Source organism: Bariatricus sp. HCP28S3_F11 (assembly GCF_052065395.1).
GTDB lineage: Bacteria > Bacillota > Clostridia > Lachnospirales > Lachnospiraceae > Allocoprococcus.
On sequence record NZ_JBQHUC010000006.1, the window covers coordinates 57,431 to 115,101 of the forward strand.

52 protein-coding genes, 2 tRNA genes, 4 pseudogenes and 2 riboswitches (1 of these 60 cut by a window edge) are annotated in these 57,671 nt (G+C 44.1%); of the genes and pseudogenes, 52 read left to right on the top strand and 6 right to left on the bottom strand.

Annotated elements, in window-relative coordinates; all coding sequences use genetic code 11:
• From fdhF to fliB, 15 genes are all read left to right on the top strand, one after another.
• Window positions 1-1,457 carry the 3' portion of a formate dehydrogenase subunit alpha gene (gene fdhF, locus ACTNBR_RS04590; protein WP_441016641.1) on the top strand. The gene continues 1,252 nt to the left of window position 1, outside the view, so 1,457 of the gene's 2,709 nt are visible here — the last part of the coding sequence; the start codon falls outside the window, past its left edge; its stop codon occupies window positions 1,455-1,457.
• 82 nt (window positions 1,458-1,539) lie between these two features.
• A complete protein-coding gene (gene fdhD / locus ACTNBR_RS04595; RefSeq protein WP_441016638.1) occupies window positions 1,540-2,265 on the top strand; it encodes a formate dehydrogenase accessory sulfurtransferase FdhD in 726 nt (241 codons plus the stop codon).
• A gap of 128 nt (window positions 2,266-2,393) precedes the next feature.
• Complete coding sequence (gene mobA, locus ACTNBR_RS04600; RefSeq protein ID WP_427818885.1) at window positions 2,394-2,993, top strand: molybdenum cofactor guanylyltransferase; 600 nt, start codon at window positions 2,394-2,396, stop codon at window positions 2,991-2,993.
• Between the two features lie 111 nt (window positions 2,994-3,104).
• Window positions 3,105-3,241, top strand: a riboswitch (molybdenum cofactor riboswitch).
• Window positions 3,242-3,327: 86 nt separating this feature from the next.
• Window positions 3,328-4,533 (top strand): molybdopterin molybdotransferase MoeA, encoded by a 1,206-nt coding sequence (locus ACTNBR_RS04605; protein ID WP_441016635.1) that lies wholly within the window; start codon window positions 3,328-3,330, stop codon window positions 4,531-4,533.
• Entirely contained in the window at window positions 4,515-5,033 is a 519-nt protein-coding gene (gene mobB / locus ACTNBR_RS04610; protein ID WP_441016632.1) for a molybdopterin-guanine dinucleotide biosynthesis protein B, read from the top strand. The genes ACTNBR_RS04605 and mobB overlap by 19 nt, the downstream gene beginning before the upstream one ends.
• Window positions 5,034-5,125: 92 nt before the next feature.
• Complete coding sequence (locus tag ACTNBR_RS04615; protein ID WP_441016629.1) at window positions 5,126-6,151, top strand: molybdopterin-binding protein; 1,026 nt, start codon at window positions 5,126-5,128, stop codon at window positions 6,149-6,151.
• Window positions 6,152-6,154: 3 nt separating this feature from the next.
• Entirely contained in the window at window positions 6,155-7,183 is a 1,029-nt protein-coding gene (locus ACTNBR_RS04620; protein ID WP_441016626.1) for an XdhC family protein, read from the top strand.
• 46 nt (window positions 7,184-7,229) lie between these two features.
• Window positions 7,230-8,195, top strand: coding sequence for a GTP 3',8-cyclase MoaA (gene moaA, locus ACTNBR_RS04625; RefSeq protein WP_441016623.1), 966 nt, complete (start codon window positions 7,230-7,232; stop codon window positions 8,193-8,195).
• A 6-nt stretch (window positions 8,196-8,201) separates the two neighbouring features.
• On the top strand, window positions 8,202-9,137 hold the full coding sequence (locus ACTNBR_RS04630; protein WP_441016620.1) for a molybdopterin-binding protein: 936 nt from the start codon (window positions 8,202-8,204) through the stop codon (window positions 9,135-9,137).
• Between the two features lie 23 nt (window positions 9,138-9,160).
• The gene (gene modA / locus ACTNBR_RS04635) at window positions 9,161-10,069 is read left to right on the top strand and encodes a molybdate ABC transporter substrate-binding protein (protein ID WP_441016617.1); all 909 of its coding nucleotides are present in this window, start codon (window positions 9,161-9,163) and stop codon (window positions 10,067-10,069) included.
• Window positions 10,070-10,082: 13 nt separating this feature from the next.
• Window positions 10,083-10,787, top strand: a complete 705-nt coding sequence (gene modB, locus ACTNBR_RS04640) for a molybdate ABC transporter permease subunit (protein ID WP_441016614.1) — start codon at window positions 10,083-10,085, stop codon at window positions 10,785-10,787.
• 45 nt (window positions 10,788-10,832) lie between these two features.
• Window positions 10,833-11,873 carry a sulfate/molybdate ABC transporter ATP-binding protein gene (locus ACTNBR_RS04645; RefSeq protein WP_441016611.1) on the top strand — a complete coding sequence of 347 codons (1,041 nt, stop codon included), beginning with the start codon at window positions 10,833-10,835 and terminating at the stop codon, window positions 11,871-11,873.
• Window positions 11,874-12,035: 162 nt separating this feature from the next.
• The gene (locus tag ACTNBR_RS04650; protein WP_441016608.1) at window positions 12,036-14,123 is read left to right on the top strand and encodes a molybdopterin-containing oxidoreductase family protein; all 2,088 of its coding nucleotides are present in this window, start codon (window positions 12,036-12,038) and stop codon (window positions 14,121-14,123) included.
• A 639-nt stretch (window positions 14,124-14,762) separates the two neighbouring features.
• The gene (locus ACTNBR_RS04655; protein ID WP_441016605.1) at window positions 14,763-15,446 is read left to right on the top strand and encodes a Crp/Fnr family transcriptional regulator; all 684 of its coding nucleotides are present in this window, start codon (window positions 14,763-14,765) and stop codon (window positions 15,444-15,446) included.
• Window position 15,447: 1 nt separating this feature from the next.
• The gene (gene fliB, locus ACTNBR_RS04660; protein ID WP_441016602.1) at window positions 15,448-16,554 is read left to right on the top strand and encodes a flagellin lysine-N-methylase; all 1,107 of its coding nucleotides are present in this window, start codon (window positions 15,448-15,450) and stop codon (window positions 16,552-16,554) included.
• A 138-nt stretch (window positions 16,555-16,692) separates the two neighbouring features.
• Here fliB and ACTNBR_RS04665 read toward each other — a convergent pair whose 3' ends face one another.
• On the bottom strand, window positions 16,693-17,394 hold the full coding sequence (locus ACTNBR_RS04665; protein ID WP_427818898.1) for a helix-turn-helix transcriptional regulator: 702 nt from the start codon (window positions 17,392-17,394) through the stop codon (window positions 16,693-16,695).
• A gap of 190 nt (window positions 17,395-17,584) precedes the next feature.
• On the opposite strand from ACTNBR_RS04665, the gene ACTNBR_RS04670 reads away from it, so the two are divergent.
• A complete protein-coding gene (locus ACTNBR_RS04670) occupies window positions 17,585-17,971 on the top strand; it encodes a RidA family protein (RefSeq protein WP_441016599.1) in 387 nt (128 codons plus the stop codon).
• 159 nt (window positions 17,972-18,130) lie between these two features.
• Here the strand turns inward: ACTNBR_RS04670 and ACTNBR_RS04675 are convergent, their stop codons facing one another.
• Window positions 18,131-19,000: an AraC family transcriptional regulator gene (locus ACTNBR_RS04675; RefSeq protein ID WP_441016596.1), complete on the bottom strand. Its 870-nt coding sequence runs from the start codon at window positions 18,998-19,000 to the stop codon at window positions 18,131-18,133.
• Between the two features lie 208 nt (window positions 19,001-19,208).
• On the opposite strand from ACTNBR_RS04675, the gene ACTNBR_RS04680 reads away from it, so the two are divergent.
• The 11 genes and pseudogenes from ACTNBR_RS04680 (at window position 19,209) to bilR (ending at window position 32,658) form a co-directional block, all read left to right on the top strand.
• Complete coding sequence (locus ACTNBR_RS04680; protein WP_320813177.1) at window positions 19,209-20,498, top strand: ABC transporter substrate-binding protein; 1,290 nt, start codon at window positions 19,209-19,211, stop codon at window positions 20,496-20,498.
• An 18-nt stretch (window positions 20,499-20,516) separates the two neighbouring features.
• Window positions 20,517-21,395, top strand: a complete 879-nt coding sequence (locus ACTNBR_RS04685; RefSeq protein ID WP_441016593.1) for a carbohydrate ABC transporter permease — start codon at window positions 20,517-20,519, stop codon at window positions 21,393-21,395.
• Window positions 21,395-22,237 (top strand): carbohydrate ABC transporter permease, encoded by an 843-nt coding sequence (locus ACTNBR_RS04690; protein ID WP_441016590.1) that lies wholly within the window; start codon window positions 21,395-21,397, stop codon window positions 22,235-22,237. Before ACTNBR_RS04685 ends, ACTNBR_RS04690 begins: the two co-directional genes overlap by 1 nt.
• A gap of 102 nt (window positions 22,238-22,339) precedes the next feature.
• Complete coding sequence (locus tag ACTNBR_RS04695) at window positions 22,340-24,520, top strand: alpha-galactosidase (protein ID WP_441016587.1); 2,181 nt, start codon at window positions 22,340-22,342, stop codon at window positions 24,518-24,520.
• Between the two features lie 21 nt (window positions 24,521-24,541).
• Complete coding sequence (locus ACTNBR_RS04700) at window positions 24,542-26,632, top strand: alpha-amylase family protein (RefSeq protein ID WP_441016584.1); 2,091 nt, start codon at window positions 24,542-24,544, stop codon at window positions 26,630-26,632.
• 177 nt (window positions 26,633-26,809) lie between these two features.
• Window positions 26,810-27,067: a TfoX/Sxy family protein gene (locus ACTNBR_RS04705; RefSeq protein ID WP_427806311.1), complete on the top strand. Its 258-nt coding sequence runs from the start codon at window positions 26,810-26,812 to the stop codon at window positions 27,065-27,067.
• Between the two features lie 72 nt (window positions 27,068-27,139).
• Window positions 27,140-27,790 (top strand): annotated as a pseudogene (locus ACTNBR_RS04710) (flavodoxin family protein); the annotation flags it as partial.
• Window positions 27,791-27,996: 206 nt separating this feature from the next.
• On the top strand, window positions 27,997-28,614 hold the full coding sequence (locus tag ACTNBR_RS04715; protein WP_441016581.1) for a chromate transporter: 618 nt from the start codon (window positions 27,997-27,999) through the stop codon (window positions 28,612-28,614).
• A complete protein-coding gene (locus tag ACTNBR_RS04720) occupies window positions 28,611-29,177 on the top strand; it encodes a chromate transporter (protein WP_427806314.1) in 567 nt (188 codons plus the stop codon). The genes ACTNBR_RS04715 and ACTNBR_RS04720 overlap by 4 nt, the downstream gene beginning before the upstream one ends.
• Before the next feature lie 279 nt (window positions 29,178-29,456).
• Complete coding sequence (gene pta, locus ACTNBR_RS04725; RefSeq protein WP_441016578.1) at window positions 29,457-30,446, top strand: phosphate acetyltransferase; 990 nt, start codon at window positions 29,457-29,459, stop codon at window positions 30,444-30,446.
• A 187-nt stretch (window positions 30,447-30,633) separates the two neighbouring features.
• A complete protein-coding gene (gene bilR / locus ACTNBR_RS04730; RefSeq protein ID WP_441016575.1) occupies window positions 30,634-32,658 on the top strand; it encodes a bilirubin reductase, long form in 2,025 nt (674 codons plus the stop codon).
• Window positions 32,659-32,726: 68 nt separating this feature from the next.
• Here the strand turns inward: bilR and ACTNBR_RS04735 are convergent, their stop codons facing one another.
• Window positions 32,727-33,677 (bottom strand): dipeptidase, encoded by a 951-nt coding sequence (locus ACTNBR_RS04735; protein WP_441016572.1) that lies wholly within the window; start codon window positions 33,675-33,677, stop codon window positions 32,727-32,729.
• 354 nt (window positions 33,678-34,031) lie between these two features.
• Between ACTNBR_RS04735 and glnA the strand changes: the two genes are divergently transcribed.
• From glnA to ACTNBR_RS04755, 4 genes are read left to right on the top strand one after another with little or no spacing between them, the layout of a single operon-like run.
• On the top strand, window positions 34,032-35,363 hold the full coding sequence (gene glnA, locus ACTNBR_RS04740; RefSeq protein ID WP_427818913.1) for a type I glutamate--ammonia ligase: 1,332 nt from the start codon (window positions 34,032-34,034) through the stop codon (window positions 35,361-35,363).
• Window positions 35,364-35,416: 53 nt separating this feature from the next.
• A complete protein-coding gene (locus ACTNBR_RS04745; RefSeq protein ID WP_427806320.1) occupies window positions 35,417-35,965 on the top strand; it encodes an ANTAR domain-containing response regulator in 549 nt (182 codons plus the stop codon).
• A 24-nt stretch (window positions 35,966-35,989) separates the two neighbouring features.
• A complete protein-coding gene (dapF, locus tag ACTNBR_RS04750; RefSeq protein WP_441016569.1) occupies window positions 35,990-36,817 on the top strand; it encodes a diaminopimelate epimerase in 828 nt (275 codons plus the stop codon).
• A 15-nt stretch (window positions 36,818-36,832) separates the two neighbouring features.
• Window positions 36,833-38,047 carry an LL-diaminopimelate aminotransferase gene (locus ACTNBR_RS04755; protein WP_441016566.1) on the top strand — a complete coding sequence of 405 codons (1,215 nt, stop codon included), beginning with the start codon at window positions 36,833-36,835 and terminating at the stop codon, window positions 38,045-38,047.
• Window positions 38,048-38,423: 376 nt separating this feature from the next.
• Here ACTNBR_RS04755 and ACTNBR_RS04760 read toward each other — a convergent pair whose 3' ends face one another.
• A complete protein-coding gene (locus ACTNBR_RS04760; protein WP_427818916.1) occupies window positions 38,424-39,251 on the bottom strand; it encodes a MerR family transcriptional regulator in 828 nt (275 codons plus the stop codon).
• Between the two features lie 123 nt (window positions 39,252-39,374).
• Between ACTNBR_RS04760 and ACTNBR_RS04765 the strand changes: the two genes are divergently transcribed.
• The 18 genes and pseudogenes from ACTNBR_RS04765 to ACTNBR_RS04850 all read left to right on the top strand — a co-directional run bounded on the left by ACTNBR_RS04765 (window position 39,375) and on the right by ACTNBR_RS04850 (window position 53,068).
• The gene (locus ACTNBR_RS04765) at window positions 39,375-40,694 is read left to right on the top strand and encodes an MATE family efflux transporter (protein ID WP_427818917.1); all 1,320 of its coding nucleotides are present in this window, start codon (window positions 39,375-39,377) and stop codon (window positions 40,692-40,694) included.
• 133 nt (window positions 40,695-40,827) lie between these two features.
• Window positions 40,828-40,898 (top strand) — tRNA-Gln (locus ACTNBR_RS04770).
• A 54-nt stretch (window positions 40,899-40,952) separates the two neighbouring features.
• Window positions 40,953-41,026: transfer RNA gene (locus ACTNBR_RS04775), tRNA-Pro, on the top strand.
• A 367-nt stretch (window positions 41,027-41,393) separates the two neighbouring features.
• Window positions 41,394-42,177: pseudogene (locus ACTNBR_RS04780) on the top strand (trans-sulfuration enzyme family protein); the annotation flags it as partial.
• A gap of 110 nt (window positions 42,178-42,287) precedes the next feature.
• Complete coding sequence (locus tag ACTNBR_RS04785) at window positions 42,288-42,968, top strand: AzlC family ABC transporter permease (protein ID WP_441042675.1); 681 nt, start codon at window positions 42,288-42,290, stop codon at window positions 42,966-42,968.
• Window positions 42,965-43,285 (top strand): branched-chain amino acid transporter permease, encoded by a 321-nt coding sequence (locus ACTNBR_RS04790; RefSeq protein ID WP_441016561.1) that lies wholly within the window; start codon window positions 42,965-42,967, stop codon window positions 43,283-43,285. The genes ACTNBR_RS04785 and ACTNBR_RS04790 overlap by 4 nt, the downstream gene beginning before the upstream one ends.
• Window positions 43,286-43,357: 72 nt before the next feature.
• Window positions 43,358-43,624 (top strand): annotated as a pseudogene (locus ACTNBR_RS04795) (tRNA threonylcarbamoyladenosine dehydratase); the annotation flags it as partial.
• 83 nt (window positions 43,625-43,707) lie between these two features.
• Window positions 43,708-44,340, top strand: a complete 633-nt coding sequence (locus ACTNBR_RS04800; protein ID WP_427806329.1) for a TetR/AcrR family transcriptional regulator — start codon at window positions 43,708-43,710, stop codon at window positions 44,338-44,340.
• Window positions 44,327-45,205, top strand: coding sequence for an ATP-binding cassette domain-containing protein (locus ACTNBR_RS04805; protein WP_427806330.1), 879 nt, complete (start codon window positions 44,327-44,329; stop codon window positions 45,203-45,205). Before ACTNBR_RS04800 ends, ACTNBR_RS04805 begins: the two co-directional genes overlap by 14 nt.
• Window positions 45,205-45,990 carry an ABC transporter permease subunit gene (locus ACTNBR_RS04810; RefSeq protein WP_441016558.1) on the top strand — a complete coding sequence of 262 codons (786 nt, stop codon included), beginning with the start codon at window positions 45,205-45,207 and terminating at the stop codon, window positions 45,988-45,990. Before ACTNBR_RS04805 ends, ACTNBR_RS04810 begins: the two co-directional genes overlap by 1 nt.
• 48 nt (window positions 45,991-46,038) lie before the next feature.
• On the top strand, window positions 46,039-46,884 hold the full coding sequence (locus tag ACTNBR_RS04815) for a YitT family protein (protein WP_427818922.1): 846 nt from the start codon (window positions 46,039-46,041) through the stop codon (window positions 46,882-46,884).
• A gap of 145 nt (window positions 46,885-47,029) precedes the next feature.
• Window positions 47,030-47,689 (top strand): annotated as a pseudogene (locus tag ACTNBR_RS04820) (SPFH domain-containing protein); the annotation flags it as partial.
• Window positions 47,690-47,696: 7 nt separating this feature from the next.
• The gene (locus ACTNBR_RS04825; protein ID WP_427818924.1) at window positions 47,697-47,909 is read left to right on the top strand and encodes a PTS ascorbate transporter subunit IIC; all 213 of its coding nucleotides are present in this window, start codon (window positions 47,697-47,699) and stop codon (window positions 47,907-47,909) included.
• A 149-nt stretch (window positions 47,910-48,058) separates the two neighbouring features.
• A riboswitch (cobalamin riboswitch) is annotated at window positions 48,059-48,246 on the top strand.
• Window positions 48,247-48,465: 219 nt separating this feature from the next.
• A complete protein-coding gene (locus ACTNBR_RS04830) occupies window positions 48,466-49,653 on the top strand; it encodes a sirohydrochlorin cobaltochelatase (RefSeq protein WP_441016555.1) in 1,188 nt (395 codons plus the stop codon).
• 16 nt (window positions 49,654-49,669) lie between these two features.
• Complete coding sequence (locus ACTNBR_RS04835; RefSeq protein WP_427808809.1) at window positions 49,670-50,188, top strand: hypothetical protein; 519 nt, start codon at window positions 49,670-49,672, stop codon at window positions 50,186-50,188.
• Window positions 50,189-50,416: 228 nt separating this feature from the next.
• The gene (locus ACTNBR_RS04840) at window positions 50,417-50,692 is read left to right on the top strand and encodes a cyclase family protein (RefSeq protein ID WP_441016552.1); all 276 of its coding nucleotides are present in this window, start codon (window positions 50,417-50,419) and stop codon (window positions 50,690-50,692) included.
• Window positions 50,664-50,789: a hypothetical protein gene (locus tag ACTNBR_RS04845; protein WP_427808807.1), complete on the top strand. Its 126-nt coding sequence runs from the start codon at window positions 50,664-50,666 to the stop codon at window positions 50,787-50,789. Before ACTNBR_RS04840 ends, ACTNBR_RS04845 begins: the two co-directional genes overlap by 29 nt.
• A gap of 179 nt (window positions 50,790-50,968) precedes the next feature.
• The gene (locus ACTNBR_RS04850) at window positions 50,969-53,068 is read left to right on the top strand and encodes a glycogen/starch synthase (RefSeq protein ID WP_441016549.1); all 2,100 of its coding nucleotides are present in this window, start codon (window positions 50,969-50,971) and stop codon (window positions 53,066-53,068) included.
• A gap of 52 nt (window positions 53,069-53,120) precedes the next feature.
• On the opposite strand, the gene ACTNBR_RS04855 is transcribed toward ACTNBR_RS04850, so the two are convergent.
• Window positions 53,121-53,897: a sulfite exporter TauE/SafE family protein gene (locus ACTNBR_RS04855; protein WP_427808805.1), complete on the bottom strand. Its 777-nt coding sequence runs from the start codon at window positions 53,895-53,897 to the stop codon at window positions 53,121-53,123.
• Window positions 53,898-54,085: 188 nt separating this feature from the next.
• On the opposite strand from ACTNBR_RS04855, the gene ACTNBR_RS04860 reads away from it, so the two are divergent.
• From ACTNBR_RS04860 to ACTNBR_RS04870, 3 genes are all read left to right on the top strand, one after another.
• Window positions 54,086-54,442: a hypothetical protein gene (locus ACTNBR_RS04860; RefSeq protein ID WP_441016546.1), complete on the top strand. Its 357-nt coding sequence runs from the start codon at window positions 54,086-54,088 to the stop codon at window positions 54,440-54,442.
• Window positions 54,387-55,466 (top strand): helix-turn-helix domain-containing protein, encoded by a 1,080-nt coding sequence (locus tag ACTNBR_RS04865; protein WP_441016543.1) that lies wholly within the window; start codon window positions 54,387-54,389, stop codon window positions 55,464-55,466. Before ACTNBR_RS04860 ends, ACTNBR_RS04865 begins: the two co-directional genes overlap by 56 nt.
• A gap of 150 nt (window positions 55,467-55,616) precedes the next feature.
• The gene (locus ACTNBR_RS04870) at window positions 55,617-57,128 is read left to right on the top strand and encodes a CoA-transferase (protein ID WP_441016540.1); all 1,512 of its coding nucleotides are present in this window, start codon (window positions 55,617-55,619) and stop codon (window positions 57,126-57,128) included.
• Window positions 57,129-57,223: 95 nt separating this feature from the next.
• Here the strand turns inward: ACTNBR_RS04870 and ACTNBR_RS04875 are convergent, their stop codons facing one another.
• Window positions 57,224-57,598, bottom strand: a complete 375-nt coding sequence (locus ACTNBR_RS04875; protein WP_441016538.1) for a PD-(D/E)XK nuclease domain-containing protein — start codon at window positions 57,596-57,598, stop codon at window positions 57,224-57,226.
• Between the last annotated feature and the right edge of the window lie 73 nt (window positions 57,599-57,671).

Below are 57,671 nucleotides of genomic sequence, written 5' to 3' on the forward strand. Positions count from 1 at the left end.
CGCGTGAGATCGATCTTGCAAAGAAGGCGGATATCCACCTGAAATTAAGACCGGGAACAAACGTTGCGTTTGCGAACGGAATGATGCATATTATTATTGAAGAAGGCCTGACGGATGAGACATTCATCAAAGAGAGGACCGAGAACTTTGAAGCAATGAAAGAAGCTGTGAAGGAATACACTCCGGAGCGTGTGGCAGAAATCTGCGGTATTGATCCGGATCTTCTGCGAGAGGCGGCAAGAATGTATGCAACGGCAGATCGCGCACCGATCCTTTACTGTCTGGGAGTTACAGAGCATCATACCGGTACAGAGGGCGTTATGTCACTCTCCAATCTTGCGATGATGGTCGGAAAGATCGGGCGTCCGGGATGCGGTGTAAATCCGATCCGCGGACAGAATAACGTACAGGGTGCCTGCGATATGGGCGCCGCTCCGAATCAGTTCCCGGGTTATCAGAATATCGTTGCACCGGGTATTGTGGAGAAGTTTGAGAAAGCATGGAATACGAAACTTAACCCGAACGTCGGAATCAAAGCGACCGACTGTTTCCCGAAGATGATCTCGGGAGAGATCAAAGGACTCTTCATTTTCGGTGAAGATCCGGTCAGAACGGATCCGAATACCAGTCATGTGATCCATGCACTGGAATCTCTGGATTTCTTCGTGGTGGATGAACTGTTCATGACGGAGACCGCAAAACTTGCGGATGTGATTCTTCCGGGACGTTCATATACGGAAAAAGAAGGAACATTTACCAATACAGAACGCCGTGTACAGCGTGTCAGAAAAGCTGTTGAGATTGCAGGCGAGACCAGACCGGATACCTGGATCTTTACGGAGATCATGAACCGTATGGGATATCCGCAGCCGCACCTGACACCGGCAGAGATCATGGACGAAATCGCTTCTGTTACCCCGTCATTTGGCGGCATCAGTCATGCCCGTCTGGACAGCGAAGAAGTGGCGGGAAGAGGACTTCAGTGGCCATGCCCGAATCCGGAGCATCCTGGAACTCCGATTATGCATGTGGGTAAATTCGCAAGAGGTCTTGGATATTTCAGGCCGGCAGAATACAAACCATCCATGGAACTTCCGGATGAAACTTATCCGCTTGTACTGATGACCGGACGTATCTTGTACCATTACAATGCCTGCGCAATGACGGATAAAACAGAAGGAATAAATCAGATTGCCAGCGAATCTTTCATTGAAGTGAATAATGAAGACGCTAAGAAACTTGGTATTGCAGATGGCGAGATGGTAGCTGTTTCTTCCAGAAGAGGAAGAATCAAGGGGAAAGCGAGTGTATCAGGAAAGACCAGAGAAGGTGAGTGCTGGATGCCGTTCCACTACATCGAAGGCGGTGCGAACTGGCTGACGAATGATGCATTGGACGGAATTTCAAGCACACCGGAATATAAAGTCTGTGCCGTTAGAGTAGAAAAGTTATCTTGAAAGTAGGATGAGACCGGTGCCTGTATGGTGCCGGTTTCCTTGCAAATAGTGCAGGATTTGACATGATAGGAAGGAAGACTTCATGCAAGTAATGAATCAATATGAACAGGGACCGTTAACAGAAAAGAGTGAGTGTCTGTATATAAGTCGGGAAGGAAAACGATATCAGGAAAATACGAGAATTTTACGAGAACAAAAAATAGATATTATCATCAATGAGAAGCTTATTCTTCATACGATGTGCACTCCACAGTATCTTACGGAAGCTGTCCTTGGAAGACTTCGAACAGAAGGAATCATAGAGAAGGTAGATGAAATAGAGAAGATTCATATAGGAAACGATGGGAAAATTGCAACGATTACCATGAAAAATGATGCATGGAATGAAAAGCAGTGTAAAAAGTTGTCCCCGGTTTCGCCTGTCAAGTGGAAAGAAGAATGGATTTTCCATTTGGCAGATATCCTTGCAGAAGGAATGCCGCTTCACAACGAAACATGGGGAACACACAGCTGCTTTCTTGCAAAAGAGGGGAAAGTAATATTTGCCTGCGAAGATATCGGCCGTCATAATGCAATCGATAAAGTGGTTGGTTATGCTTTGTTACATGAAATAGATTTAAAAAAATGTATGCTGTATTCCAGTGGAAGAATGCCCTCAGATATGGCTGAAAAGGTGATACGCGCCGGGATACCCATAGCAGTTTGTAAGGCGGTTCCGACGGCAGAAGCAGTAGAATTGGCAAAGAAATATCGTCTTACCTTGATCTGTGCGGCAAGACCGGATCGGATTAGGGTGTATGTGTCGTAGTAATATCAGATGGGAGATGACTTCCGCCTCTTTAGGCGGTGAGTCTTGAATTTCTGCAAAAATGTATCTGCTCGGAGTCAGAATATGCTATACTTTCTAAAGAATGTGAAAAGATAAGGTGATAGAATATGGATGGATTACTGCTTGCAGGCGGAAAAAGCAGCCGCATGGGTGGGCGACATAAAGGAGATCTTCTCTATGGAAATGAGACATTTACCACCCGAATGATACATGAATTTTCAAAAGACGCAGATACAATCTGGATTTCCTACGGAGCAAAGGTCTATGGAACGTATGAGAATTGCCGGATTGTGAGGGATATTTATCCCGATTGCGGTCCAATTGGCGGAATACATGCTGGACTTACAGCGTGTGAGTCGGATGAAGTGATGGTTGCCGCGTGCGATATGCCATTTTTGAAAATCGAATTGTTTCGTTATCTGAAAACAAAGATGGACGAAGCGGGAAAACAGGAGCATATCATATATGACGGTGTCATGCCGGTACTGGAAAGAAGAATGCATCCGCTGGCAGCGATTTACCGGAAATGTGTTGCACAGGTGATGGAACGGCAGATTTTATCGGGAAATTATAAAATCAGAGATGCATTTGAAAAAATGCATATTTTATATGTAGATGTGACTGAGAATGAAAATTTTGCCAGGATGTTGCGGAATGTGAATACTATGGAAGAGTATAAAATGCTTTCTGTTATTGATGTTCAATGATATTATGAGCCAAGGGACAAAAGGTCATGCATTACAAAAGGAACGTCCCCGGTACTGATAAAAAAGCAAAATAATGATTAGGGGATGTTCCCCAATAATAAAATATGATATAATATAAGTGTTCTTTGAGCGAAAGCATCTAAGTCGAAGAGATATGATGCCAAGCCGGGATGAATCTCTCATCCCCGGGGTCCGAATAGAAATGTGAAGGCCTTCCTTATTTGAAAAAAAGAACATGAAGTGGTCGTATTGCGCATAAACGGCAGTAGGAGGACTTTCATGTCTTTCTGCTGCCGTTTTTATCTTGAATTAATACTTTAAAAAGGAGAGGAAAATGGAAAGGTTACTGTTAGAACAGGCTGCAGAAATTCTGCTCAGTCATACGGAGAAAATCACTGCATGTGAGGAAATATCTCTGTGGGATGCCGTAGGAGGGGTGCTTGCCGAAGATATTTATGCGACAAGAAATCAGCCTCCGTTTTCTAGGTCACCCCTGGATGGATATGCAGTAAGAAGCGAGGATATCCGGGGGGCTTTGAGGGAAAGACCGGTCAGGCTGCGTGTGATCGATGAAGTGGATGCCGGTCATGTGACGGAGAAAAAAGTGGAGCCGGGATTGGCCGTTAGAATTATGACCGGCGCGCCGATTCCGGAAGGAGCCGACTGCATCATCGGGCAGGAAGATACAGATTACGGAGAAGATACGGTAGAAATCTATGCAGAGATCAAAGCATACCAGAATTACTGCTTTGAAGGGGAAGACTACAAAAAGGGAGCGAAGCTTCTGACAAAGGGAATGGTAATTGGTTCGATAGAAGCGGGAGTCCTGGCAAGTCTTGGGATGGAGAAGATATCAGTCTACAGAGCGCCGCGCGCGGCGGTGCTGACAACCGGAGATGAGCTCATGCTCCCCGGCGAAGAGCTTCTTCCGGGGAAAATATATGATTCGAATCTATATACTTGTGTCACGCGGCTGAAGTCTTGGGGAGTACAGGTTACTTATCAGGGAAGGGCAGAAGATGATGCAAAGATTGTCGCAGGGCACATCCGGAGAGCTGCCGAAAATGCAGATATCCTGATCACGACAGGAGGTGTATCGGTAGGAAAGAAAGACATCATGCATGAAGTGCTTCAGATTCTGGACTGTCAAAAGCTCTTCTGGGGAGTACAGATTAAGCCCGGAATGCCGACCCTTTGTGCACTCTATCAGGGAAAGCCGCTCATTTGTCTTTCGGGAAACCCGTATGGTGCGGCTGTAAATCTGGAGCTTTTAATCCGCCCGGTACTTGCAAAAATGTCCGGAAGATACGACCTTGCCATTAAGAGAATCATGGTAGTATGTGACAGTGAATTTTTGAAAATGAGCCATGTCACACGTTATGTCAGAGCGAGATGCGCGGATGGCCATGTGAAAATCGCAGATGGTTCAAATGATTCCGGAATTTTAAGCAGTATGTGTGGATGTAACTGTCTGATTGAGATTCCGGCGGGAACTCCTAAGATAGAAAAAGGAGAGACGGTATGTGTGGTGATGTTGTAAAAAAAGAACCATTTGTCGCAGTAATCTGCGGTGTGAAAAATTCCGGAAAAACGACACTGATCACGCGGCTTGTGAGGCTTCTTTCGGAAAAAGGAATCCGAACGGCGGTTATTAAGCACGACGGACATGATTTTGAGTGTGATATACCCGGAACGGACAGCTACCGGATTCGCGAAGCCGGTGCGTATGGAACGGCGGTATTTTCAAAATATCGAAGTTTCGTATACAAAGAAGGCTGCAGGGAAACTCCTGAGGAAATGATTGCACAGTTTCCGGAAGCGGATCTTATTCTGATTGAGGGAATGAAGAACAGTACTTATCCGAAAATAGAAGTGATCCGCAGGGAGATATCAGGAGAGCCGGCTTCCAATCCTGAGGGAAGATTTCTGATCGTAAGCGATTGGGAGGACGGACATTTTAAAGAAGAAAAGATGACAGGACTGGATGAAATCGAGATAATATTAGGGATACTGCTGGAAAAAGCAGGATTAAATCGATAAAAAGTTGTCTGGGCAACATGATTTTATGTACGGTTTTGTTATACTGTTTTCGGGAAATGAGAACGTACAAGTAGATTTAGGAGATAAAAAAGATGAAACTAGTAAAAACAGAGGATGCTGTAGGACAGGTTCTGTGCCATGATATTACACAGATCATTAAAGGAGTCACGAAGGATGCCGTATTTCGGAAAGGGCATGTAGTGAAGGAAGAAGATATTCCGGTTCTTCTGTCTGTAGGAAAAGAGCATTTGTATATTTGGGAAAAGGAAGAAGGAATGCTGCATGAAAATGAAGCGGCAGAGATCCTTCGAAAAATCTGTCAGGGAAGTAATATGCACCCCTCAGATGTAAAAGAAGGAAAAATCGAACTGATTGCAGATATTGACGGAGTGCTGAAAATTGATGTGGAGAAGCTGAACCGGATCAATTCGCTTGGTGAGATTATGATTGCAAGCCGTCATGGAAATTTCCCAATCAAAAAGGGAGACAAGATTGCAGGAACCAGAGTGATTCCGCTTGTGATTCATGAGGACAAGATGAAGGCGGCGGAAGAGATCGGCGGTGACGAACCGATTTTTCAGGTCAGACCTTACGAGAAGAAAAAAGTCGGTATCGTGACCACGGGAAGCGAAGTCTTTAAAGGAAGAATTCAGGATACATTTACCCCGGTGATCCGGGAGAAAATCGCAGAATATGGAATTGAAGAAGCGGAACATATTCTGTGTGACGATGATCATGTGAAAATCACAGAAGCGATCATGGAAATGATTGCAAGAGGATGTAACATGGTGATCTGCACGGGCGGAATGAGTGTGGATCCGGATGACCGGACACCGCTTGCCATCAAGAATACGGGAGCCGAGATCGTGACATATGGAGCACCGGTGCTTCCGGGAGCCATGTTCATGTTGGCATATTATGATGGTGCAATTCCGGTAATGGGCCTTCCGGGCTGCGTAATGTATGCGAAACGGACCATTTTCGATCTGGTTCTTCCTAGAATTATGACCGGTGAAAAATTAAAAGTCAAAGATCTAAATCTACTTGGACAAGGAGGACTTTGCCTCTCATGTCCTGTATGTACGTTCCCAAATTGTGGATTTGGAAAGGCAATGTAGAAAATGAGAGCATTATTTGAGGCAATACAAGAGACAGATGTGAACAGGCTTCGAAGCGTTCTGACCGTTCTGGACGGAGAAAATATCGGAGAAAAGGCTTTATTAGTAGATGGAAATATCGTCTGGGAGAGCAGAGAAAACGGATTTTTCCGGGAATATAAGAAGGAAATCCAAGAACGGAATGAAACAGAAACTTTTCTTCTTGGAGGCCGTGAGATATTTTGTGATGTTCTGGGTCAGGAGAAGCAAATTGTCATCTGTGGAGGCGGTCATGTATCGATTCCTGTCATTACACTAGGTGTTATGATGGGATGTGAAGTGACAGTTCTGGAAGACAGACCGACTTTTGCTGACAATGCAAGACGCGCAGGGGCAGCGAACGTGATATGTGAACCATTTGAACAGGGACTGGATAAAGTGGAAGGAAATTCAGACACTTATTTTGTAATCGTAACTCGCGGTCACAGATACGATCAGGTTTGCCTTGAAAAGATTGCTCAGAAAGAACATGCCTATATTGGGATGATAGGAAGCAGACGCCGAACTACGATGGTGAAGCAGACGCTTGTAGAAAAAGGAATTGATAAAGAAGTATTAGACAAAGTATATACACCGATCGGCCTTGACATCGGAGCACAGACACCGGTGGAAATTGCAGTTGCGATCATGGCAGAGATTATCGAAGTGAAGAATAAAAAGAAACGAACCTGCGGATATACGAAAGAAATTGTGAAGGCGGTTCTGGATCGGGAGGATTATCCAGAAAAGAAAGTCATGGCAACGATTGTAAAGAGAAAAGGTTCTGCACCACAGGGAGTCGGAATCAAAATGTTGGTTCTTAGAGATGGGAAATGTATCGGTACGATAGGCGGAGGATGTATGGAGGCGAATGTCACACAGAAGGCACTTCTGATGGCGGCAGGAAAAGGCCCCGAAATCGCTCTTTGTAAGGTGGATATGACAGGCGCGGACGCAGAGGAAGAAGGGATGGTCTGCGGAGGCGTCGTGAGCGTACTTCTTGAATTGATATAGTTTTTGGCTGATAACCGAACGAATCACAAAAAAGGAGGAAACTCAAGTGAAGGACGGTTTTGGAAGAGAAATCGATTATATGAGAATTTCCATCACAGACAGATGTAATCTGCGTTGCCGGTACTGCATGCCGGAAGGAATTTCCTGGATCCCGATGGAAGAAATACTGACGTTTGAAGAAATAGAAGCCGTAGTCAAAGAAGCGGCAACACTGGGAATTAAAAAAATAAAAGTGACAGGCGGGGAACCGCTGGCAAGAATTGGATGTCCTACGCTTGTGGGAATGCTAAAGAAGGTTCCGGGGATTGAAAAGGTTACACTTACGACAAACGGAGTTTTCCTTTCAAAATACGCAGAACAACTGAAGGAAAAAGGATTGGATGCTGTAAATATCAGTCTTGATACTCTGGACGAAAAAAGATTTGAAGAGATTACCGGAAGGGATGAACTTAAGGCAGTGCTGGATGGAATTGAGACAGCACTGGAACTTCAGATTCCGGTGAAAATCAATTCGGTTCTTCAGAAAGGGCAGAACGAAAAGGAATGGCAGGCTTTAGCCGAACTTGCACATCATAAAAAGCTGGATGTCCGGTTTATCGAGATGATGCCAATCGGATATGGAAAAAAATTTGAGCCTGTTTATAATGAAGAGCTGCTGAAAAAAATGGAAGAAAAATACGGGGAATTAAAGCCCGATACACGTGTACATGGAAACGGACCGGCAATCTATTATTCTGTTCCGGGATTTGAAGGAAGTATCGGATTTATCAGTGCAATTCATGGCAAATTCTGCAAGAGCTGCAATCGGATCCGCATGACATCAACGGGTGATATAAAAGCATGCCTGTGTTTTGATGAGAGCTTATCCATTAAAGAAGCACTCAGAGCAGGAGACATGGAAGAAGTAAATCATTTGCTGGTACTTGCGATTTCAAATAAACCGGTATCGCATCAGTTTGAACAGAAGGAAATGATTACGGAGCAGCGCGAAATGGCTTTGATAGGAGGATAATAAAATATGGGAGAGATAAAAGCAATCTGTATCAGCGAAAAGCGAGGAACGCAGAAGAAAGAAATACCGGAGGCGCAGATTTTGGAGGATTGGGGCATTGAAGGAGACGCCCACGGCGGTAAATGGCATCGCCAGATCAGCCTTCTTGCAGTGGAAAAGATTGAAGATTTCCGCGCAAGAGGAGCAGAAATAGATTATGGCGCATTTGGCGAGAATCTCATCGTAGAAGGGTATGATCTGCGGGCGCTTCCGGTGGGGACCAGATTTAAGATTGGCGAAGTCCTTCTGGAACTGACCCAGATTGGAAAAGAGTGTCACAGTCATTGCGAGATTTATAAAAAAATGGGTGACTGCATCATGCCGAGAGAAGGTGTATTTACAAAGGTGCTTCACGGAGGGCATATTCAAAAAGGTGATAAGATCGAAATGATTCCGCCGGAGCAGGAAAGGCCATTTACAGTGGCTGTGATTACCTTAAGTGATAAAGGCTTTGCCGGAGAAAGGGAAGATAAAAGCGGACCGCTCATCTGCGAAATGTTAAAAGAAGCCGGATACGATGTGGTGGAGACGATTCTCCTTCCGGATGAAAGAGTGGGACTTGAGCGTCAGATGAAGCGCCTTGCCGATCAGAGGCAGGTGAGCCTGATTCTTACGACAGGCGGAACCGGATTTTCTCCGAGGGACATCACGCCGGAGGCAACGATTGCGGTATGTGACCGGATGGCACGAGGAATTGCCGAAGCAATCCGCGGATATTCCATGACGATCACCAGACGGGCTATGCTCAGTAGAGCAGAATCGGGAATACGAAAGGGCACACTGATTGTGAATCTGCCGGGAAGCCCGAAAGCAGTCAAAGAATCTCTTGAATTCATTTTACCGGAGCTCTCTCACGGACTTGGAATCCTGAGAGGAAGCGAAGGTGAGTGTGCAAGACAATAAAATATAAAATGAGAAACAAAATTATGAAAATGAGAGAAATTGGAAAGAGACTGGCAGCTGCAGCAATGATTCTTGCTATGTCAGCGGGACTTGCAGCATGCGGAGCTCAAACAGAGTCAGAGCCTGAAACTGCGAACACAGAGGAGCAGGAGACAGATCAGGAAGAGAAAACAAAAGAGCCGGTAGAAATTCAGGTGTTTATCGCAGCCAGCTTAAATACCGTTATGACAGATCTGGCAGCGCAGTATAATGAAGAGCATCCGGAAGTGAAGATTACATTTAATGCAGACAGTTCAGGAACCCTGCTTACACAGATTGAAGAAGGATATGAATGTGATATTTTCTTCTCCGCAGCACAGAAACAGATGGATCAGCTCGAAGCCGATGGCTTTGTAGTAGATGGAACCAGAAAAAATGTTGTAAATAACCAGGTAGTTGTCGTTACATTAAAGGACAGTGGTACAGAAGTTACAGGTCTTGAGACTTTGAATAAAGCAAAGAGCATTGCACTTGCAGGCGGAAGCGTTCCGGTAGGAAAATATACTCGTCAGGCACTTGTAAATCTTGGAATTCTGAATAAGGTTGATGATGTATCCGCTATTACCACTGAAGAAATTATCCAGGCACTCGGCGGAGTGGAAATCAGTGAACAGGCTAATGTAAGTAAAGTTCTCATCGCTGTTGCAGAAGGTGCATGTGAAGTTGGAACAACCTACTACTCAGATACTTATGGATATGAAGATAAATTAGACATTCTTGAAAAAGTAAGCTATGATCTGACAGGAAATGTAATCTATCCAGTCTGCCAGGTTGAAAATAAAGAAGCAGATGATGCCGAGAAGCAGGCGGCAGCTGATTTCCTCGCATTTATCACATCGGATGAGGCAAAACAGGTATTTGACAGCTACTATTTTGACACAAATGTAGAGTAAAAGGAGCAGATGCATGGGAGAAATAGGAAAAATACTTACATCTCTGGATTTCAGCCCATTATTCATTTCGCTGAAGACCGGAGTGGCGGCGACAATCCTTTCCTTTTTTCTTGGAATCTATGCAGCGCGAAAATGTATGTATGCAAAAGCGGGAGTGAAAGCGGTTCTGGACGGGATCCTTACACTCCCTCTCGTGCTTCCGCCAACCGTTGCAGGATTCATTTTATTATTGATTTTCAGTACCAGAAGACCGGTGGGAGAATATCTCTATACGACATTTGACATTAAAATTGTACAGTCCTGGACAGGATGTGTGATCGCAGCAACCGTGATTGCATTTCCGCTCATGTACCGGAATGCCAGAGCAGCATTTGAACAGGTAGACGTAAACTTAATCTATGCAGCGCGGACGCTTGGAATGTCGGAACGGAAGATTTTCTGGAAAGTTGTCGTACCGGCGGCAGGTCCCGGAGTGGCAGCAGGAACGGTACTTACCTTTGCAAGAGCTATGGGGGAGTACGGTGCAACCTCCATGCTTGCGGGAAATATCCCCGGAAAGACCGGAACCATTTCCCAGAAAATCGCTATGGTTATTCAGGATGGGGACTTCCTGACAGCAGGTGTATGGGTCGTAATTGTGATGGTGATCGCATTTGCAATCGTCGTACTCATGAATCTGGTATCCGGCAAGAAGATGAAGAACATCAGGCACTGGTAAGAAAAGGCAGTAATAAGAAACTGATAACAAATCAGGAGGAAAAGGATGGCTATCGATATTAAAATCAAAAAAGAATTCGGAAGATTCTGCCTGGATGTGAGTATGCAAAGCAAGGGCAAACGGATCGGAATCCTTGGTGCATCCGGCTGCGGAAAAAGCCTGACCTTAAAAAGCATTGCCGGAATCGAGCGCCCGGACGAAGGATATGTAAACATAAACGGTCGGATTCTACTTGACACCAATCAAAAAATAGACTTAAAACCACAACAAAGAAGAGTAGGATATCTCTTTCAGAATTATGCACTGTTCCCGACTATGACGGTGGAAGAAAATATAGCAGCAGGTCTTACCGGTAAAAAAGCAGAAAAAATGGAAAAAGTGCACCGGATGATGGAACGTTTCCAGATACAGGGACTGGAAAAACACCTTCCCGGGCAGCTCTCCGGAGGACAGCAGCAAAGAGTTGCACTTGCAAGAATCATGGTATACGAACCGGACGTCATCCTTCTGGATGAACCATTCTCGGCTCTCGATGCCCACCTTCGGGACCGGATGCTCAGAGAACTACTGGAACTACTGGAAGATTACGATGGAACAGCAATACTCGTATCCCATAGCCGTGATGAAATCTACAGCTTCAGCGAAGAAATTCTGATCATGGAAAACGGAAAAGGAATCTGCATGGATAAGACAAAAGAACTCTTCGATAACCCACAGTGGGAAGCCGCAGCAAGACTCACCGGATGCAAGAATATCGTTAAGATATCTGAAGCAAGTGACGGTAAATACGATATCCTTGAATGGGGAATCACACTAAAAGGAGATATTCCTGCTCAGGCAAAATCTATTGGAATCAGAGCCCACGATTTTATTCCAATCTGGAATGGGACTATGGAAAATGTAATTCCAGTCGAACAATGGAACATGGTAGAGTGCCCATTTGAACGAAAATATTTCATAAAATCCAAAGCAGGAAATGAGGACATCTGCTGGTTCGTCCAGCGGAATCTGTATGATAAAATCGATGAAAAAGGAATGCCGAAAGCGCTTGTAGTACCGCATGAGAAAGTACTGGTACTTAAATAGGGGACGCTGCATCCGTCACGAGCAGCGCCCATTGGCGGATTTCGAATGTTTTTAGGATTTCGGGAGCGTGAAACGCGAAGAAATCTGTAAGCATCATGGGGTCAAAGGCTTTTGATCCCAACATCACATGATGTAACAAAAGGGGAAAAGGAGGTAATACATATGATAGTAAATCGTATTTGCGGAATGTGTCAGGGAGGGTGTCAGGTAAATGTCACCATTGAAGATGGCAAGATTGTACGTGTAGAACCAGATAAAGCATCAGCTAAAGGACGTCTTTGCGTCCGGGGGGCACTTACCCCGGAACTCTTGTACAGCCCGGATCGTCTTACATATCCACTTATCCGGAATGGGGAAAAAGGAGAAGGAAAATTCCGTCGTGCCACATGGGAAGAAGCAATTGAATATGCGGCTCAATTAATCCGCGAAACAGCTGAAAAATATGGAAAAAAATCGCTGGCGTCTTATCTTGGCCGAGGGGTTCTTGGAATGCCGATCGGTCGTATTCTAAATAATGGAACAAAGCCATGTCTTATGAAACGTCTTGGTTCACCAAATGATTTCAACGTGGCTTCTATCTGCAACATGGCTTCCAGCATGGTCACACCAATGACAACCGTGGGAATCGGTACTCGTATGATGGTACAGGATATTCCAAATAGTGATTACATCTTCGCGTGGGGGAAGAATTCCACTACAGATGACGGTCCACAGATGGCACTAAAGGCAATCAAAGCGGCAAAGGAACGAGGCGCAAAACTGATTGTTATAGATCCGCGTGAAACAGGAATCGGAGAACTTGCGGATCTCTGGATCCCGGTTGTCCCAGGCGCTGACGGAGCTCTGGCTCTGGCAATGTTAAAACTCATCATTGATTCAGGACGCTATGATAAAGAATTTGTACGCGATTACACGCGCGGCTTTGAAGAATTCAAACAATATCTGGACACTTTGACAATCGAACAGCTTTCTGCATGGTGTGGTGTCTCTCTTGATATGATTAACGAGTTGACTGATATCTTCTGTTCAACAGAGAAAATTTCACTGGTTTCTTATACTGGCTTGGAATATCAGCTCAGCGGAATCCAGAATAACCGTGCTATTTTTACATTATGGGCGATCACGGGCAAGCTGGACGTAGAAGGAGGTATTTATTTTAACTGTAAAGGACTTCCTACTTTTAAACCAAAAGAACTTCCGGAAGAAGAACTGGTCGGCACCCGCGAATTCCCAATGTTCTACAAATTTATGGGAAGTGGACAGTTTGCACGTTTTCCGAAAGCAGTGCTGGAAGATGATCCTTATCCGATTAGAGCGTTGATTCTTGCCGGTGGTTCCCCTGCGCTTACGTTCCCGGACAGCAAGAAATGGAGGGAAGTATATAAGAAACTGGATTGTCTGATCGTATTAGACCGATATCCAACCGAAGATTCCCGCTATGCTGACGTAATCTTCCCGGCATGTACGTTGTTTGAAACCTATAAACCATATGTAGATGAAAATGGAACGATTCAGTTAATGGAACCGGCCATATCTCCGGTAGGAGAAAGCTGTAATGACTGTATCATTCTCGGACGGCTTGCAAAAGCACTTGGTGTGGGTGATGATTATCCATCCAATGTCGAAGAATTGAAGAAGTGGCTTTGCGAAGAAATGCCGCCGTATGCCGGTGATTTTGGATCTGGAAAAAAACAGCCTCCTCGTATTTATAAAAAATATGTAACAGGCGGACTTCGTGCAGACGGACAGCCAGGTTTCCCGACTCCATCAGGAAAATTTGAAATCTGTTCCACTCTTTTAGAAGAAAACGGATTTACACCATATCCGGAATACACCGATATACGTTCTATTCCGGAAATGAATGATCCGGCATTTCCATTCATAATGACAACAGGTGCGAGAAGTCTTCATAGAATGGGCGTATTTGGCGCAAACCTTCCGGGTGTTGCTAAAGTAGAACCTTATCCATATATGGATCTTTCACCAGAAGATGCAAAAGAACTGGGAATTGATGATGGAGACTGGGCACAAGTGACAACTCCATTTGGTACAGGAACATTCAAAACCAGACTGGCGGGCATGACGCGTCATTGTATTCACATTCCCCATGGCGGCGGAAGTGCATATATGCCAGAAGCATGGAAAATAGGAAATGTAAATGAACTGACAAGCCTGGATTACAATGATCCAATTACAGGATTCCCGACTATGAAATCGGTTCCATGCCGCATCGAAAAAATAGTGAGATAGGGGACGCTGCATTTGTCACGACCAGCGCCCATTGGCATATTTTGCCATAAATGGTATTGTATATTAAAAAAACTTGGGGTTCCCGCTTTGATGAATTTAGAAATTATTAAAGTGGAAATCCCAAGTTTATGTTTTATTCAGATTTCATAAGTTCAGCAATAATCTTACTGATCAATGTTAAAAAATAATCCGGGGTATTTTCTGCCAGATTATCAAAGTATTCTTTGGGTATCCCTTTCAATAAGTTTTGCTCCGTTATCTTTTACAATACGATTTTTCACTGCACTTTCATTCTGGTTATTTGTCATAGGTTCTCCTTTCTGCAGAAACCATAATCGGAACGAATGCAGCTTGCTGTGAAAATTCTGCAATAGAAGAATTCAGAAATTTCTATAATGTATTATAACAATCGTGGAAAAAAATAGCAATGTAACTTCGCAAAGGATTATAGAGTCTGAAATTAGTAAATAGGTTAATAAAGTTGAATGATTTGCCGAACGGCGTTGAAAATATAGAGCTGCAATCGATATTTCCAAGTAAAACGAGTATAGCATACTACAGATTATTAAACAAATGAAAAAAGTGTGAATTTCGTTCTATAGTCTATGCTATAATACAAACGATAGGGGAGAGAATATTATGGACAAAAAAGACATAGAAATTCAAAAAGAAATTTTCCAAAGCATTTTATTTCGGAATCTGGAAAGAGAACGTGCCGAGAAAACGATTCGCAGTCTGAATGGAAAGCTGCGCCAATATACGAAAAATGAAATGATCATCCAAGAAGAACAGGTGCTTCATGAAATCGGAATCCTGATATCAGGTGAACTGTGCAAGGTCCAATACTATCCTGATGGAACAGAGCAGATGGTCCAGAAACTGCTCCCTTCTTATGTAGTAGGACTGGAAATTGCAATCAGTCAGAAAAAAACAAGTCCGTATTCAGTTTATGCTGTTGAAGAGGCATCAATTTTCTGGTTCCCTGTAAAATATCTGGAGCAGGAAGGATATCTCCCGGAAAGCGATCGGATTTTCCTATACCAGCAGACGGTACAGTTTCTGGCAAATGAAGACATCCGAAAGTACAGAAAGATCGAAATCCTATCCGCAAAAAGTGCAAGAGGAAGGATTGAAAAATATTTGAAGATCCAAATGATCCGATATAAAAGCAATGAATTTGATATCGATTTTAACAGAGAACAGATGGCAAGCTACTTAGGGCTTAATAGGAGCGTGCTGTCACACGAACTGAAAATGATGGAAAAAGAAGGGATTCTCACGGTGAGAAAGAATCATTTTGTGATACATGAAAAGGAGAAGTAGAATGCGTTATGTAATACCTGATTATTATAAAGAATTTTATTGCACAGCAGATCAGTGTGAGGATACCTGCTGTGCCGGTTGGCAGATTGTGATCGACAGGAAATCGTTAAGAAAATACGGTCAGGTGAAGGGGAGGTTCCGCAAAAGAATGTTCGCTTCCGTGGACTTTATGCAGGAAACCTTCAGGCAGGATAAAGAAACAAGATGTGCGTTTTTAAATGAAAATAATCTCTGTGATCTGTATTCAAATCTAGGAAAAGAGAGCCTTTGCAAAACCTGCAGACTGTATCCGCGCCATGTGGAAGAGTTTGAAAACATTCGGGAAATTACACTTTCCGTATCCTGTCCGGAAGTGGCAAAAATGCTGATGAACCGAAAAGAACCGGTTCGATTTCTTACTTATGAAAAAGAAGGGGAAGAAGAATACGAGGATTTTGATCCGTTTTTGTATTCTATTCTGGCAGATGCAAGGGAGAAAATGCTGGAGATTCTTCAGAACAGAAGCATTTCTCTAGCTGTAAGAATCGGTCTCATTATGGGAATGGCGCATGATCTGCAGGTTCGGATCAATCATGAGGAAATGTTTTCTTGTGAAGAAGTGATCAAACGGTACCAGACGGAAAAAACGCGCAAATTCGTGGAAGAGAAATATGAATATTTTATGGCATATGAGAATCGGTTGGAGCAGTATTACTATGCCCATAAGTTATTTCGGAAGCTGTACGAATTGGAACTTTTGCGGGAGGATTGGGATACGGTTCTTATGGAAACCGAGGAAATCTTATATGCAGACGGTGCAGAAAAATACAGAGAACTGACAGAGCAGTTTGCAAAATGGCAGAAAAATGAGATGCCGGATATGGACATTCAACTGGAACAGCTTATGGTCTATTTCCTTTTTACTTATTTCTGTGGTGCCGTCTATGATGAAAAGATTTATGCAAAAGCGCGGATGGCGATGGAGAGTGTGTTCCTCATTAAGGAACTTTTTAAGGCACGCTGGGTGAGAAATGGATATATGCTGGATTTGGATGAACTGACAGAGCTGGTCTATCGGTATTCCAGAGAAGTGGAGCATTCGGATGAAAATTTGAAGAAGATTCTCTAGGTAAGGTATTGATTGTGATGCTGCGTAATATGTAACATAGGCAGTGTTAGGAGGTACCAGTTCGGCCATGAAGCTCGACCCGACTGCTGAAGCAACTAAGGCTCTTGCTCATGGCTGAACTGTTACTATTTAATTCTATTATTGCGCCGTAATCTCACTGAGATACCGGTAAACGGTTGCTGTTGAACAGGAGAACTTTTTCGCGACAAAGGAAATCGCTCCTTTGAGTTTGAAAAGGCCTTGTTCATTTAATTTGCTGACAATTTCTTTCCTTTCGAGCTGATTCAATCGGTCTACAGGCGTTGTAAGCGCAGCTGTACAATCTTCGAATATTTTCTGCATCAAAGAATTGATGTCCATCGGGAAGCTTTCCGTGATCTGAACGGATTCTTCCGGTGCCTCTGTCTGAGATACGGATAAGGTTTTCTGGAAAACAGGTGTATTTCCACGGAAGGAGGCCGGATGAATCACGGAAAGAAGCTTTTCGTGAAGGTCGTTATACCGGCTGTCATCAAAATTAATGCATAACATTCCAATCGGAATACCAGATTCATCTTTAATGAACATGGTAGAAGAGCGTAGAATATGTCCGTTTTCGGCAATGCCTTTATAATTAGCCAGATAATCTCTGGATTCATAGAGCCTGGAAGAGAGCATTTGAAGTGCGGCATTGGTAAGTGGACTGCCTACGGAGCGCCCGCTGATGTGTCCGTTAGCAATTGCAATGATCGATTTGCTTTCACTGGAAAGGTCCTGAAGAACTACTTCATAATCTGATCCAAGGGCCTGACCGAGAAATTCAACCAGTATCTTGTATGGCTCTAAAATACTTGATGTCATAAATAAAATTCCCTCGCTTTGATATAAAATATCTTAAAAGTATTATCGCATGCAAATCATTATTTTTCAATGCTGAAAAAAACTATTGTGAAAATAAGAAAAAGTTGACATTAAATAAATATAGTGATAAATTATTCTTATAATAATAAATTAGCCGAATGAAAGGCGCATAAACAGGAGGAATTAAGCAATGAAAACTATTTTAAACACAAACAAGGCACCGCTTGCAATCGGACCATATTCTCAGGGGATCAACACAGGAAACCTTCTTTTTCTTTCCGGCCAGCTTCCAATCTGCCCGGAAAAAGGAGATATTGTAGCAACGGATATCGAAGGGCAGACCAGACAGTCTCTGGAAAATGTAAAAGCAATTCTCGAGTCTGCAGGATGCACCATGGACGACGTTGTAAAGACAACGGTATATTTGAATGATATTGCCGATTTTGCAAAAATGAACGGCGTATATGCAGAATTTTTCAATGAAGGAAACTATCCTGCAAGATCCGCATTTCAGGTGGCTGCTCTTCCGAAGGCTGCACTTGTAGAAATCGAAGTAGTTGCTCTGAAAGCAGAATAAAAGTGATTACGGGCGAAGCTTTAAATCTCACCAGAAAACAATCGCGGATATTGAGCGATGCGAACAGGTTCTTAGACAATTGATTGTACAACTTAAAGAAGAGACGTAGCTTTTAGGTGCTGCGTCTCTTCTTTTTGGGACCATTGTATCATATTAGGTCTATATGGTTCCACTTCCCGGAGGACCGATCCGGTTTTCATTCCGCCACTGTCTTGGCGAGATTCCGTAAATATTTTTAAATGCGCGTGAAAAATGCAGCTGATTCGGATACCCGACCACATTTCCGATATCATTGATATTAAGCTGCGTCAGCTTCAAAAGCTCGGTTGCCTTCTGCATCCGGTAACTCATCAGAAATTCCTGAGGCGATTTCCCGATCGTGTCACGGAAAATTTTACCGAAATAACTCCGGTTCAGACCGCAGAATCCTGCGATATCTTCTACAGAGATATCATTCTGGAAATTCTGTTCAATAAAAGAGAGTGCCTCTTTTACATAAAAATCCCGCAGGCGTCCATCCTGCTTCAGTCTCATCGTGGCAGTAGAACGGGTAAAATAGTCCAGAAACAAATACAGATGTCCAATCAGATGAAACGGAGATTTGTCTGAGTTCTGCGCAATATACAGCATTTCCCCCATCATATTCTGCCGCAGTTCTTTGGACTTGGCATGATAGATTGGAGCGTCACGGGTAAGCCCGGCAATTTCTACCATTTCATGAACTTTGAGCCCGTCAAATTCCAGCCAGGTATATTCCCAGGGGAGTTCTTTGTCAGCAACATAAGTGGAAATCTGGCCGGGAAACAACATGAAACCCTGTCCGCTTTTAATTGGATAAGTCTGAGTCACCCCTTTTGAATCGTCTGCCAAAAGAAGTCCTGTTCCGGAAATGACGTAGTGAAAGAGAAAATGATTTCTTGCGGCAGGACCAAAAGAATGGGATGGAGTACACTGTTCCCAGCCGTACTGATAGAGTCCGAGATCAACAAAATTTTCATTTGGAAAGACAGAAAAAAGTAAATCACTCATAGGATAATCCCCCTTAATTATATGATGCACGGATTTCTCCGCACTTTATACCAAAATGCTAGATGAATTTAATTATATCACATAAAGGCATTATTTTGGCATAAAATCCCAAAAATACAGCTATTTATGATAGCATTTTGAAATGTTATAATGAACTTACAAACAAACACCGGAGCACGGAAGTTATGAGAAAGGAGCAAAATGAGAGATGCGAAGAAAAGGAAAAGCATTAGTAAGCGTACTTTTGAGTGTTACAATGGTTGCGGCGATGATGTTGACAGCCTGTGGAAACAAGGAGGGAGACGGCAAGATTGAAATCAATCTGGTGCAGTACAAACCAGAAGCTGTCGACGCGTTTGAGGCAATTGAACAGAAATTCAATGAGACGCATGATGACATTCATCTTACCATTGAATCTCCAAGTGACGCAATGACAATTTTAAAGACCAGATTCATCAGAGAAGATAATCCGGATATCATCGGAATCGGAGGAGATGTCAACTTTTCATCTTTTGTTGATTCAGACATGCTGATGGATATCTCCGATTTTGAAGGCCTGAATGACATCAAACAGGCGTACAAAGATATTGATAAGGCGCTTGAGTATGTTCCGGAAGAAGGTATCTACGCAGTGCCGTATGTAGCAAATGCTGCCGGAATCCTATACAACAGAGGGATGTTCGAAGAATACGGATGGAAGATCCCGGAAACATGGGATGAATTTATCGCACTCTGCGATGAGATTCAGTCGGAAGGTATCCTGCCGCTGTATTTCGGATTTAAGGACACCTGGACCACACTGGCACCATGGAATGCAATGGCAGTAGGACTTTGCGAGCCGGATGTATGCCGTCAGGTAAACAAAGGTGAGACGACATTTACCGATGAGTACCGTGAAGTGGCTGAAAAAATGCTGGAGCTTCTGCCATATGGACCGGACGATCCGTTTGCCTACGATTACAACGGAGCATGTACTGCTTTCGCAAATGGAGAATCTGCGATGTATACGATCGGAAGCTATGCAGTTCCACAGATCAAATCTGTAAATCCGGATATGGATATCGATTCTTTTGTATTCCCGGTCAATGACAGGGAAGAGGACAATGTGCTGAACTCCGGTATCGACCTTCAGTTCTGTGTGATGGCAGACTGCGAGAATAAGGAAGCAGCATATGAAGTACTTCGTTTTCTCCTGGAAGATGAGAGTATCCAGGAGTACCTTGACAACCAGAATGCAGTACCGTGTAAAGAAGGCGATTTCGAACTGCCGCCTATGCTGGATGGCATGAAATCTTATATCGATGACGGAAGAATGGCCGATTATCAGGATCATTACTATCCGGCCGAAATGTCGGTGGATGCACAGATCCAGACCTTCCTTATGAAGCAGGATGTCGATGCTTTCCTTGCGAAATTCGATAAGGACTGGGTACGTTATAACAGGGATATTATCCGGAAAGTAGAAGCATATGAAGCAGAACATCCGGATGAAGACTAGAGAAAGGGGAACCGGAACATGGATAAAAAAGGAATGACAGGACGGAAACGCACGTTTCTTATGATTACAATCCCGATTGTGTTATTATTCTTCTGTTTTAATACACTGCCTCTGATTCAGGGCATTATTTACAGTTTTACAAATTTCAAAGGTTACGGCAGCTATGACTGGGTAGGACTTCGAAACTACATTGACCTGTTCCAGGATTCGCGGGTAGGCAACTCCTATCTGTTCACCTTCAAACTTGCAATCTGTGCAACGATCGTGGTAAATGTAATCAGTCTTGTACTTGCATTGGGGCTGAACAGTAAAATCAAATTCAAGAGTGCGCTTCGCGGAGCATACTTTGTACCGAATATTTTAGGCGCACTGGTTGTGGGTTACATTTTCAACTATTTCTTTACATATATTCTTCCGGCATTCGGCAAGATGATCGGAAGCGGAACACTTGGTTCCAGTATGCTTTCCAATGAGAAGCTGGCCTGGATAGCAGTTGTGATCGTCTGCGCATGGCAGTCCATTGCGATGAACACGATCATTTATATTTCCGGTCTGCAGACAGTGCCGGAGGATGTATACGAGGCCGGTTCCATCGACGGAGCGACAGGCTGGAAGAAGTTCAAGAATCTGACCTTCCCGCTGATCCTTCCGTTCTTCACCATCAACATGGTGCTTTGCGTGAAGAACTTCCTGATGGTATTCGATCAGATCATGGCATTAACGAAAGGCGGCCCTGCACAGAGTACAGAATCCATCTCCTACCTCATTTACCAGAATGGTATGGGCGGCGGACAGTTTGGATTCCAGAGTGCCAACGCGGTAATCTTCTTTATTGTAATCGTTGGAATTTCCGTATTCCAGCTTGGAGTATTAGGTAAGAAGGAGGAGCAGTTATAATGAAGACGAAAGTAAATCCAAAAGTAAACTGGCCGGTTACGATTTTACTGATCCTGGGACTTATTACTGTTATTTTTCCGCTGTATATGACGATCGTGATCGCATTCAAGCAGCCGTCAGAGATGACGAACAGCATTAGCGGAATCCTTTCTCTTCCGAAGAGCTGGAGCCTTTCCAACTTTGCGGAAGCTATGCGGGTGACCGATTTCTGGCACTCTTTATTTAACAGTATCCTGATCACCGTATTGACGGTTGTGATCTCCATTGTGGTCCACTCCCTCATCGGATACGCGATCGGAAGAAATAAAGGACACAGCAAATTTTATAATTTTGTGTATCTCTACATCGTCAGTGGCATGTTCGTACCCTTCGCAATCCTAATGATGCCGCTGGTAAAACAGACTGCGCATCTCGGGCTTGCGAACTGGGTTGGTGTCATCATCCTTTATGTGGTATTCTACATGCCGATGAATGTCCTTCTTTACTCCGGCTATCTGGTAAATATACCGATGGCACTGGAAGAAGCAGCTTATGTGGACGGTGCGACAACATGGCAGACTTATTGGAAAATCATTTTCCCGATCATGAAGCCAATGCATGCAACCGTTGCGGTCCTGACAGCACTCGGAACATGGAACGATGTTATGACTCCGCTTGTCATTATGTCAGGTTCCGGTATGACAACCCTCCCACTGGCACAGATGACATTCCAGACGCAGTTCGGAACCAATTTTAATCTGGCATTTGCGTCCTACTTGCTGGCACTTCTGCCAATTCTGATTTTCTATCTGATCTGTCAGAAACAAATATTAAATGGTGTGGTAAATGGGGCTGTAAAATAAGAATCAAATGTATATAATATAAGGTGAAAGTAAGGGTCAAAATTAATTTTGGCCCTTGCGCTGTAACAACAAAAATATGGCAATTAAAAATGGAGAGACAGCATGAGCATTATTTTTGAAGAGAAAACAAGAGTATTTACATTAGACACAAAAGAAACGACATACCAAATGCAGATAGATGCATACGGATATCTTCTTCATCTTTATTATGGAAGGAAAGCAAAAGGATGTATGGATTACCTTATTACTTGCGCTGACAGAGGCTTTTCGGGAAATCCGTATGAGGCGGGTGAGGATCGTACCTATTCGATGGATGCGCTCCCGCAGGAGTATCCCTGCAGAGGAACGGGCGATTATCGGAGTACGGCATTGATTGTCCGTGACGGCGCGGGAATCACGGGAAGTGATCTTAAGTTTCGTGGATATGAAATAAAAGATGGAAAATACAGTCTTCCGGGGCTTCCGGCAGTCTATGCTTCGGAGAAGGAAGCCGAAACTTTGGAAATTGATCTTGTGGATCCGGTAAACGGATTGGAAGTGACTTTATTATATGGTGTTCTTCCGGAGGAGAATATCATTACCAGAAGTGTCATAGTCAAAAATGCGGGGAAACATAAGCTTTATCTGGAAAAAGTGCAGTCTGCCTGTCTTGACTTTGTAGGAGGAAGATATGATGTAATCAGCTTCTATGGGCGCCATGTGATGGAACGAAATTTCCAGAGAAGCGAAGTGCTGCATGCAAATACAGTGATCGGAAGCCGCAGAGGCACATCCAGCCATCAGTACAGTCCGGTAGTCATTCTTGCAGGACACGAGACAACCGAATCACATGGAAGCTGCTATGCGATGAACTTTGTTTACAGTGGTGAATTTAAGGCGGAAGTTGAGAAAGATCAGTATAATCAGACGAGAATGCTGATGGGGCTTCAGGATGAAGCATTCTGTTATCCGCTCGACGTGGGTGAAAGTTTCTTCGCACCGGAAGTAATCCTTACTTATACGGATCAGGGACTGAACCGTCTTTCTCAGAATCAGCACGCATGTATCCGGAAACATATTTGCAGGGGAAAATATAAGAATCAAGTGCGGCCGGTGCTTCTGAACAGCTGGGAAGCCTCTTATTTTGATATTACAGGCGAATCTCTCTGCCGGCTTGCCAGACATGCCAAAGAAGCCGGAATCGAAATGCTGGTCATGGATGACGGATGGTTCGGCAAACGGAACGATGACAACAGTGGTCTGGGAGATTGGTATGTCAACGAAAAGAAACTGGGAATGCCATTAAGTGAACTGATTCAGAAAGTCAATGCAGAAGGCTTGAAATTCGGAATCTGGGTGGAACCGGAGATGATAAGTGAAGACAGTGATCTGTACCGCGAGCATCCGGATTGGGCTTTTGCGATACCAGGCAGAAAGCCTGTTCGAAGCAGAAATCAGCTTGTACTTGATTTTTCACGTAGGGACGTGGTAAATTATATCTATGATAAAATCTGTGAGGTACTTGATCAGGGAAATATAGAATATCTGAAATGGGATTACAACCGTAGTATTGCAGAGGTCTACTCGGCAGCGGCAGGTGAGCAGGGAAGAGTCCTCTATGATTATATACTTGGACTTTATGATTTCCTGGAGCGTCTTGTGAACCGCTATCCGGATATGCTGATTGAAGGATGCAGCGGAGGAGGCGGCAGGTTTGACGCGGGGATGTTATATTATACACCGCAGATCTGGTGCAGTGATAATACCGATGCGGCAGACCGGATTCGGATTCAATATGGAACTTCATTCGGGTTCCCGGTTTCAGCGGTGGGTTCTCATGTATCTGCAGTTCCGAACCATCAGACAGGCAGAACGATGCCGATGAATACAAGAGGCGTTGTGGCAATGGCCGGAACCTTTGGATATGAGCTTGATCTGGGCAAACTCGGCAGTGAAGAAAAAGAAGAAATCCGCAGACAGATTCAGGATTATCATAGATATGCAGATCTGATTCAGAACGGAACCTATTTCCGCCTGACCAATCCCTTTGAAGATGAGACGGGAGCATGGGAGTTTGTCTCAGAGGATCGAAGTGAAGTCCTGTTAAATATCGTGATGCTTGAGATGCATGGAAATATGACTGCTTCTTATGTCAGACTTCAGGGGCTGGACGAAGATGCCATGTATAGGAATCAGACTACAGGTGCGCTTTATAGCGGGGCGGCACTGATGGATGCGGGAATTCCGGTTCTGGCAAGTATGAGTGAGTACCAGGCGATACAGATTTATCTGGTGAGAAACTGATAGAGAAAGGACGTTAATATTATGGTTAATGCAGATACAGTATTTCAGAAAAGGATGAATAAACACCACGATGAATTAAAATGGCTCTATATGGAGTTGTACCATAATGAAGATATGTTCGCAGAATTATGTTCTCAGATGTATGAATATTATACCAACCGGCATGAATCTCTGAAAGAGAGAGATCTGATCCGGGAAGAGAATCCGGGATGGTTCAAGAAGAACGATATGCTGGGAATGATGATGTACATCGATAATTTTGCAGGCAATCTGAAAGGTGTGAAGGAGAAACTTTCCTATCTGGAATCATGTAATGTAAACTGTATCCATCTGATGCCGTTTCTGGATTCCCCGAAAGGAAAATCCGACGGAGGATATGCAGTCGCCGATTTTCGTAAGGTGAAGCCTGAGCTTGGAACGATGGAGGATCTGGCTGATCTGGCGGAGGATTGTCATAAAAGAGAGATGAATCTCTGCATGGACTTTGTAATGAATCACACTTCAGAGGACCATGAATGGGCGGTAAAGGCAAAGAACGGTGACGGAGAATACATGAGCCGTTATTTCTTCTATAATAATTATGATATCCCGAGAGAATTTGAAAAAACGGTTCCGCAGGTGTTCCCGACAACCGCACCGGGGAATTTTACATGGGTACCGGAAGCCGGACATTTTGTAATGACGACATTTTACCCGTATCAGTGGGATCTGAATTATCGGAATCCGCGGGTATTCAACGAAATGATGTATAATTTCCTGTTCTTCGCAAATCAGGGAATGGACATCATCCGGATCGATGCAGTTCCTTATATCTGGAAACAGCTCGGAACCCCGTGCAGAAACCTTCCGCAGGTACATACCATTGTCCGTATGATGCGCATGATCGGTGAGATTGTCTGCCCGAGTGTGGCACTTCTCGGTGAAGTAGTCATGGAACCGGAGAAGGTAGTTCCGTATTTTGGTACGGTAGAAAAGCCGGAATGTCATATGCTTTACAACGTAACGACCATGGCAACCACATGGAACAGTGTCGCAACCAAGGATACACGCCTGTTGAAGAAGCAGCTTGATATCGTAAACAGCCTTCCGAGGGAATATACATTCCTGAATTATCTCCGTTGCCATGATGATATAGGATGGGGACTTGATTTTGGCACTCTGAGATCATGGGGAATGAAAGAAGTGGAACACAAACGGTTCCTGAATGATTATTTCACAGGTAAATTCGAGGGAAGTCCGAGCCGCGGAGAACTCTACAACGATGATCCTGTCACACAGGATGCAAGATTCTGCGGAACAACAGCTTCCATGTGCGGAGTAGAAAGCGCCGGATTTGAACAGAATGCTCAGAAAATGGAAGAAGCTATCCGCATGGACCTGATGCTTCATGCCTATATGCTCTCCCAGTCCGGTATCCCAATGCTGTACAGCGGAGATGAAATCGGACAGGTCAATGATTATACTTATAAGAAAGATCCGGATAAATGCGTAGACAGCCGCTATATTCACCGCGGTGCGTTCCGGTGGGATTTGACAGAAAACTGCCAGAATCCGGATACTGTCCAGGGAAAGATCTTCCAGGCGTTGTCGAAGCTGGAGCAGATTCGTAAGAACGAAGCAATTTTCGATGCTTCCGCCAACGTATATACTTACGACGTTCATGATACCGCGATTCTTGGTATCATGCGTGAAAAAGACGGTGAGAAATTCTACAGCTTCTACAACTTCAGCGACCAGGAAAGAACTGCTTGGATGTATGAAGAAGGAGAATATGCGAACCTGATTACCGGAGAAAAAACAGAGCTCAAAGATATCAGGATTCCGGCACATGACTTTATCTGGGCGATGACTGCGAAGGATAAAGATGAGATGGAAGAAGATGTGGCGGAAGAAGCTATAGCGGAAGCAGTTGTGGCGGAAGACGTTATAGAGGAAGAGCCGATCGCGGAAGAAAGTGTAATAGGTGACGCGGCAGAAGAATCTTCGGAAACAGTGACTGCGCCGTTAGAAGAAAAAAAAGAACCTGTGAAGCCGGTTTCAGTTCCGAACAAGAACAAAAAGATCAGAAATGTAAGTAAAAGAAGAGCGGCAAAAAAACATAATAAAGTATAGTAATGTCTAAATGAACAGCCAGTCTGCAAACTTGCCGGCAGATTGGCTGTTTTTTGATTGCTGCAATCTAATGACTATAAAATTGACACATCCATCTTCATTATTTACCTATCAGCATCAAAAGAAATTAAGTAAAATATAATTGAACATTATGAGTAAAATAGAGAGGTAGGAGTCATGGGAGAATTATCAACTCTTCCGAATATTGGAAAAGTAGTAGAAGAACAATTGATACAAGTTGGAATTACGACGGCTGCAGAATTGCATGAAATTGGTGCGAAAGCGGCATGGTTGAAAATACAGGAAATCGATGAATCCGCTTGTATAAACCGGCTGATGGCATTGGAAGGAGCGATTCGGGGAGTCAAGAAAACAATGCTGCCCGACGAAGTGAAAGCTGATTTGAAAGATTTCTATAGAGAACATAGAAGATAGATAGAGTGCGAAGGGAAGCGTTATTTTATTATGAAAATTGTAATATTACACGGGTAAAGTCATAAAGGAAGTACATACATGGTGGCGAGAGAATTGGCAGACAAGGTCGGCGGCGAGATTGATGAGTTCTTTTTGCCGCGAAATTTCAATAAGCACTGCACGGGGTGTTTTACCTGTTTTCAGACAGAATTATCGAAATGTCCGCATTACAAAGAACCGGAGCCGTTAGAAAAGGCAGTTCTCAGCGCGGATCTCATTATCCTGGCAAGTCCGGTTTATGTATACCATGCTTCCGGTCAGATGATGAGTTTCCTGGATCATTTCGGAACCTGGTGGATGGTACACAGACCAAGGCCGGAAATGAGCAGAAAGCAGGCAGTTGCGATCAGCACGGCTGCCGGAGGCAGAATGAAAAGTACGGTGAAGGATATGGCGGACAGTCTTGAAATGTGGGGTATTTCAAAAGTGTACCGTCTGGGAATCGGTGTTCAGGTAGCGAGACCGGATGAAATTCCGGACGGGATTAAGAAGAGTATCCATAGGAAAACGGATAAGATGGCTGGGCAGATTCGGGAAAATGCAGGAAAACAGGGATGCAACAGGCGCGCAAAAATGTGGTTCTATTTGATGCGCATGGCTCATAAGCATTTTGCGCCGATGGAACCGGATTACGGATATTGGGAAGAACGGGGCTGGCACGGAAAGAAGCGGCCCTGGAAATAAAAGATCAAGTCAGCGGGAGGATGGAACTGGACCGAAAAGTATATTGGTGCGAAAACAGCAGTTTGTATTAAAACGGTAATAATTGTGTAAAATGATTTACAGAAACGTAAAAATAGTATAGCAGGTATTGCTAATTCGGAAGTTGATTGGTAAAATAACAGAGAAAACGATATCACAGAAAAGAGACATTAGAAATGAGGTAAAGAATGAACAGTCTGAATGAATGCAATGATAAGAAGATTCCGGGAAGCATTATTCCGGACCTGTTTTTGTCCTTTTTTAAAATAGGCTTATTCACTTTTGGCGGCGGTCTTGCGATGCTTGCACTGATCGAGGAACAGTGTGTAGAAAAGAAGCATTGGATTACGCACGATGAAATGATGTATGTGACAATCATAGCAGAATCAACACCCGGACCGATTGCAATAAACTGTGCAACCTTTGTGGGATATCAGCAGGCGGGACTATCAGGAGCCCTTGCCGCAACAGTCGGAGTCGTTCTCCCTTCATTTTTCATCATTTATCTGATATCCATGTTTCTGAACCAGTTTTTGGAAATCAAAATTATCGCAAATGCATTCAAAGGAATCAAGGCTGCAGTCGGAATCATCATTCTGGATGCGGCAGTCATGATGATACGCAAGATGAATAAAGACAGGATCACGCAGGGAATCATGCTCGTGTCGTTTGCGGCCATGTTTCTGATCCAGATATTCTCCTGGAACTTTTCTTCGATCAGCCTGATGATTATTGCGGCAATTTTCAGTCTTGCGCTTTATCAGATCAATGTGATACGCCATGGAAAGGAGAAAAGAGAAAAATGATTTATCTTGAGCTTTTCCTGGCATTCTTGAAAGTGGGATGTTTTTCTTTCGGAGGTGCATATGGTGCGATTTCTCTGATACGTGACGTTGTTCTGACGCATGGCTGGCTCAGTGAAGAAACGCTGACCTATATGATTGCCGTCAGCGAAAGCACGCCTGGTCCGATCATGGTGAATCTTGCGACCTATATCGGCCTCAGCCAGGCTGGTATATCGGGAGCAGTTTTGGCAACATTTGCAGTCGTTCTCCCTGCATTTGTGATTATTCTGCTGTTTGTAGCTGCCTTAAAGAGAGTATGGAATCATGGCTGTGTACAAGCCGTCATCGGAGGCCTGAAGCCCTGCGTCATCGGAATCATCCTCGCAACAGGAGTAACCATGATCCTGGGAAACTGCATCCGGTTGGAGGAAAATGTGGCGGCAGACATACGTTCTGTCATCGTCACGGTCATTCTCGGAGCTGTTCTTTTTATCTTTAAATATCTGTTGAAGAAAAAGATTTCTCCAATGTGGATCATTCTATGTTCTGCGATCCTGGGAATCATAATATGGGGAATCAGGTGACCGCGTCAGCCAGTCACCCGTCCCGTCAGTCAATATACCGGAACAACCAGGTGTCTCACAAGACCGTGGAAAACGCCGGCACTTAATGGCAGCAGCCGCATAAGCGGCGCCCTGGCATTTAGTACCGCGGCGTTTTCCCCCGAGCAAAAGCGGGTCTTGTGAGACACCTGGTTGTGGATAATTTTCGATACAATCCCATTTCCCCATTCCCATTCCCCCAAAAAAGTGATACAGTATAAGAAAAAGAATTGTAAATGTTTTCTCAAGGAGGAAGAAATAATGGCAAAGAATATTTTCGAGCCTATGATGGCAAAATTGAAAGCAGATCCGAAAAAGATCGTATTTACCGAAGGAACAGATGAAAGAATTCTGGAAGCAGCTTCTCGTTTACTGAAAGACGGTTTCCTCACACCTGTTCTGGTTGGAAAAGTTGAAGAAGTAAAAGCCGCTGCTGAAAAATTCGGATTTGATATCACCGGAGCAGAGATCGTTGATCCGGATAACTTTGATAAATTCGATGAGATGGTTGAACTGTTCTGTGAACTTCGTAAGAAAAAAGGCGTGACACCGGAGCAGGCAAAAGAAGTATTAAGCCATGCAAACTACTTCGGAACCATGCTGGTTAAGATGGGACTTGCTGATTCTCTTCTTGGAGGAGCAACCTACTCTACAGCTGATACCGTTCGTCCGGCTCTTCAGGTTATCAAGACAAAACCGGGCAACAAGATCGTTTCTTCATGCTTCATTCTTGCGCGTCCGACAGCAGACGGAGAGAATGAGATACTTGCAATGGGAGACTGCGCGATCAACCTGAAACCGACCGAAGATGATCTGGTTGAAATCGCCGGTGAGACCGCTGCATGCAGTAAATTATTCGGCATCGATCCGAAAGTTGCATTCTTAAGCTACTCTACACTCGGATCCGGAAAGGGAGAAGATGTAGACAAGATGCGCAATGCTACAGCAAAAGCAAAAGAACAGTTCCCGGATCTTGCAATCGACGGAGAATTACAGTTTGACGCTGCTGTTTCACCACGCGTAGCTCAGACAAAATGTCCGGACAGCAAAGTGGCAGGACATGCAAACGTATTTATTTTCCCGGATATCAATGCAGGAAATATCGGATACAAGATTGCGCAGCGCCTCGGCGGATTTGATGCATACGGACCGATCCTTCTCGGACTGAATGCCCCGATCAATGACCTGTCCCGCGGATGTAACGCAGACGAAGTTTACGTAATGGCCATCTTGACAGCCGCACTTGCTTAATTTTCAAAAGTACGTGAATCGAGCTCTCTTTCTGATGAGGAAAGGGAGCTTTTCTTCTACTGGGATTCCAAACAATGGTATTATACTCTGTTATTATATTTTCTAATAGTGATAGCGTAACACAGATGAACATGTTAAAATATAAACAAAGATTCTCTGAAATACAAGTCTAGAAAAGAGGTAGAAAATGAGTAAAGAGTCATTATTACTGCAGCCATTAAAAGTAGGAAATCTGACATTAAAGAACCGTATCATGTTCCCGCCGCTTACTACCGGATATGAAGAGCGGGACGGATCGATCGGGGAGCGGAGTTTTCATTTTTATGAAAGACTGGCAAAAGGGGGAGCTTCTTATGTCGTGATCGGAGATGTAGCTCCGGTCAATACTGCATCGCCGACGCCGAAGCTGTTTGATGACCGTCAGATTCCGGCATTCAGAAAACTGGCAGATGCAATGCACGTATATGATTGTAAGCTTGCATTGCAGCTATTCCATCCGGAATACGATGTGCCGGGTGTAGGAAAGATGATCCAGGGTTCCATGATGGCAATGAAAGAGGCTGAAGCTGCCAAAGCACAGGGGGACATGGAGGCTTTCGGAGTTAAGATGAAGGAAGCGGGACAGCTCCGCAATGATGCCTATGCGAAACTGCATCATGACATGCAGCATTTTGTTTCGGAAGCGACTGTAGAACAGTTGGAAGAGATCAAGAAATCCATTGCAGCATCCGCAAGAAGAGCGGCTGAGGCCGGAGTGGATGCGATCGAGGTTCACGGAGACCGTCTGCTGGGTTCCTTGTGCTCTACCGTTCTGAATCACAGAACCGATGAATACGGAGGTGTATTTGAGAACCGTATTCGCTATGCATTGGAAGTGGTTGCGGCAATCAAAGAAGCGGCACCGTCTCTGATGGTGGAATATAAGCTCCCGTTCATCACAATCAACGCGGATGGAAGTGACCGTGGAAAAGGCGGACTTTATGAGGCGGAAGGTATTGAATTTGCAAAGAGACTGGAAGCAGCAGGAGTGGATATGATCCAGGTCGCTCAGGCAAATCATACCGGAAATATGGGCGATACCATTCCTTCTATGGGAACCGTTCCATATAACTGGACCCTTCCGATTGCAAAGAAAGTGAAAGAAGTGGTATCGATTCCGGTTGCAACGGTAGGACGAGTAGTAAATGTGAAAAATGGAGAGGAGATTCTTGCAAATGGCGAAGCAGATATGATCAGCTACGGAAGATCCCTGCTCTGTGATCCGGATATTGCGATTAAGATTGAGAAGGATGAACCGATCCGTGAATGCCTGAACTGTAATAAGGGATGCGTAGATGCAATCCAGAATCGCCGTTATATTTCCTGTGTACTTAATGCGGAAAATGGAGACGAGGCAACCATTTTCATTAAACCTGCAGAAGAGAAGAAGCATGTTGTGATTGTCGGAGCAGGTATTGCCGGACTGGAAGCGGCACGTGTGGCAGCAGTTCGCGGACATCAGGTAGACGTTTATGAGAAAGCGGATCATATCGGAGGACAGATCCATCTTGCAGCGGTACCGCCGAGAAAGAGCGAGATCCTTCGTTCCGTTGAATATTTTGAGAGAATTTTGCCGGAACTTGGGGTAACGATCCATCTGAATACAGAATGCAGCAAAGAGATTATGAATGGTGCAGATGCTGTGATCGTGGCAGTCGGTGCACATGATTTCATCCTTCCGGTGCCGGGAACAGACAGTGAAAACGTCGTATCTTCGTGGGATGTTTTGAGTGGAAAAGCAGAAGTCAAAGGCCACTGTGCTATCATCGGCGGCGGTCTTGTCGGAACGGAGACTGCAGAATATGTACTGGAGAAAGGCTGTCAGGTATCGGTGATTGAAATGCTGGATCAGATTGCAAATGGAGAATCATCCACCATTCTTCCGATTATCATGAAAGATTTTGCACAGCATGATGTAAAACAGTATGTCAATACAAAAGTCAACCGTATCGTCAACGAAGGAAAGACGATTCTTGCTACGGATACAAAGGAAGGGAAAGAAATCTCCATAAACTGCGATACGATCATTATGGCAGTGGGATCCAAGAAAAATGAGTTGGATACAGAAGGTGTTACTGTACCGGTTTATTATGTAGGAGATTGTTCCGGAGATAGAACGGCAAGCATTGCAGAAGCAGTTCGTTCGGGATATGCGGCTGCAAATGGTATTTAATGAGAAGATTAGGGGCGACATTACAATCGCCCCTAATTGTGTAAAAATAATAAAAAATACATCCTATGCTATATATTTTTCAATACCCGCTCTGCATTCTTATAACAGATTGCGCCGATTTCACCGGAAGTAAAGCCCGCCTTCTCGAGAGCCGGAAGAAGAAGCGGCATATCCTGACATCCGGCAAGTTCCATTTCACAGCTCATTCCGTCGAAATCACTTCCAAGAGCAGCAATATCAATGCCTCCTACATTTACAATGTGGCGCAGATGTTCAGCAATCACTTCGGCGCTGCAGATCCCGCTATCCTGCAGAAATGTACCATAGAAATTCACACCCACCAGTCCCTGACGTTCTCCGATCATTCGGATCATCCGGTCGGTCAGATTCCGGGAATGTCCGCAGAGAGCGCGGCAGCAGGAGTGACTGGCAACAAACGGCTTATTAGTATTCTGATACACATCTTCAAAACCGGCATCGGAAAGATGCGATACATCGATCAACATACCGAGCCGTTCCATTTCTCCAATCACCTCCAGACCGAAAGGCTTCAGACCGGTTCCGCTTTGGGAAGACATGTTATGAGGAAATCCCAGTTCATTTTCATAGTTCCACGTCAGGGTGATCAGGCGTATTCCTTCCTCGTAAAGCGTGTACAGACGGCTCATGTCATTTTCCAGAATACCGCCTTCTTCTACTGTGAGAAAACAGGAAAGCTTTCCGGCGGATTTGTTGCGCAGATAATCATCAAAAGAAAAGGCGCAGGATACCTCAGCGTGTCTGTCGGCGCTACTTTTTAGAAGACGGATCATCTGTAATGCATCTGTGTAATGGCTTTCACTTATCGGAGTCTGCTTCCGGTTGATAAAGCAGGCAAAGAACTGAGCCAGAGCGCCGGTCTTATGTAGTCTGGAAAGATCAATGTGTCCGCGGTTTTCCCACGGGGTTTCATCCGGAAGCGTGTCTTCCTGCGTGTAGAGACGATAGAGTGTATCACAGTGGAGGTCAATGTAGTTCATAATCAAATCCTTCTTTCTATTCAGAATAAATGTCCATATACTGTATTTAGTATACTTTATGAAGAATGGCTTGTAAAATGAAATTGCAATATATAGTGCGAAACTGGTATAATACGGTTAGATACCGATCAGGAAAACGGAAAGGGGAATAAGGAATGGTGTATGTGTAGAGGAATTTGAAAAATAATTCCAAAACTTCGTCACAATGCCACGTTGACAATCGAAAGCGTGGTTTAATATAATAGAATAAACAAGGGCGTTTTCTGATAGGGAAAGAGCGCCCTTTTTTCAATATCAGAGAGTTTAGTATTATCAAAATGCAGTCTGTTTTTCAGTATGGAGGAATACATAATTATGAGAAATTATACAAGAAAAGATATTCTGCGTCTGGTGGAAGAAGAAGATGTCGGATTTATCCGTCTGCAGTTTACTGACATTTACGGTACATTGAAAAATGTGGCGATCACTACAGGACAGCTTGAAAGAGCATTGAATAATGAATGCATGTTTGACGGATCTTCAATTGAAGGATTTTCGCGGATCGAAGAATCAGACATGTATCTTCGGCCGGACCTGAATACATTTACCATTTTCCCATGGCGGCCGCAGCAGGGAAAAGTGGCAAGATTTATCTGTGATATCTACCGTCCGGACGGAACAGCGTACGAGAGCGACCCACGCCAGGTTCTGGAAAATGTAATTCGGGAAACCGAAGAAATGGGATATCAGTTTGTAGTCGGACCTGAATTTGAATTTTTCCTTTTCCATCAGGATGATGATGGAACACCGACGACAACAACGCATGAGAAGGCGGGATATTTTGATCTTGGGCCACTCGATCTGGGAGAAAATGCGAGAAGGGATATGGTGCTCACACTGGAGGATATGGGAATAGAGATTGAGGCATCCCATCATGAAATGGCACCGGCGCAGCATGAGATCGATCTGAAATACGAGGAAGCGCTTGAAACTGCGGATAATATGGTTACGTTCCGGATGGTTGTGAAAACAATTGCCAAACGTCACGGATTACATGCGACCTTTATGCCAAAACCGAAATACGGAATCAATGGTTCCGGAATGCACCTGAATATGTCACTTTCCAGAGATGGAGAGAATATTTTCTCGGATGAAAATGATGAACATGGTCTGAGCCAGGAAGCTTATTATTTCATCGGCGGACTCATGAAGCATATCAAGGCGATTACATTTATCACGAATCCTCTGGTAAATTCTTACAAACGTCTTGTACCCGGATATGAAGCACCTACTTATATTGCGTGGTCGGCAAATAATAGAACACCGCTGATCCGGATTCCGGAATCCAGAAGGAGCGGTAAACGAATCGAGCTGCGAAGCCCGGATGCATCTGCAAATCCATATCTTGCACTTGCGGTTTGTCTGGCAGCAGGAATGGAGGGAATCCGTGAAAAAATTCTTCCTCCAAAAGAAATCAGTCAGAATATTTTTGAATTGAATGAAGAGGAGAAAAAGGCGCTTGGCATTGAATGTCTCCCGGGCAGCCTTATGGAAGCGGTAGAAGAATTTGAGAAAGATGCTTTTATCCAGAAGGTACTTGGAGAGGAACTTTCCCAGAAATTCATCAAAGCCAAAAAAGCAGAGTATGACAGATACCGCAGCCAAGTTTCAGAATGGGAAATGAATGAGTATCTTCAGAAATATTAGACCTCCTTACCAAGTAGCATTGAATAGGCGAAAAGAGTGAGGAGGCTGGTATAGTGAGTAGTATTGTTGTTGTATTTCCCAAGAAGGAAAATGCGACGAATATTCGAAATATACTGGTACGAAACGGATTTAGTGTGATGGCGGTCTGTACGACCGGTGCGCAGGCGATCCAATATGCAGATGATCTCGATGACGGGATTATAGTTTGCGGGTATAAATTATCGGATATGCTATATACTGAATTAAGAGAATATCTGCCGGAGACATTTGAGATGCTGCTGGTTGCGTCACCGGATAAATGGCATGATGGCCGGATTCCGGGTGTGATCGGCCTTGGGACGCCCATCAAAGTATTTGATCTTGTAAATACGATGGAAATGCTGATGCGCACGATGGAGCGGCGCAGAAAGAAACGTAAGGCCGACCTGAAGAACAGAAACCCGAAGCAGCAGGCATTAGTGAAGCAGGCAAAAGAGCTTCTGATGGAGCGAAATCATATGACAGAGGAAGAAGCACACCGCTATCTGCAGAAATGCAGTATGGACAGCGGAACGAATATGGTGGAGACCGCTCAGATGGTACTTAGTATTATGGCAGAATAGGAGTTGGCAGGAGCGAAGCGATCTATGAATTTTACGAAGATGCATGGACTTGGAAACGACTATGTATTTGTGAATTGCTTCAGAGAAAAGATAACAGAACCATCAGAATTAGCAAAAAGAATCAGTGACAGACATTTTGGAATTGGATCGGACGGATTGATACTGGTGAAACCTTCCGTGAAGGCTGATTTTAAAATGGAGATTTACAATGCGGACGGTTCCGCTGCAAAAATGTGTGGAAACGGGATCCGCTGTCTCGCAAAATACGTGTATGAGTGTGGAATGACGACAAAGACAGCACTTACGATCGAGACGGACTGCGGTATACGTAATCTGGCGCTTCAGATTGAGGAAGGTGAGGTGGAGGCAGTCTGCGTGGATATGGGAACCCCCAGACTGAATACCCATTGCATCCCGATTTTGTGCGAGCGAGATCTTGTACTGAATGAACCGATCACGGTGAAGGGAGAGGAATACCGGATTACGGGGATTTCCATGGGGAATCCACACGCAGTTGTCTATGTGGATCATGTGAAGGATTTCCCGGTGGAGGAGCTGGGACCGGCGTTTGAGTTCCATCCTAGGTTTCCGGATCGGATCAATGCAGAGTTTTGTCAGGTGATTGATCGAAAAACGATTGCCATGAGAATCTGGGAAAGGGGTTCGGGAGAGACGCTTGCCTGTGGTACGGGAGCCTGTGCCGCCTGTGTTGCATCCGTATTGAATGACTTGACAGATGAGAAAGTTACAGTTAAATTATTAGGAGGAGAATTAGCCGTCAGATGGGACCGCAAGGTCAATCATGTGTATATGACAGGACCTGCAGAGCGGGTGTTTGACGGAAGTTTATAAAAGGAGAAGATATCAATGTACAAAGTAAATGAAAATTATCTGAAATTACCGGGAAGCTATCTGTTTTCCAATATTGCTAAGAAAGTAGCCGCGTTTCAGGCTGCAAATCCGGACGCATCCATCATCCGTCTGGGAATCGGTGATGTTACCCAGCCACTTGCACCGGCGATCATTGAAGCACTTCACAGTGCGGTAGACGAGATGGCACACGCTGAGACTTTTCACGGTTATGCGCCGGACCTTGGCTATGAATTCCTGAGAAGCGCGATTGCAAAGAATGATTTCCAGGCACGCGGATGTGATATCGCATCGGATGAAATCTTCATTTCCGATGGCGCAAAATGCGATTCCGGAAACATTCAGGAAATCTTCGGACCGGATTGCAAGATTGCAGTATGCGACCCGGTTTACCCGGTTTATGTAGACACCAATGTAATGGCAGGACGTACCGGTACATACGACGCAGCTACCGGAACCTGGAGTGATGTGATCTATATGCCGTGTACGGCTGAGACCGGATTTGCACCGGAACTTCCGGAAAAGACACCGGATATCATTTACCTGTGTTTCCCGAATAATCCGACCGGAGCAACGATCACCAAAGACGAACTGCAGAAATGGGTTGATTATGCAAATAAAGTCGGAGCTGTGATCATTTACGACGCAGCTTATGAAGCATATATTACAGAAGAAAATGTACCACACAGCATTTATGAATGCGAAGGTGCAAGAACCTGCGCGATCGAACTCCGCAGCTTCTCGAAGAATGCAGGATTCACCGGAGTCCGTCTGGGTGCAACCGTTATTCCGAAAGATCTGAAATGCGGTGATGTGATGCTGCACTCTCTCTGGGCAAGAAGACATGGGACCAAGTACAATGGCGCTCCATATATCGTACAGAAAGCCGGCGAGGCTGTTTATTCAGAAGCGGGCAAGGCACAGCTGAAAGAGCAGATTGCATACTATCAGAAGAATGCAAAGACGATTTTTGAAGGACTGAAAAATGCAGGATACACCGTATCCGGAGCAGTGAATTCCCCGTACATCTGGCTGAAGACACCGGACAATATGACTTCATGGGAGTTCTTCGATTACCTGCTTGAGAAAGCGAATGTGGTAGGCACACCGGGATCCGGATTCGGACCGAGCGGAGAAGGATATTTCCGTCTGACCGCATTCGGAAGCTATGAAAACACACTGGAAGCAATTAAGAGAATTCAGAGTATTTAGTAAGAGTGGTCAGGGGACGTACCCCTGGCCACATTTTACAATAATATTACATAGAATTTATGTGTTTTTATCTGTCACTTGATATATTTACTCTGTTAATGTGCGAGATGCGGCATATGTTTTACTGTGCATGCAAGGGGCAAAAAGGAAAGGAGATCCAATTATGGAAAAGGACAGACAAAAAAGACGAGGGTTACTGAGAAGTATTTGCCAGAACAGAAACCGATCTGAATGGAGAACGGGCGCCACAGGGAAACAGAGACAGTGAATGATACTTCAGGGCTGAACTTCGAATTGTTAAAATATATGAGCGCAAATTACTTTTTGATTCACCGATACGTGAAGGTAGAGAGTAATTTGCGCTTTTGACATTTGGTTACAATTTGCTGCAGGCACGCTCTGTATTTTTGGAGGCTTCTGCTTTTATCTGTAATTCCGTAATGTGTTCCCCGTAATTCGCGGACTGGTGAATGTCAATCCATAAAAACTCAAGAAGATCACCGGATAAAATCAGATGGTGTTTATCAGCATATTCTTGTATCATAGGAAAATAAGACTTGTGTTGGTGAGAATTGCCCTGATAACAGACGGAGAGATAGTCCCCTTCGTCCAGTTCATCCGTTCCGTTCGGATCAATAATGAATACCCCGGCATAGTTTCCGAAACGATTTTGGGTTGCATCTTCAAGAGGAAGAAATGAGCCGATTCGATTATTGCCAATAATGTACAGGTGATTTTTATCCTTATTCATCAGTTGCTTGATGAGCATATCCATTTCTTCGTCCGTATGGTAAAGGTGGTTGAGAATATGGCATTTACGCTTGGGAAAATGTTTAAGTATTACGGTGTCAAGTGGCTGGCGGGTAGCTTTTTCCAAGGTGGATAACCGTTCGGAAACATTTTCTTTCAGTTTTTCCAGAGCCTTCATATGTTCTTCTATGAGCCCTAATTCTTCCTCCAGGAGCGTTCGGGTGGACTCGATACTCCGGTTCTGCATATAATTCCGGATCTTTTCCATCGGAAAGTCTAAACGGCGCAGATCGCGTATGACGTTCAGTTTCCAAAGATCATCAAGACCGTAGATCCGGTATCCATTTGCCCCTCTTCTGGGAGATAAAATTCCAAGTTTTTCATAATAACGCAGAGAATCTGTACCAATCTGATAAATCTTTGAAATTTCACCGATCGTATAGTATTGTTTCATAAGTGACTCCTTTTATTGAGAACAGAAAAAAAATTAAAACATTTTGCAAAAACGGGTTGACCTTAGTATTATACCAAGGTTTAATCTGAAAAGGAAGCGTATGAAAGTAGAGGTTTTTGTTTTATGCAATTGGAAGGCAAGTCGTTAAAGACAGATTTTTTGAAATTTATCATTCCGTCGATTATCGCACAGTGTGTATTCTCTTTATATACGATGGTGGACGGAATCTTTGTTGCACGAGGAGTTTCGGAAGTGGCGCTTACGGCAGTCAATATATCCATGCCATTTTCGGTAGGATTATTTTCAATTTCGTTGTTATTTGCTGTAGGAAATTCTACAATCGTTGCAATATCTTTGGGAAAGGGGGAAAAAGAGAGGGCGAATCAGGTGTTTACCCAGAACATAGTGGTTCTCTGTGTGCTGGCGGTAATTGTAACAGCGCTGGTTCTGATTTTTCTGGAACCATTTGCAAGATTCCTGGGGGCAACGGATACGATTCTTCCCTATGCGAAGGAATATATTGGTACAATCGCGCCATTTGCGATTGCGTACATGCTTTCGTATTCTTTTGAAACTCTGATCAAGACAGATGGGTATCCGAAGCTGGCTACGATTTATGTTACCAGCGGTGCAGTTCTAAACTGCATTCTGGATTATCTTATGGTAATACGATGGAACCAGGGCGTACGGGGAGCAGCTTGGGCAACAGGCCTTTCTCAGGCTGCTGTCATTGTACTGTATCTAAAGCATTTCCTCGGGCCCAAAGGAACGATCCGCTTTGCCGGATTCCGGTTCAGCTTTGCGGTTATATGGCGTCAGATACAGAATGGGTTCGCGTCCGGCATTACGGAGTTTTCGGGTGGAATGATCATCTTCTTCTTTAACCAGGCCATACTGGCATTTATCGGAGAAGAAGCCTTGGTAAGTTATACGATCATTTCCTACGTGAATACGATTGTGGTGATGTCAATGACCGGAATCGCTCAGGGAACACAGCCGCTGATCAGCTATTATTATGGTAAAGGGGAGCGGAAAAAGTATCAGAAGCTTCTGAAATACGGGATTGTGGCGGCTATGGTATTTTCGGGTGTATCAACGGCAGGCTGCTATCTGGGAGCAGAAGGAATTGTAAAAGTATTCCTGGAAAACGACAATCCGCAGCTCATAGCGTATACTGTGCGAGTGTTTCGCGTTTTTATCCTGTCCTTTCTGCTGGCGGGATATAATGTAGTGATTGGCGGGTATTTTACATCGATCGAAAAGGCAGGATTTGCAGCGGCAATATCATTGACGAGGAGTCTGGTTGCGTTGGTGGGAAGTCTGGTGATTCTGACGGCTGTGTTCGGCGGAGAAGGAATCTGGTGGTCACCGCTTTTGGCAGAAACAGTTTGCCTGATTCTGGCCCTTGGAATGCTGAACTGGTACAGAAAAAAGCAGATGTGAAATGTCTGAAAAAAGAAAGAAAAAACACAAGAAAACTTTCTTTAAAAAAAATAAAAAAAAGGGTTGCATTTCATGGGAGTTCTGGTATAATAACATTGTTCGCTGATGAGAGCGGCTAACAAACACCAGATAATGCGGATTGGTGTAATGGCAGCACAGCAGACTCTGACTCTGTTAGTAGAGGTTCGAGTCCTCTATCCGTAGCTCCTTAATTGAATAAGGAAACCGGATATTCTGAAAAGAATATCCGAAACACATCGGAGTGTGGCTCAGCTTGGTAGAGCGCTACGTTCGGGACGTAGAGGTCGCAAGTTCAAATCTTGTCACTCCGATTTTTTAAACTACAAAACTTGAAGACGCAGGTTTTGTGGTTTTTTAGATAGTAGGGACGTTTCTTTTGCCACGACCAGCGCCCATTGGCATGATTTTATATCGAAGTTCCACTCCATGAGAGAATGATCTCATGAAAAAAGAAAATGAATAAAGGTGGGGTTCACCACTTACCACAAAGCAGCAGCATGAGGAAGAGAGTTTCTTCATGCTGCTGCTTTGCTATAGTTTATTCCTATATATCGTAATAATATATCTGGATTAGGCAGTGACATTTATATATGGTAAACTTATATCCATTGGAATGGTAAAAAAATGATAAGACCTTACAGAAAATATGAAAAAATGACTTTTAGGAGAGAGGAAAGTATGGACAGAGGGATCAATACAAGATGTCTTCATTTAAAAGAAACAGAAGGGAAATCAGAAAACTATGGAGCGATAAGTTATCCGATATATCAGACATCAACCTACGTACACCCGGGTGTTGGGAAAAGTACGGGATACGATTACACTATTGATGGAGCTGTTTGAGCCCGGTGATCATTTGGTTGTCGAATCAGATCTGTATGGTGGGAGCATTCGACTGTTTGATAATGTCTCTAAAAAGAATCATTATGAATTTACATTTCTGGATTGTTCTAATGAAGATGAAGAGGGGGCCATTCGGGAAAACACGAAGGCCATATATATAGAAACGCCTACGAATCCGATGATGAATGTTTCAGATATATCTTACATTGCCGGAATAGCGAAGAAACATCATTTATTGTTGATTGTGGATAACACATTCTTGTCACCATATTTTCAAAACCCATTGGAACTTGGAGCTGATATTGTAATACACAGCGGGACAAAGTTTCTGGGAGGACATAATGATACACTTGCAGGATTTGTTATAACGAACAACGAAGAAATACAGGAGAGACTTCGTTTTATTATAAAGACTACAGGGGCAGGGCTTTCGCCTTTTGATAGCTGGTTGCTTCTGAGAGAAATTAAAACACTTGGAATACGTATGGAGAAATCACAGGAAAATGCAATTCAAATAGCTGCTTGGCTGAAGAAACAAAGTTGTGTGAAAAACGTGTATTATCCCGGTCTGCCGGAACATCCCGGCTATGAGATTATGAAGAAGCAGGCAAGAGGATTTCAGAGGATAAATGTTGCAGCTCCAAGAAAAATAATCACGGAATGCCTTGAACGGATTCGGGGAATATTGTGAAGATAAGTAACATTAAAAGAGAGAGGGAAAGTGTTAAATTGAGAAAAGAAATCCTGAAAAATGCATTTATAAAGTCCATACCAATCATGTTCAGTTATCTGCTTGTCAGTATGGCGTATGGAATCATGATGGAAGAGGCAGGATTTAAATGGTATTACTCATTGTTCATCAGTATGACGGTGTATACAGGGGCGTTTCAGTTCCTTCTGATTACTTTTTTGAGCAGTGGCGCTTCTATTCTTACCATCGCATTGATGGCTTTTTTGATGAATAGCCGGCAAGTATTCTATAGTCTGACATTTGTGGATGAATTCAGAGGAATGGGGAAGAAAATGTTGTATATGATCCACACCATGACAGACGAGACTTATGCGGTTAACCTAACTCTTGACTCAAAAGGGAAAGAAAAAGAAGATACCATGTTTCTGATTGTATTGCTCTCCCGATGTTACTGGATGATTGGCGCTGTTACGGGGGGAATCCTGGGGCAGGTGATTCCGTTTGATCTGAAAGGGATTGATTTTTGCATGACGGCCTTATTTATTATCATCTTTATAGACCAGTGGGAGAAGGCGGATAACCATCTGCCTGCTCTGGCGGGTCTGGCAGTGGCATTGATTTGTCTGATTACAATCGGAGAGAGGAATTTTATACTTCCCTCATTACTTATTATATCGGGCATGCTACTGGTTGTACGTAAACGGAGGAGTGGAGAGTGAATAAAAATGAGATTATTCTTGCAATTCTGGTATCTGCCGTTATAACATTCTCACTTCGCGCTCTGCCGTTCGTGGCTTTCCGCGATGGAAGAAAGATGCCGGAAGAACTGGTCTATCTTGGAAAAATCCTGCCTTCTGCAATTATGGCGGTATTGATTGTGTATTGTCTGAAAAGTGCAGTGACAGACTGGAGAGGGACCGGAGTACCGGAACTGATTGCGGCAGTGGTGACGGTGATTAGCTACAAGTGGAAACATAATACATTATTTTCAATCGTATCAGGGACGGTATGTAACATGTTGTTGTGTTCGATGTAGAGAATCGTAGGAGGATTAAAATGCTGCATATTTGTCGCAAATCTGTAAAATTATATTTGAGGGGACAAGCCAATGATAAATCAATTTTCAAGGACACAGTTACTGTTGGGAGAAGAAGCAATGAAACGACTTGCGGGGGCGAAAGTGGCAGTATTCGGAATCGGAGGTGTGGGAGGATATGTGTGCGAAGCGCTGGTAAGGAGTGGCGTGGGAGCTTTTGACCTGATCGATGATGATAAAATCTGTCTGACGAACCTGAATCGTCAGAACATCGCCACAAGAAAAACAGTAGGAAAATATAAAGCAGATATAATGAAAGACCGGATTCTGGAAATAAATTGGGCCTTCTCAAAATCGGTCAATCGTATATAATAGTAATTAACCGGACCGGTCAATAATCGGAGAAGCCAAGGAGGAACGCCATGAACGAGAAATTCTTTTCCCTTCCGATAGAAAAGCAGGAAGCGATCATCAACGCCGGCTATCGGGTGTTTTCGGAAAATTCTTATAAGAAAAGTCCAATGAGCGAGATTGCGGATGCAGCCGGAATCAGCAAGTCTTTATTATTCTATTATTTTCATAATAAAAAAGAGCTGTATTTGTTCCTGTGGGAGAATTGTGCGCAGCTCACGATTGAAGAACTGACGAAAAGTGGATGTTATGAGCAGAAGGATCTGTTTGAAGCTATGTACAAAGGAACGCAGGCGAAAGTACGTATCATGCGGAGGTATCCGGAAATTGGGAAATTTACGCTCAAGGTGTATTACGAGAAGGACCCGGAGGTCAGGGCGGATATCCAGAAAAGCATCGCAAAATATGCCGATTTTAAACAGAATGTCAAACAACTGAACTTTGACTCCAGTCAGTTTGTCCCCGGCATAGACATCGAAATGATGTATAACGATATGTACTGGGCTTCGGAAGGATATATCTGGGAAAAGATTCAGGATGAGAAGTACGATGTGGACATGATGGAGCGGGATTTCCTGAAAATGGTGGATTTCTGGAAATCTATTTATTTACGAAAAGAGGGGGAACACGATGAAGGCAATTGAAACAACGGATCTGACCAAATATTATGGTAAAGCAAGAGGGATTATTAAGTTGAATCTGTCGGTAGAAGAAGGAGAGTTTTTCGGATTTATCGGACCGAACGGGGCGGGGAAGTCTACCACGATCCGAACGCTTCTGGGACTGATCCATCCGACTTCGGGGCAGGCTAAAATACTGGGAATGGATATAGGGAAGGATAGAAATCAGATTCTGTCTGAAGTGGGATACTTGCCTTCGGAAGCAGTATTTTATCAGGGGATGAAGGTCAAAGATATTTTGAAGTTGTCTGCGGATCTGAGGAAGACAGACTGTGCGAAAGCATCGGCAGAATTATGTGACCGGCTGCAGCTTGATACGAGCCGGAAAGTGGAAGAGCTGTCTTTCGGGAACAGGAAAAAAGTTGCGATCGTTGCGGCGCTGCAGCATAATCCGAAGTTATTGATTCTCGATGAACCGACCAGTGGTCTGGATCCGCTCATGCAGAGGGAATTCTTCTCTGTCTTGAGAGAGAAAAATGAACAGGGTACAACCATTTTCCTGTCCAGCCATGTGCTGTCAGAGATTCAGAGAAATTGTACGAGAGCGGCAATTATTCGGGAAGGACGTATGATTGCCTGCGACAGTGTGGAAGCATTGTCCCGCACCAATGCAAAACGCATCACGATTCATGGAGCAATCTCACTTCAGGGATTGGATGGTGTACGTGATCTTCAGGAAACAGACGGCGTATCTAGTTTTCTTTATAGTGGAGATATCAAACGACTTCTCCAGATACTTGCAGGCAGTGATATCACGGATCTTTCGGTCGCAGAGCCGGATCTGGAAGAAATATTTATGCATTACTATGAGGATGGAGGGGAGCAGTAATGACGTTAACAAAGTATGAATTAAAACAAGGCTGGAAAGCACTTGCGATATGGACGGTGTCGATCGGTTTTTTTATTGTAATCTGTGTGCTGCTGTATCCTGAAATGAAAGGTGAAATGGAAGGTGTCAGCGACATATTCGCTTCCATGGGAGCATTTACAGCAGCTTTTGGCATGGATCGTTTGAATTTTGGTACTCTGATCGGATTCTATTCTGTTGAGTGTGGAAATATTCTGGGATTAGGCGGAGCATTTTTTGCCTCTTTTGTTGCAGTCGGGGTTCTGGCAAAGGAAGAAAAAGAAAGAACCGCAGAATTTCTGCTTACACATCCGGTCAGCAGAAGCCGGGTTGTCAGTGAAAAGCTGATTTCTGTTCTTATTCAGATCGTGATTCTGAATGCGATCATCTTTGCGCTGTCGGTTGCTTCCATTAAAGGAATCGGAGAAGAGATCATGTGGAAAGAAATTTCGCTGATCCATCTTGCATTTTTCCTGGTGCAGCTGGAACTGGCAGGTATATGCTTTGGAATTTCAGCATTTATCAGAAAAAGCGGAATCGGAATCGGACTGGGAATTGCGACTGTGATGTATTTCCTGAACATTGTGGCTAATATTTCCGAAAGCGCAGAATTCTTAAAATATATCACACCATTTGGCTATGCCGAGAGCGCGGACATTGTGGAAAATGGCTGTCTGGATGGGAAAATGATTTTGATCGGGATGGCTGTGGCTGTCATTTGTGTTGTTCTGGGATATTGGAAATATTGCAGGAAGGATATTCAATAGACACAATTTGTGCTATGATAATGGAAGAAATATATTTTGGAGGTTATCATGAAAAAACAAGGTGTGTTCAAAGAGATGGCTATCCTTACAGGTGCGGTTGCGATCATCGCAGCAGCAGTATTTTTCTTCCTGATTCCGAGCCATACAGCGGTCAGCAGTATTTCAGGTCTGGCTATCGTGTTATCGAATTTTATCCCGCTTTCGATTTCAGCGATCACCATGATCCTGAATGTAGGATTGCTGATCATCGGATTTATCCTGTGCGGGCCGGAATTCGGATATAAGACCGTGTATACATCCATCATGCTTCCGGTATTTATGGGGATTCTGGAAGCGCTTCTGCCAAATAATCAGTCGCTGACCGGAGATCAGGCACTTGATGTACTCGCCTATATCCTGCTGGTGAGTGTGGGACTCAGTATTTTGTTTAACCGCAATGCGTCATCAGGAGGACTGGACATTGTTGCGAAAATCATGAACAAATTCCTGCATATGGAGTTGGGGAAGGCGATGTCCCTTGCCGGGATGTGTGTGGCACTTTCTGCTGCATTTGTTTATGACTCAAAGACGGTTGTACTGAGTGTGATCGGTACGTATTTTAACGGGATCGTGGTGGATTACTTTATTTTCGGGCAGAACGAAAAGAAAAGAGTGTGCATTGTATCCCAGAAGGAAGAATTGGTGCGGGATTTTATTCTGAACGATCTGCACAGCGGTGCAACGATCTATGAAGCGATTGGGGCGTATACGCTTGAAAAGCGCCGGGAGATCATTGCAATTGTAGACAAACATGAATATCAGAAGCTGATGAGATTCATGAATGAAAAGGATCCGGATGCATTTATGACGGTGTATTCGGTACATGACATGAGATATAAACCGAAAGTGTATTGAGAAATCAAAGCCAGTGATTTGTGTGAATCCACATTTCACCGGCTTTTGTTTTTTAATCCAAAATCTATTTTCTTTTCAAAATTATATTGCACATATGAAATAAATATGATATCATTTTGATATCAAAATAAAGGAGGGGGAACTCATGAAGGAAATCACATTAAACAATAGGAAGAACGGAATGCCGGTACTGCTTCTGACCATTGCTCTGTATGTACTCGCAACGTTAGGACTGATCTTTGGAATCGAATACGAATACTGGATCCTTGTGGTCCTTTGCAGTATCTGGCTGGCACTTGGCTGGATTTTGTTTTTAGGTCTTAAGACACTGAAACCACAGGAAGCGCTTGTGCTTACTCTTTTCGGAAATTATGTCGGTACGCTGAAAGAGCCTGGTTTCTATTTTGTGAATCCGTTCTGTGTAGGTGTGAATCCGGCTGCGAAGACAAAGCTGAACCAGAGCGGAGACGTGGACAGCCAGTCCAAGAGGTCTGTAATTTTCACACAGCCACAGGCGGGACAGGCTGTGGAGACGGTGAATAAGAAGATCTCTCTGAAGGTTATGACACTGAATAACAACCGTCAGAAGATCAATGACTGCCTCGGCAACCCGGTGGAGATCGGAATTGCCGTTACATGGCGGGTGGTGGACACGGCAAAAGCAGTTTTTAATGTAGACAACTATAAGGAATACCTTTCTCTGCAGTGCGATAGTGCGCTCCGTAATATTGTGCGGCTGTATCCTTACGATGTATCTCCGAATGTAGATACCACAGGAGACGGTGTCGCGGATGAAGGAAGTCTTTACTAATATGGCAGAAACGAAAAAACAGATACCGCTTCGGGTATCACCAAAACTGTACGATGCCCTCGCAGCCTGGGCTGAAGATGATTTCCGTTCACTGAACGGGCAGATTGAATTTTTACTGACTGAATGTGTGAAGCAGCATCGAAAGGATGGCAAATATATTTCGAAGGAATTGCATGTGCGTCCACAGATCGATCTTCCGGAGAAAGAAGAATAATACATAAAAAGGCGGTGATGAGCCGTCTTTTTATGTTATGTGCAGGAGTTGTCGCCCGGAGTGGTCCGGCCGAAATAGATGAACATGCAGCGATTGAATTTGGAATCGGGGAAAACGAAGAAGCAGGCTTTACATTTCAGGCGGGTTGTGATAAGGTATGTTCGTCAGGTTCAGACAGCATTAGCTGTCTGATTAAAAGGGAAACAGGTGGAAGTCCTGTACGAACTCGTCACTGTAAACGGGGAGTGCAAGGCCAGGAATGTCACTGAGCAATTGGGAAGGCGGCCTTGGATCTGGATCCGTAAGTCAGGAGACCTGCCTGCAAAAAACGGAGTGGGAAGAACCCACAGGCCACGAGTAACTGGTCGCAACCGATAAGAGTCATATTCCACATTCTCATCATCAGGCACCGGTGAAAGACTGGCTGTTTTGGAGAGAGTGCTGTTTGCGTATGTTATTATGAAGTGTGCCTTTTACCGGCGATATGGGAAAGGCACCTCTTTTTTGTTGTACGCATTATCGGGAGAACGACAAAATAAGAAGGAGGAGATTCAGAATGAAGAAAAGATTACTCACAATTCTACTGGCCGTTTCCGTAATCAGCACATTAACAATAGCAGGATGTTCTGGTGGAAATGGGGAAGAAAAAGAGGAGACCAAAGAAACAGAAGATGATCAGAAAGCAGCGAATGAGGTGGCAGATTTGATAGACGCAATCTATGTTCAGGAAAGAAACGATCAGACGGATGAAGCGTGTAAGGCTGCAAAAGAAGCATGGGATGAACTGACGGATGAGCAGAAGGAACTGGTAGAAGGAGAAAATGCGGACCCGGATTATTTTGGAAAAGATACCGGAGACGCATCCGCCGACGATTCAAGGAACCAGGATGGAATCGGAGAAAATGAACTTCTGGCAGTCAGCTTCGGAACATCTTACAATGACAGCCGCGTGGAAGATATTAAAGGAATAGAAGATGCCCTGCAGGAGGCATATCCTGACTGGTCCGTAAGAAGAGCATTTACATCGCAGATTATCATCAATCACATACAGGCGAGAGACGGAGAATGTATTGACAATATGGATCAGGCTCTGGAGCGTGCAGTGAAAAATAATGTGAAGAATCTGATCGTACAGCCGACCCACTTGATGCATGGAGCAGAATATGATGAACTGGTCAAAGCAGTGGAGCGTTACCAGGACAAATTTGAATCCGTAAAGTTTTCGGAACCGCTTCTGGGTGAAGTGGGAAGCGATGCTTCGGCAATCAATTCAGATAAAGAAGCTGTTGCAAAGGCAGTGACGGCACAGGCTGTTGAAACAGCAGGATATGACAGCCTCGATGCAGCGAAGGAAGATGGTACGGCATTTGTATTTATGGGACATGGCACCTCCCATACGGCAAAAGTTTCCTACAGCCAGATGCAGACACAGATGCAGGTACTCGGCTACGACAATGTATTTATCGGGACCGTCGAAGGGGAACCGGAAGAAACTTCCTGCGAGGCAATTATTGAAGCAGTAAAAAATGCGGGATATAAAAAGGTCATTCTCCGGCCGTTGATGGTTGTGGCGGGGGATCACGCAAATAATGATATGGCCGGAGAGGATGAAGATTCATGGAAGAGTCTGTTTGAGAATTCCGGATTTTTTGAACAAGTGGATGTGCAGATTGCAGGACTTGGTGGAATCGAGGCTATTCAGCAGATTTATGTTGATCACACTGCGGCAGTCATTGATAAATAATGGGAGGATCAGAAGTATGAAGAAGAAAATAGCAGCCATGCTTGGAATGGCAATACTGGCATCCGCGTTGATGCTCGGATGTGGAAAGAAAGAAGAAGCTGCAAAGACAGATACCGAGACACTTACGGAAGATACAGCTCAGAGTGAAGAAGCCGGGGAGGCTGAACTGGAAGACGGAATTTACAGTGCAGAATTCCAAACTGACAGCAGCATGTTTCATGTAAATGAAGCCTGTGACGGAAAAGGAACTCTGACGGTTAAGGATGGTCAGATGACGATTCACATTTCACTTACATCGAAAAATATTGTCAATCTCTATCCGGGACTTGCAGAGGATGCCGTGAAAGAAGGAGCGGAGCTTCTGATTCCTACCGAAGATACAGTTACCTATAGTGATGGAACGACGGAAGAAGTGAATGGATTTGATGTTCCGGTTCCGGCGTTGGATGAAGAATTTGACCTTGCGCTGATTGGAACGAAAGGAAAATGGTATGATCATAAAGTCAGCGTATCGAATCCGGTTCGGGAAGAATAAAATGTCAGGGTGCTGTTAAGTTACAGCGAAATCGTTGGTGGAACGGAGATCGAACCTGGAAGAAACAAATAATGTGAATAACCGGACGGTACAATTGGCAGGATGAACAAAATTGTAACGTCTGGTTTTTTATTATAAGGGAAAATAATTGATGATTGACAATATTGTTTTCAAAAAAGTGATATACTGGATAAAATAGGTTAATGGAGGGAGAAGAGATGAGAATATATGATACAGGAAGTGTTCGGATGCAATGTATTTCCCGGAGATTCGGCTCCTGAAAAAGAGATCTTATCCGTGATAGCAAAGGATTCGCCATGCAATTTATCGGCATTTCGAATGTGTGCCCACAACGGAACACATGTGGATGCTCCATATCATTTTTTCCAGAAAGGAAGAACAATCGACCAGGTAAAACTGGAAAAATTTATCGGAAATGCCTATGTAACAGAACACACTTCTGGGAGCGGAAATTGTGTTGCTGGAAGGAATCTGTCTGGATAGGGTTCCCGAAGGATGCTATTTCCTGAATGCGACACCGATCAATCTGGGAGACGGAGATGGGGCACCTTGCCGGGCGATACTGGTGGAATTGGACTGAGTTATTTTGAAAGAAGATAAGACTCCTGCCACGCGGTAAGTACGTCGAGGTGTATTTGAAAGTTACTTTATAAAAAGAATACGAAATTTACCCATTTTTGGATTTGTGTGTTATAATAATATAAGATTCTAAATATTACAAACAGTGAACAATTAGTATTTTTTATGGAGAGGTATAAAATGGCAAGAAAACAAACTACCAAAACTGCAGTAAAGAAAAGTACACCGGCAAAAAGGACTGCCAAAAAGGCAACGGTTGAAGCTTCTTTGACAACGGAGCCGGGAGAAGAAATCGTGAAAGAAGAGATTGCTAAGGAAACTGAGAAACCGGAAGGGGCAGATGCAGTAAAGGCGGAAGCACCTGAAGAAAAGAAAACTACGAAGAGGGCAGCAGCAAAGAAAACGACTGCGATAAAGAAAACAACGACAAGAAAAACTACCAGAAAAAAAGCAGAACCTGCAGAAAAAGAGGCGGAAGAAGTGAAAGCTGAAGAGCCAAAGGCAGAGGAAGTAAAAGAAGAGAAAACGGAAGAAGTTAAGGCGGAAGCGGTAGTAGAAGTAAAAGAAGAACCGGTAGTAGAAGAAGCACCGGTGGAAGAAACCAAAGAAGAACCGGCAGCAGAAGAAGCACCGGTGGAAGAAACCAAAGAAGAACCGGTAGCAGAAGAAGCACCGGTGGAAGAAACCAAAGAAGAACCGGCAGCAGAAGAAGCACCGGCAGAGGAAACCAAAGAGGAACCGGCAACAGAAGAAGCACCGGCAGAGGAAACCAAAGAAGCACCGGCAGAAGAGGTAAAAGAAGAACCGAAACAGGAGGTATATATGAGTCCAAGAAGAAGTATCGCATTTATCGGTTCAGAATGCTATCCATTCGTGAAGACCGGAGGTTTGGGTGATGTTATGTACGCGCTCCCGAAGGCATTAGTTAAACAGAATTGTGATGTGAAGGTAATTATCCCACTTTACAAATGTATACCGCAGAAATATCAGGAGAAGATGGTATACAAAGGATCCTTCCAGATGAATCTGTGTGCAGACGGCAGATCCTATTATGTAGGTATTATGGAATATGTATGGGATGGAGTTGTGTATGATTTTATTGATAATGAAGAATTTTTCAGCAGTGGAAATCCATATACGAATCTGATTGATGATATTCCGAAATACTGCTATTTCGCCAAGGCAGCACTTGCAGCACTGAATTATCTGAACTGGGTTCCGGATATCATTCATTGTCACGACTGGCAGGCAGCTCTGGTTCCGGTATATCTTAGAACTTTATTCGAAAATACAAAGCTGACTACTGCAAAGACGATCTTAACGATCCATAATCTGCGTTTCCAGGGTATTTACAATATTCCGACGATCCGCTACTGGTCAGGACTTCCGGATTACGTATTTAACAAAGATGCACTGAAAGTAAACTACAACGATGCGAATATGTTAAAAGGAGGACTGGCTTACGCTAATATTATTACAACTGTCAGCAATACATACGCCGGTGAGATTCAGACAGCATACTACGGAGAGAAACTGGATGCGCATCTGAGACATCACTGGAGAAAATTGAGAGGTATCGTCAACGGTATCGATTATGATATCTGGAACACCAGCACAGATTCCAGATTGTATGCAAACTATGACATCACGAATGTATTAGAGAAGAAGAGGGAAAACAAGCGGAAACTGCAGGAAGAGCTGGGACTTGTTCAGGATGACCATAAGTTTGTCATTGGTCTGATTTCGAGATTGACCGATCAGAAGGGACTGGATCTTGTCAATACCATTCTTCGTCAGGTTATGGATGAACATACCCAGTTCGTTGTACTTGGTACCGGAGATGATGTATATGAGAATTCTTTCCGTTATTATGAGAATGCATATAAGGGAAATGTATGCTCCAACATCATGTATGATGAAACAAGAGCTCACAGAATTTATGCGGGTGCAGATGCTTTACTGGTACCTTCGCAGTTTGAACCTTGCGGACTTACCCAGTTAATTGCTATGCATTATGGTACAATTCCAATTGTTCGTGAGACCGGTGGACTGAAGGACACTGTTGAACCATATAACATGTTTACGAATACAGGAAACGGATTTACATTCGACCGTTATGATGCAGGCTTGTTATTGGATGCTATTAACAGAGCAAAGACATTATTCTTTACAAATCGCTGGTGCTGGGATGAGATGGTTCAGAGAGATATGGACAAGAACTTTTCATGGGAGAATTCAGCAAAACAGTATAAGGAGCTGTATCTGGAATTGACAAGATAGTATTGTGATTTCTGATAAAAAATAATGGGATACCGGTGGTATCCCATTATTTTTAGCTGACAATATTGACAAGGAATATTGCACCGCCCAAGATGGTAAGTACAATTCCGGTGGAACGATTGAGTGTTGCTGCACTTGCCTTGTTTGCAAATTTGGCAGCAATGCGTGCCCATAACAGTGTTGAGAGAATACAGAGGATCAGAGGGAGCATTTCCGGCATACCGCCGATCATAAAGTGACTTCCCGCTCCGGTTAATGCTGTAAAGGTCATAATAAATACGCTGGTACCAACAGCGGTTTTTAGTTCGTAACCCAGAACACTGGTCAGGATCAGAAGCATCATCATTCCGCCGCCGGCGCCGATGAAACCGCAGATAAAGCCTACGATCATACCACTTAATACCGATTGAACAAATCGTTTTTTCGGACTGACAGATGCCATTTTTTCTTTGGTTGTCATAACCGGCTTCACGATAAATTTGATGCCGACCAGAAGTGTCATACATGTGGAAAAGCTTCCCATGGTTGAATTTGGAACTTTACTTGCCACAAAGCTTCCAACGAACGTGAAGATCAGGACGGTGATCATCATGACAAGACCGTTTTTGATATCCAGATTCTTATTTTTGCCGTAAGTATAAGCACTGACAGCACTGGCAAGGACGTCACTTGCCAGTGCGATTCCAACTGCATCATATGCAGGCATGCCCAGAAATGTAATCAGCATGGGACTTATGACAGCGGCTGCACTCATTCCGGCAAATCCGGTTCCCAGTCCTGCGCCCATTCCTGCAATAAAACAAATGACAATTTTGTAGAGTATTTCCATCGTTAGTGTACCTCCTTGATCCCGAAACGGGCATATTGTCCCTCCTGGATAGTTTAAATTAGAACTATTATATCGCCTGAAAGAGGAATGTCAATTAAATTTCTATAAAACTGACACACTTCCCTGCATTCTGTCTCTATCCGGATGTAGGAAAATAAATTACAATAGTATCATAGGAGTGAGCGTATATGATTCGAATGGAAATAGCATTGTTTCTGGTCCTGACATTCGTGGCGTTTGTCTATTTCTCGGCAGGGCAGAAACACTCGAGGCTACATCAAACATTTTCGATTCTTCTGATTGCGGTACTGGTTCATCTTGTATTTGATGCGGTAACCGTTTATACAGTGAATCATCTGGACACAGTGCCGAGAATTCTGAATGATATTTTTCATCGCTTTTTTATCGGAACGATGGTATTTGTTGTCTATCTTTTCTACCAGTATATTGCGGTCTTGGTGGAAGAGGAGACTGGAAAACCTCGGCGGTTTGATCTGGTGGCAAAGATTTATCTGGCTGCTGTTTTGCCACTGGAACCAGATTGACGGAAAGAAGAAAAAGGCGATTGGTGCAGCTCTTGTGATCGAAGTATGTGTATCCTTGCTGCAGGCGGTGAATCCGACCTGGCTTATCAGCGGAATGGGTATGACTCTGATGACGATGGCTTTCTATCTGACGCTTGAGAATCCGGACATTCTGCGTGCAGAACTGACGGAACAGAAGATGTCCATGCTTTATTTGAAAAGTCAGGTGAATCCCCATTTCCTCTATAATACACTGGACACGATCCGGATTCAGGCCCAGTTAAATGATGATAAGAAAGTAGCAGATCTTCTGATGCGGCTGGTGGATGACGAAATTATGATACGAGAAGGATTTAAACGTCTGTTTGACTGGGAAGGGCATGACTGTGAAGTTGTTGGCGAAGCAGCCGATGGAATGGAGGCACTGGCGCGGATCGATACACTTTGTCCGGACATTGTGATCATGGATATCAATATTCCGATTATGAACGGACTAAAGGTGATTCAGCTCAGCAGAATCAAACATCCGGGCATTGCTTTTGTTATTGTGTCCGGATATGATGATTTCTCGTATTGTCAGCAGGCGCTTCGTCTGCAGATCACGGATTATATTCTGAAACCGGTTGATTACGAAGAATTTGGAATTTGTATTGATAATCTGAAGATATTGTTGTATGAAAAGCGGGTGTCGGAGGAAGGAAAGGCAGGAGTGAAGAACGAGCGTGTGATTACCGGGATCACCAGATATATGCAGGAACATCTGGCCGAAGAAGTGAGTCTTTCCGTACTGTCGGAAGAATTTCATCTGAATCCGCAGTATATCAGCCAGTTATTTAAAAACGAGATCGGAGTAGGCTTCCTCTCTTATCTGACAAACATCCGTATGGAGAAAGCGAAGAAACTCCTTGTGACTACGCAGCTTTCCATGGTGGAGATTGCAGAACAGACCGGATATGGAGATTATCGGGTATTTACCAAGGTATTTAAAAAGACAGAAGGAATCACACCGTCCCAGTATCGGCGGGAATTCCTGGAGGAACGGTAGAATTGAGGCAATATAATAGGAAAGTTCTGGACTTTATACAATGATTCTGATAGAATAGCTACAGATTTATGAGTAGAACGGCATCGGCAGGCAGGATGTAGGATTCCTTGTTCACCGGTGCTGTGTTATGTTATGAGGGGGACATTTTTCATGTATGAAATAATGAGTGCCGATGAGGCAATTCGACTGATCCGGGACGGAGATTGTATTTGTGTAAATTCGTTTGTGGGAATTGAAAATCCTGTAGCACTTCATGAGGCACTCTTTGACAGGTACCAGAGGATGCAGTCACCCAGACATCTGACGATTGTTTCCAGTGCCGGTTTCGGTGTGTGGGATGAAAACCGTAATGCGGAAGGGTATATTCGGGAAGGTGCTGTAGACCGACTGATCTGTGGGCATTTTGGCGCTATGATGAGTACGAAGAAGCTTGTGTTGGAGGATCGGTTTGAGGCATACAATCTGCCGCTGGGCTGCATTTCTCACGCAATCCGTGCACAGGCGGGCGGACTGCCGGGAGCACTTTCCAAGGTGGGGCTGGATATTTTCGTGGATCCGAGAATGGAAGGGCCTGGAATCAATCGGATTTCGATTGATGATTCTCTGGTCAAACATGTCGAAGTGGATGGGGAGGAATTTCTCTATTATAAGCTGCCGAAACTTACAGTTGCGCTGATCAAGGGAACGGCAGCAGACCGTAAAGGAAATATTTCTTTTGATGATATGTTTATGTCCGGTGACGCATTGTCCATCTGTCAGGCGGTCAAGGCGAATCATGGGAAGGTGATCGTGCAGGTTGACCGCCTTGTAAATACACCGTCTCGTCCTCGAAATGCGATCATTCCGGGATGTCTTGTGGATGCTATTGTTGTGGCAGAACCGGAAGAACGGAATGAAGCATATACTGCACTGACCGGAAGCTTTGAAATCCCGTATGAGGATTGGAGTATGTGGAATGAGAAGATCGATACGGTTTCCTCGAAAACATCTAAGAATAATACCGTTGGAAATATCATCGGACGGAGGGCTGCAATGGAACTGCGTCTGGATGATATTGTGAATATCGGGATCGGTATTCCGGAAATGGTTTCCAGACATGCAAGAAAGAACGGTATGCTGGATATGGTGACGCTTACTGTTGAGTCCGGAGGAATCGGTGGATTCCCGGTATCCGGAGAGGCGTTCGGAGCCATGATCGGTGCGGCGTCGGTTTATGATATGGCCAACCAGTTTGACCTTTATGATAATGGCGGGCTGGATGTTTGCTTCATGGGAGCATTGGAAGTGGACGGACAGGGAAATGTCAACGCACACCGTGGCCCGGGGGCCTTTGCGGGAATCGGAGGATTTGCCAATATTACAGCTAAAACACCGACAGTTGTGTTCTGCCTGACGTTTAATACCAAGGGGCTCGAGGTTTCCCAGAAGAAAGGGGTCGTTACAATTGAAAAGGAAGGTACGATCCCGAAGTTTGTAGAGGAAGTAAAAAGCATTAGTTTCTCAGCTAAGCGGGCCATTGCCAACGGTCAGAAGGTACTGTATGTCACAGAACGGTGTGTATTCCGTCTGACACCAAAAGGTCTGAAGCTGATTGAAGTATATCCTGGAGTGGATGCCGAGAAAGATATCCTTTCACATCTGCCGTTTGAGGTGGAATTATAATGCGGTTTTCGAAGAGGTACGTCGAGGCGTACTTGAACAATGCCCGTGGATTTCTCCGTATGTGTGCGCCTGAAATCCACGGGCATTATTATTATTCATCCTATCAGTACTTTTTTACCTTGAAAAGTAAAGCCATAACAACGGATGTGATCCTCCATGATGCCGCGGGAGAGCAACTGCGCTGCATACTGCTTTTCCTGAATCTGACGCAGCGCGTCATTTACGGTATCTTTGAGAGAAGCCTCGTCTTCGGGATCGTGTACCTTAAACTCCAGTATAATGGGGTAGAAACGTTCCGGTTCCGATCCGGAAGGACCTCGTCCCGTGTCAAAATAGCTGAATGTGCTCAGTGCAATGCGGTTCATGTAAGCGTTCATTGCTTTTGTGTCGCCTAATAATAAAGCTTTGATAAAATCGTTATAATCCGATTCAGATCTTCTAAACCAGCCGCGTACCATGCTGTTAAACATACGCTCTACTGAAGCAGTCCTTCAAATTTATCTTTTATACTTCGAGTGCCTTCCTGGAGAAGTTATGGCGGAT

Bases quoted from the DNA above. Each gene is read 5' to 3' on its own strand.
- ACTNBR_RS04815 (WP_427818922.1), top strand. From the start codon at position 46,039: ATGAAAAAACAAGGTGTGTTCAAAGAGATGGCTATCCTTACAGGTGCG.
- ACTNBR_RS04800 (WP_427806329.1), top strand. From the start codon at position 43,708: ATGAACGAGAAATTCTTTTCCCTTCCGATAGAAAAGCAGGAAGCGATC.
- ACTNBR_RS04695 (WP_441016587.1), top strand. From the start codon at position 22,340: ATGAGCATTATTTTTGAAGAGAAAACAAGAGTATTTACATTAGACACA.
- glnA (WP_427818913.1), top strand. From the start codon at position 34,032: ATGAGAAATTATACAAGAAAAGATATTCTGCGTCTGGTGGAAGAAGAA.
- ACTNBR_RS04760 (WP_427818916.1), bottom strand. From the start codon at position 39,251: ATGAAACAATACTATACGATCGGTGAAATTTCAAAGATTTATCAGATT.
- dapF (WP_441016569.1), top strand. From the start codon at position 35,990: ATGAATTTTACGAAGATGCATGGACTTGGAAACGACTATGTATTTGTG.
- ACTNBR_RS04605 (WP_441016635.1), top strand. From the start codon at position 3,328: ATGGAAAGGTTACTGTTAGAACAGGCTGCAGAAATTCTGCTCAGTCAT.
- ACTNBR_RS04685 (WP_441016593.1), top strand. From the start codon at position 20,517: ATGGATAAAAAAGGAATGACAGGACGGAAACGCACGTTTCTTATGATT.
- ACTNBR_RS04715 (WP_441016581.1), top strand. From the start codon at position 27,997: ATGAACAGTCTGAATGAATGCAATGATAAGAAGATTCCGGGAAGCATT.
- ACTNBR_RS04670 (WP_441016599.1), top strand. From the start codon at position 17,585: ATGAAAACTATTTTAAACACAAACAAGGCACCGCTTGCAATCGGACCA.
- ACTNBR_RS04675 (WP_441016596.1), bottom strand. From the start codon at position 19,000: ATGAGTGATTTACTTTTTTCTGTCTTTCCAAATGAAAATTTTGTTGAT.
- pta (WP_441016578.1), top strand. From the start codon at position 29,457: ATGGCAAAGAATATTTTCGAGCCTATGATGGCAAAATTGAAAGCAGAT.
- ACTNBR_RS04765 (WP_427818917.1), top strand. From the start codon at position 39,375: ATGCAATTGGAAGGCAAGTCGTTAAAGACAGATTTTTTGAAATTTATC.
- mobB (WP_441016632.1), top strand. From the start codon at position 4,515: ATGTGTGGTGATGTTGTAAAAAAAGAACCATTTGTCGCAGTAATCTGC.
- ACTNBR_RS04720 (WP_427806314.1), top strand. From the start codon at position 28,611: ATGATTTATCTTGAGCTTTTCCTGGCATTCTTGAAAGTGGGATGTTTT.
- ACTNBR_RS04735 (WP_441016572.1), bottom strand. From the start codon at position 33,677: ATGAACTACATTGACCTCCACTGTGATACACTCTATCGTCTCTACACG.
- ACTNBR_RS04810 (WP_441016558.1), top strand. From the start codon at position 45,205: ATGACGTTAACAAAGTATGAATTAAAACAAGGCTGGAAAGCACTTGCG.
- ACTNBR_RS04680 (WP_320813177.1), top strand. From the start codon at position 19,209: ATGCGAAGAAAAGGAAAAGCATTAGTAAGCGTACTTTTGAGTGTTACA.
- ACTNBR_RS04615 (WP_441016629.1), top strand. From the start codon at position 5,126: ATGAAACTAGTAAAAACAGAGGATGCTGTAGGACAGGTTCTGTGCCAT.
- modA (WP_441016617.1), top strand. From the start codon at position 9,161: ATGAAAATGAGAGAAATTGGAAAGAGACTGGCAGCTGCAGCAATGATT.
- ACTNBR_RS04650 (WP_441016608.1), top strand. From the start codon at position 12,036: ATGATAGTAAATCGTATTTGCGGAATGTGTCAGGGAGGGTGTCAGGTA.
- ACTNBR_RS04830 (WP_441016555.1), top strand. From the start codon at position 48,466: ATGAAGAAAAGATTACTCACAATTCTACTGGCCGTTTCCGTAATCAGC.
- fdhD (WP_441016638.1), top strand. From the start codon at position 1,540: ATGCAAGTAATGAATCAATATGAACAGGGACCGTTAACAGAAAAGAGT.
- ACTNBR_RS04665 (WP_427818898.1), bottom strand. From the start codon at position 17,394: ATGACATCAAGTATTTTAGAGCCATACAAGATACTGGTTGAATTTCTC.
- ACTNBR_RS04840 (WP_441016552.1), top strand. From the start codon at position 50,417: ATGATACAGGAAGTGTTCGGATGCAATGTATTTCCCGGAGATTCGGCT.
- ACTNBR_RS04645 (WP_441016611.1), top strand. From the start codon at position 10,833: ATGGCTATCGATATTAAAATCAAAAAAGAATTCGGAAGATTCTGCCTG.
- bilR (WP_441016575.1), top strand. From the start codon at position 30,634: ATGAGTAAAGAGTCATTATTACTGCAGCCATTAAAAGTAGGAAATCTG.
- ACTNBR_RS04835 (WP_427808809.1), top strand. From the start codon at position 49,670: ATGAAGAAGAAAATAGCAGCCATGCTTGGAATGGCAATACTGGCATCC.
- ACTNBR_RS04855 (WP_427808805.1), bottom strand. From the start codon at position 53,897: ATGGAAATACTCTACAAAATTGTCATTTGTTTTATTGCAGGAATGGGC.
- ACTNBR_RS04875 (WP_441016538.1), bottom strand. From the start codon at position 57,598: ATGTTTAACAGCATGGTACGCGGCTGGTTTAGAAGATCTGAATCGGAT.
- fliB (WP_441016602.1), top strand. From the start codon at position 15,448: ATGCGTTATGTAATACCTGATTATTATAAAGAATTTTATTGCACAGCA.
- ACTNBR_RS04870 (WP_441016540.1), top strand. From the start codon at position 55,617: ATGTATGAAATAATGAGTGCCGATGAGGCAATTCGACTGATCCGGGAC.
- mobA (WP_427818885.1), top strand. From the start codon at position 2,394: ATGGATGGATTACTGCTTGCAGGCGGAAAAAGCAGCCGCATGGGTGGG.
- ACTNBR_RS04705 (WP_427806311.1), top strand. From the start codon at position 26,810: ATGGGAGAATTATCAACTCTTCCGAATATTGGAAAAGTAGTAGAAGAA.
- ACTNBR_RS04860 (WP_441016546.1), top strand. From the start codon at position 54,086: ATGATTCGAATGGAAATAGCATTGTTTCTGGTCCTGACATTCGTGGCG.
- ACTNBR_RS04805 (WP_427806330.1), top strand. From the start codon at position 44,327: ATGAAGGCAATTGAAACAACGGATCTGACCAAATATTATGGTAAAGCA.
- ACTNBR_RS04700 (WP_441016584.1), top strand. From the start codon at position 24,542: ATGGTTAATGCAGATACAGTATTTCAGAAAAGGATGAATAAACACCAC.
- ACTNBR_RS04850 (WP_441016549.1), top strand. From the start codon at position 50,969: ATGGCAAGAAAACAAACTACCAAAACTGCAGTAAAGAAAAGTACACCG.
- ACTNBR_RS04655 (WP_441016605.1), top strand. From the start codon at position 14,763: ATGGACAAAAAAGACATAGAAATTCAAAAAGAAATTTTCCAAAGCATT.
- ACTNBR_RS04630 (WP_441016620.1), top strand. From the start codon at position 8,202: ATGGGAGAGATAAAAGCAATCTGTATCAGCGAAAAGCGAGGAACGCAG.
- ACTNBR_RS04690 (WP_441016590.1), top strand. From the start codon at position 21,395: ATGAAGACGAAAGTAAATCCAAAAGTAAACTGGCCGGTTACGATTTTA.
- ACTNBR_RS04755 (WP_441016566.1), top strand. From the start codon at position 36,833: ATGTACAAAGTAAATGAAAATTATCTGAAATTACCGGGAAGCTATCTG.
- ACTNBR_RS04825 (WP_427818924.1), top strand. From the start codon at position 47,697: ATGGCAGAAACGAAAAAACAGATACCGCTTCGGGTATCACCAAAACTG.
- modB (WP_441016614.1), top strand. From the start codon at position 10,083: ATGGGAGAAATAGGAAAAATACTTACATCTCTGGATTTCAGCCCATTA.
- ACTNBR_RS04620 (WP_441016626.1), top strand. From the start codon at position 6,155: ATGAGAGCATTATTTGAGGCAATACAAGAGACAGATGTGAACAGGCTT.